Here is a 43,305-nt window from a genome sequence, read left to right as displayed (position 1 = left end):
GGGGAGCTGCGCGGCGGGGTGGGGTGGTTTGTGGGGTGGGCTATCGCCGGGGGTCGTCACGCTGGTGGGACGTTGGGTGTTGAGTGCCACTCCTGCGTGACGCTCGGCGGGGTGGGGAGTTGCGCGGCGGGGTGGGGTGGTTTGTGGGGTGGGCTATCGCGGGGGCTCGTCACGCTGGTGGGGCGTTGGGCGTTGAGTGCCACTCCAGCGTGACGCTCGGCGGGGGCGGGGGAGTCGAGGCGCGAGCACGTTTGACACTGTCGGAAATCTATATGACACTGTCATCACCATGACCTTGCTCACCTTGCCCGAATTCGCCGCCGCGGCCGCCGCGGCCGTGCAAGCCTCCGGCGCTGCGCCGGAGAACCGGCAGGCCAAGGCGGTTCCGGCGGAGCGGATGGTGCGCTACTACACCGCCCGGGGTCTGCTACCGCGCCCCGGCAACCGGGGCCGCGCCCTGACCTACGGCCGGACCCACCTGATTCGCCTGGTGGCCATCAAGCGGCTGCAGGGCCAGGGCCTGTCGCTGGACGAGATCGCCACCCGACTGGAGACCATGCCGGCCGCGGACGTGGAGGCCCTGGCCGCTATACCACCCGCCGCGATACCGGCCGGTCTCGGCGACCCCGAGCCCACCCCGGAACCCGCCCGGGCGGCCGGGCCGTTCTGGCGGACCGTGCCTGAGCCGGTGGCCGATGCACCGGCCGTCACCAGGCTGCAGGCCGTCCGCCTGTCCGACACTGTCACCTTGCTGGTCGACGGCCCGGTGCCCCCACTCGATGCGCTGCGCCGCGCCGCGGCGCCATTGCTGGATCTGCTCGCCACCCCAGGAAAGGACTCTCCATGAGTGCTCAATTGTTGCCCCTGCTGCCCGTCCAGCCCGCCCGGCCGGCCGAGACCGGGCGGCCGACCTGCGGTCAATTGAGCGCAGCGGACGGACGAGTCCTGCCGCTGAAGGCGATCAGCGTGGAGACCGCCATCGTGGGCATGACCGCGACGTCGACCGTGCGGCAGCGGTTCGTCAACGCCGGCGACACCACCATCGAGGCGACCTATGTGTTCCCGCTGCCGGCCCGCGCGGGCGTGACGGACTTCGCCGCCGACCTCGCCGGGCGGCGGGTGATCGGGGTGCTCAAGGAGCGGGGTGCGGCGCGGGTCGACTACGAGCAGGCCCTGGCTGCGGGGCAGCGCGCCGCGATCGTCGAGGAGGACCGCTCCGACGTGTTCTCAGTGCGGGTCGGCAATATCGGGCCCGGCGAGGAAGCGGCCATCGAGATGCGGCTGACCGGCCCGCTGTCGTTCGAGGACGGCGAGGCCACCTTCCGCTTCCCCCTGGTGGTCGCGCCGCGATACACCAAAGGCGACGCGCTGCCCGGCGATCAGACCGGCCCGGGGGAGGCCACCGACACCGACCTGGTTCCCGACGCGTCCCGGGTCACCCCGCCCCGCCTGCTCGACTCCGACGAGCGCCCGGAGCTGAAGATCTCGCTGAGCGTGGACGGTGCCGGGCTCGCGGTGTCCGATCTGCGGTGCAGCCTGCCGACGGCACGCGGCGACGACGGGCGGTGGCGCGTCGAAGCGGGTGCGCGCGCCGACCGCGACTTCGTGCTGCGGTTCCGGGTCGACCGCAGCGAGCTGTCGTCGTCGGCGCTGCTGGTGCCCGATCCGGCGGGCGACGAAGGCACCTGGTCGGTGACACTCGTGCCTCCTGTTGAGACATCCAGTGCGCCAAGGGATGTGGTGGTGTTGCTGGACCGCTCAGGCTCGATGCACGGCTGGAAGATGATCGCCGCCCGCCGCGCCGCGGGCCGGATCGTGGACATGCTCGACGCCGGAGACCGGTTCTGTGTGCTGGCGTTCGACGACCGGATCGACGCTCCTCCGCAGCTGCCGGGCGACCTGGTCGAAGCCGACGACCGCAACCGGTTCGCCGCGGCGTCGTGGCTGGGTTCGCTGGACAGCGGCGGCGGGACGGTGATGGACGAACCGCTGGTCAAAGCGGCCGACATGCTGGCCGCGTCGGGTGCGGGCCGGCAGGCCAGCGTCGTACTCGTCACCGACGGCCAGATCAGCGGTGAAGACCACCTGTTGCGCCGGCTGGCACCGGCGGTGGGGGAGACGCGTATCTACTGCGTGGGCATCGACCGCGCCGTCAACGCCGGCTTCCTGGACCGGTTGGCAAAGTTGGGCAACGGACGATCCGAGTTGGTCGAATCCGAGGAACGCCTCGACGAAGCGATGGCCCGATTGGCCCGCACCATCGGCCGCCCCGCGCTGACCGGGCTGCGGGTGAGCGCCGTGGGCGTGCAGCTCCTCGACGGGACGGTCACGCCCGGTCGTGCTCCCGACGCGTTCGCCGGGGTGCCCTGCGTGATCTCCGGGCGGTACCGGGGTCTGACCGAGGCCGAGTTCCGGGTGGACGCCGACGGCTTCACGACCGCCCTGCCCGGCCGTGTCGACCCGGAAGCTGTTGCAGTACAGACGATTTGGGCACGTTCGTTGGTACGTGACCTGGAGGACGAGTACGCCGCATACCGCGCTGACGACGACCTGGCCGCGCAAATCGTCGCGCATTCCATCCGGTTCGGGGTGCTGTCGCGGTTCACCGCCTTCGTGGCGATCGACCCCCAGCAGACCGATGCCGGGCCGCTGACCGAGGTGATCCAGCCCGTCGAGGAGCCCTCGGGGTGGGCGACGAACGTCGGGTTCGCCCCGGTCGCTCGCGTCTATGCCGGCGTGCCAGCGGGTGCCCCGATGCCCGTGCTGGCCGCCGCGCCGATGGCTGCTCCCGCACCGAAACGCCGCGCACCGCGGCGGTCGCTGGACAACTTGCTCAAACAGGTGGAGAAGGGCACCCAGGTTCGGCGTTCGGGACTCGAGGCGGTGCTGGCCGAACTCGAGCAGCACCGCGACGCCACGACGGAACCCGACCTGCGCGCGGCGCTGGTGCAGTTGTGCAATGCCCTGGCGCGCTTTCTGAAGAGCCGGAAACAAGCGCAGTCGGGGGAGGTGGTGGTGGCACTGGAGGCGGTCAAACGGCTGCTCGGCGACACAGACCGCGGGCGGCGCCGCACCAAGCGCAGATTCTGGGAATGAACCGCGCCGGCTACAGCTGAGTGGCCGCCAGGTCCACGTACGCGAGGGCGGGGAAGCCGATCGTGCCCATCCATAGCCGCCCGGCCGCTTCGACCAGACCGGTCACGCTGCCGAAGTCGGGATGTGTGGTGCGCAGACCGGCGACGGCCGCACCGCTGTCCGGGTCGAACGCGACCGCCCAGATTTCCGGTTTGATTCGTGGTTGAAACCGCTCGGGCAGGCGCCACAACACTTTGCGGATGATCGGCGCGCGCGGGAACAACCGTTCCAGCGCGGGGTTGGCCTCGGTGACCAGCGCCGCCCAGATGCGGCCGTCGGCGCCGGTGGACAGGTTGTCGGGCATCCCGGGCAGGTGCTCGGCCAGCGGCGTCACCGATCCGGCCTGCGGACCGGTCAACCAGTATTTGGACAGCCGGCGGGCCTGGGTCTCGGCGAACACCAACGCGGCGCCGTCGGCCGTCGGCGTCACCCCGTTGGCGAAGAACAGTCCGTCGAGCAGCGTGGTGACGGTGCCGTCCGGGTCGAGCCGCAACAGCCCGCCGGTACCCCGTGCCTCCACGATCGGGGCGGTGTAGTCATCGAAATGGTAGTCGCTCGTCGATTCGGTGAAATAGATTGTGCCGTCGGATGTTTCGGTGACATTCGAGCAGAACTTGAACCGTCTGCCACCCACCGAATCGACGATCACGTCCAGCGTGCCGCCGGATGGGTCCAGAGCCAGCAATCCGTGATGGCTGTCGCAGACCAAAATTCGGCCATCGTGCGCGACGTGCATCCCGAGCGGCCTTCCCTCGGTGTCGGCGACGACGTCGGGGCGGCCCTCGGATAGCCGCACAATGCGCCCGTCCTCCAGCCCCGTCCACAATCGCCCGGCGGCGTCGACGACGACATCTTCGGGTCCGTTGCCGGGCAGGGGGACCACCGTGACACTCGGTGCCGGCATGGCCGGTAACGGGTCGATCGGCGGTGGTTGCCACCGGACCGGGTGGATGCGTGCCTTTGCCACGGCTAGAACCGTTCCGAGATCGGAGTCAGCACGCTGCGCAGGATCGTTTCGATCGCGTCGAACTCGGCCGGGCCGCTGATCAGCGCCGGCGCCAGCTGGATCACGGCGTCGCCGCGTTCATCGGTGCGGCAGTACAGTCCCGCTTCGAACAGCGCCGACCCGACCTCGGCCAGCAGCTTGGCGCGCTCCTCGTTGCTGAACCGCTGTTTCGTCGCCTGGTCCCTGACCAGTTCGATGCCGAAGAAGAAGCCCTCGCCGCGGACATCGCCGACGATGGGCAGGTCGTAGAGCTTCTCCAGGGTCGCCCGCAGTGCGGGGGACTGCTGCTTGACGTGGTCGGTGAGACCCTCGCGCTCGAAGATCTCCAGATTCGCCAGCCCGACGGCCGCGGAGACCGGGTGACCGCCGAATGTGTAGCCGTGCCGGAACGTCGTCTTGCCGTCATTGAACGGCTCGAAAACGCGGTCACTGGCGATGGTCGCACCCAGCGGCGAGTAGCCCGATGTCATGCCTTTGGCGCAGGTGATCATGTCCGGTACGTAGCCGAAGTCATCGCAGGCGAAGATCGACCCGATCCGCCCGAACGCGCAGATCACCTCGTCGGAGACCAACAGCACGTCGTATTCGTCGCAGATCTCGCGGACCCGCTCGAAGTAACCGGGCGGCGGCGGGTACGAACCGCCGGCGTTCTGCACCGGTTCCAGGAAGACCGCCGCGACGGTGTCGGGCCCCTCGAATTCGATGGCCTCGGCGATCCGGTCCGCAGCCCACCGGCCGAAGGCCTTGATGTCGGTGTCCAACGGTTCGGGCGCGCGATAGAAGTTGGTGTTCGGCACCCGGAACCCGCCCGGCGCCAACGGCTCGAAGGCTTCCTTGTACTTCGGCAGGCCGGTGATCGCCAGCGCGCCCTGGGTGGTGCCGTGGTAGGCGATGGCCCGCGAAATCACCTTGTACTTATTGGGTTTACCGGTCAGCTTGAAGTACTGCTTGGCCATCTTCCACGCGGTCTCGACCGCTTCGGTGCCACCGTTGGTGAAGAACACCCGGTTCAAGTCGCCCGGCGCGTAGTGGGCCAGGCGTTCGGACAGTTCGATCGCCGGCGGGGTGGTGTTGCCCCACAGCGGGAAGAACGCCAGCTGCTCGGCCTGCCGGGCCGCGGCCTCGGCGAGTTCGGTGCGGCCGTAGCCGACCTGCACCACGAACAGACCCGACAGCGCGTCGAGGTAGCTCTTGCCGCGGTCGTCGTAGATGGTGACGCCGTCACCGCGGGTGATGACGGGCGGCGTGATGCCATTGCCGTGCTGGGCGAAGTGCAGCCAAAGATTTCTGGACATCGTGTTCGCGAGCCTAGCGGTCCGGGGGAATACTGCACTGAGAGTGGGCAAGCGCAGGACCGGGGGCGATCCGATGAACGATCACACACGCCGCTATCGGCGGCTGCTCGGTCAGGGCGGCATGGGCCGGGTGTGGCGTGCCTTCGGCACCGCCACCGAGCGCGCCGTCGCGGTCACGATGCTGGCCGGGCACATGTCCGACGGCGAGAGCTCTCTCCACCGGATACGTCGTCAGCGACGCCACCGCAGCGGCTCATGACATCCACCCAGGTCGACGAATTCGAATCGCTACGGCCCCACCTGATGTCGGTGGCCTACCGGTTGACCGGCACCGTTGCCGACGCCGAGGACATCGTTCAGGAAGCCTGGCTGCGGTGGCACACCCAGGACAGCGTGATCGGGGACCTGCGGGCCTGGTTGACGACGGTGGTGAGCCGGCTGGGGCTGGACAAGTTGCGCTCGGCCTCGCACCGGCGCGAAACCTATACGGGCAACTGGCTGCCCGAGCCGGTGGTCACCGGTTTCGACCCGGCAGATCCGCTGTCGGCGGTGGTCTCGGCCGAGGATGCCCGCTTCGCCGCGATGGTGGTGCTGGAAAAGCTCAACCCCGATCAGCGAGTGGCCTTCGTGCTGCACGACGGTTTCGCGGTGCCGTTCGCCGACGTGGCCGACGTGCTGGGCACCACCGAAGCCGCGGCCCGCCAACTGGCGTCGCGGGCCCGCAGAGCGGTCGCGGCCGCGCCGCCGCCGAAGCCGGATCCTGGGCACGCCGAGGTGGTCGGCAAGCTGATGGCGGCGATGGCGGCCGGCGATCTGGAGGCCGTGGTCGCGCTGCTGCACCCCGACGTCACCTTCACCGGCGACTCGAATGGCAAGGCGCCCACCGCAGTTCAGATCATCCGGGGTGCGGACAAGGTGGTCCGGTTCATGCTCGGGCTGGCCGGCCGGTACGGCGACGCGTTCTACACCGCCAATCACCTGGCTCTGGTCAACGGCGAATTAGGTTCGTACACAACGGGTTTCCCTGCCGCTGAGGGACGCCGCGAGATGGCGCCGCGGATCACCGCGATGACGGTGCGCGACGGCAAGGTGGTCGCCCTGTGGGACATCGCCAACCCCGACAAGTTCACCGGATCCCCGTTGCGCCGGTGATGACTAAAGGACGATCCCGGTGGCCGGGCCGAGGATGATCTGCTGGCCGCCGGGCGCCACGTAGGGGCCGGTGGGCCCGTAGATGCCGTACTCTGCGGGATCGGTGCTCGGGCCGAAACCGTTGTAGATGTCGTTGATCCAGCCGCCGGCCAGGGTGTGGACCGCCGCGGTCGCACCGGGCGGGGAGAACCCGGTGAGCAGTTGGGCGGCGAAGTCGACCAGCGGGTTGCCGCCCAGCATGGAGTCGACGTGTGAGCCGCCGACGATCTCGACGCCGCTGAACTGCCCCGGATACAGGCTCACCAGGGTATCGGTGGTGGCGCCGTAGGCATTCCACGGCTGCGGCGGCGCAACCACCGCATACAGCGGAATGCCGGCGGTCTGCAACGTGGTCGCCGCGTCGGCGAACGCCGCGTTGTTACTCGCGACGCCGTCGAACATCACCACGCCCTGCAGGTTGTTGGTGCCGCTGCCGAGGGCCGAGAGGTAGTTGCTGGCCGCCATGGTGGCCAGGCCACCGCCGGCGGAGTGTCCGGTGAGGATGAACTGCTGCGGCAGCGTGCCCAGGTAGCCGGCCTGGTGCGCGGCGGTGTTCAGCGCCGGCTGGCCGCCCAGGAACAGCGAGCCCACCCCCTGCTGCATCTGCGGGCTGTTCAGGTACACACCCAGGGGCAGTGGGATCGACGGGATGGTGGGTGTGACCACGACGCTGTTGGTCTGTTGTGCGAGGTTCATGGCCAACGGCTGGTAGAACCAGCCGATCGCGGCGAAACCGTGCTGCAGGTAGACGGTGCCGGTGGGGGTCACCGCGCCGCTCGCCTGGGTCGGGAAGTACCAGAACGCCGGCGCCGGGTAGTTGAACTGGGGAACCGTGAGCCCCAGGAAGGAACTCGGGCCGACCGGGATCTGCAGGAACGAGAACCCGATCCTGACCCCGCTCACCCCGTTGGTCCCGGAAACGGCGACCGTGGCGGGGAAGTTCAGCACCCCGCCCAGGCCGACCGCGTTGGTTCCCCAGTTGAGCAACGCGCCCAGCGTCGCGGTGTTCACGCCGATGCTGGCGCCGAACAACGGGCGCCCGATCAGCAACTCGATGGGTGCGAAGAACCCGGCCTGCTGCAGCGCGGCCAGCAGCGGCAACACATTGGCGGCCTCGGCGGCAGCGTAGGCGGCCGACGCTTCGCTCAACGCCCGTGCGAATTGCGTCTGCCACAGGGTGGTCTGGGCGCTGAGCACCTGGAACTCCTGGGCGTGGCTGCCGAAGAGACTCGCGATGGCCGCTGACACCTCGTCACCGGCCGCCGCGAGCACGTCCGTCGTCAATGGCGCCGCGGCAGCGGCTGCCTCCCGGAGGGCGTTTCCGATCCCGGTCAGCTCACCGGCAGCTGCGGCCAGCGCCTCCGGCGCTGCGATCAACGACATTGTCGAATCGTAGGCAGGTCAGGCCCGATTCGACCGAATTTCCGCCGAGTCGGCCCACGGCACCCGGCAGGAGTCCCCCGAACTGAAACCCTGCTCGGTGATGCCCAGCGCCGAGTACATCCGGGCGCGCATGTTCTCGATGCCGATCTGGTAGGTCAGCTCGATCACGCCGGCGTCGCCGAAGCGGGCCCGCAGATCCTCGACCTGCTCGTCGGTCACCGCATGCGGGTCGGTGGTCATCGCGTCGGCGTAGGCGATGGCCGCGCGTTCGTCGTCGCTGAAGGCCGGCGAGGTGGCGTAACGGTCGATGTCTTTGAGCCGCTCGATGTCCAGGCCGTCCAGCCGCTGCAGCATCGACCCGAAGTCGACGCACCACGAGCAGCCGACGGTGCGGGCGGTCCAGAAGACCGCCAGTTCGCGCACGCTGGCCGGCAGCGTCCGCGACGCGCTCTGCAGCAGGGTCTCGTGCACGGCATTGGCGACCAGCAGGCGCGGATGGTGCGCGGCGACCGTGAACGGCTCGGGAACCTCGCCGAACCGCCGTTTGGCGACCCGGTACATGGCGCGGACGAGCAGGCCGGCGCGCTTGGGGGGCAGGGGCTGGATGCGGGTTTTCTGTGTCATACCGATCAGACGAGGCAGGTCGGAAGGATGTGACACCTTCGGCGCAAGAAAATTCCAAGGATCCGACAAGAATGCTCCAAGGGCTCCGGCCGAGTCTTGCCCGATGGAACTCACAACCTCGTCGTACTGGGACATCGTCGAAGCGTCCCTGCTGACCGACCTGGAGGAGCTGGCGCACACCGAGGTGCTGGTCGCCGACTCGCGGCTGGACCAGTCGGGCGTGCGTGCCGCCGTGGACGCGGTCTTCGACGCCAACCCCACCCTGGGCGCGGTGTTCGAGCCGAGCATGGAGCGCTGGCTGGCCCGGCCGGGCGGTGGCTGGAGTTGGGCGGTCGAGCCGCCGGGGGTCTTGGTGGACGAGGTGATTGCGCGGCAACGTGCCGGTTACGACAAGCGCACCGGCCGACTGTTCGCGGTGTCGCTGCTGCCCGGTTCGCCGGAGCGGTTGGTGCTCACCGCCAGCAGGCTGTGCGTGGACGAGGCGTTGTGGCAGAGCGTGGTCGATGCGCTGGTGACCGGGTACGTGGGCGCTACCCTCACGCCCGACATCACCTTTCGGGCTAAAAGTCGCGCCGCACGCTCATGGGCGTGGTGGCGGGCAGATCGCCGCCCGCGATCACCGCTCGCGCTAGCGGGGTGAGTGCTTCGAACAAGGCCCGCAGTTCGTCGTCGTCGAGACCGTCGAACACATGCAAAGCCATTGTGTCCGTGACGGTTTCGATCTGATTTCGGAACTGGCGACCGGCCTGGGTCAACGCTCCGTCAGCGTCGATGAGACCGCGGGCGGCGAGGCTGCGCCGGCAGGCGTCCCACTCCTGATCGTCGTAGTGACGAGCGCGCTTCATGTAGTCGGCGGGCACCTGCCCGGCGGCGGTGTGCAGCACGTTGGACTCCCGTCCGGAGATGCCCGCCGCGGCCAGCACCGCCACGTGCCCGTCGCCGCGGTGTTCACGCAGCAGCGTCACCGCATGCCAGAGTGCGGCCACCGGATCGGACGGCACCGGCAGCGCGACGTTGGCCGCGAACAGCGGGCGGGCGTCCACCGGGGCGCGCTGCGCCGCGCGGATCGCCAATTCCGCTGCAGTGCGGACGTTTTCGTCGTCGAGAAGGCCCACCCGGTGCAGGGCGGCGACCGTCGACTGCTGACGTGCGCGCAATGCGGCGTCCGGCCCGGCGATATCCCACGCCGCCGGAAGGGCTTTGGCCACCCGCGCAGGCGCGAAGTTGTAGAACACCGCCGTCACGACCTGTGGCGCCACCACACCCAGCGGTGCCGACCGGGCGGCGAAGTACCCCATCCAGAACCCGCGGTAACCGAGGTCGTCCAACCCTGCGCGCACCTCGGGCGCGAAGTACGTCACGGCGTGGATGGGTTCGAAGCGGTCGTAGAACTGTCGGGCCAACTCGGTTGTGCGTTGCATGCTTGCAGCTTCCTTGATGCCGTTAGGCTGCGCTAGTGGCGGATGGGGAGGCCTTCGGGCGGTATCGGCTGCTCGAGGAGCTCCGTTGGGCCGGGGCCGGGACCGTATACCGGGCTCGGGACACCATGATGACGCGCGACGTGGCCCTCAAAGTGCTTCCCGCGGAGTCCGCCGACGATCCCGAATATCGGGAGCGGTTTCGCTCCGAGGTTTCCATCGCGGCCCAGCTGAACAATCCGAACGTCATCCCGGTCTATGAAGCCGGCGAGATCGACGGTCGCCTCTACCTGGTGATGCCCATCCTGGACGGCATCGATGCGCGCAGTCTGCTGGACCGCGACGGCGCGATGAGCCCGGCACTGGCGGTGCGGGTGATCGAGCAGGCTGCGGTGGCGCTGGAATCCGCGCACCGATCCGGGCTGGTGCACGGTGACGTGAAGCCGTCGAATCTGTTCGTCGTGGGCGGCGAATTCGTGTATCTGATCGACTTCGGGGCCCACGCGGCCGGCGCCGCCGTGGATAGCGGAAGCTGGCCGTATCTGGCCCCGGAGCGACTGCGGTCCCAGACCAGTGCCCCCGGCGCCGCCGGCGACATCTACGCCCTCGCCTGTGTGTTGCACGAATGCCTGACCGGACAGCAGGCCGTGCGCGGCGACAGCTTGGAGGAGATCGCCGCCGCGCATCTGCACGGCGCGCCGCCGAAGCCGTGTGACATCGACCCGTCGATCCCGGTCGGTTTCGATGACGTGGTCGCTCGCGGCATGGCGAAGAACCCCGATGACCGTTACCAGTCCGCACGCGAATTCGCCCGTGCCGCAAGAGCTGCGCTCACGCCTGCCGGGGGTGCGTCGGCGGTCTCGGCCGACCAACGCGAGTTCGGCCGCTATCACCTGCTGCAAGTCCTCGGCGCGGGCGGGATGGGTGCGGTGTACCGGGCTCGCGACACCGAACTGCACCGGGACGTCGCCGTCAAACTGCTGCAGCCGGGTCTGGCCGTCGAGCCGGGCTATGAGGAGCGATTTCGCCGGGAGGCGTACGCCGCCGGCCGGCTGGCCAGTCCGAACATCATCCCGATCTACGAGGCCGGCGAAGTCGACGGCCGGTTGTATCTGGTGATGCCGATCATCAACGGCGTCGACGTGCACACCGTGTTGCAGCGGGACGGGGCCATGGACCCGGACCGGGCGGTGCGGGTGATCGAGCAGGTCGCGGGCGCGTTGGAAGTGGCGCACAAGTCCGGGTTGGTGCACCGCGACGTCAAGCCGTCGAACCTGTTGATGGTCGACGAAGACTTTGTGTACCTGATCGACTTCGGGCTCGTCCACGACTCCTCGGCCGCCCGTCTGACGGTGACCAACATCGCGCCGGGGACCCCGGCCTATATGGCGCCGGAGCGCTTCACCAGCGGGTCGATCACCGACGCCCGGGCCGACGTGTATTCGCTGGCCTGTGTGCTCTACGAGTGTCTGACCGGTCAACTGCCGTTCGCCGGCGACAGTATCGGGCAGCTGGTGGGCGCGCATCTGTCCACCGATCCGCCCCGGCCGAGCAGCTGCAACCCTGCCCTCGCCGGGTTCGACAACGTGATCGCGCGCGGCATGGCCAAGGATCCCGATGCCCGCTACCAGTCGGCCAGCGAGCTCGCTGTCGCCGCCCGCAAAGCCCTCACCGACCCCGGCGAACCAACGCCGGCACCGATCGACGACCCGGTACTGGACGCCACGATGCTGGCGGCACCGCAACCGCGACGCAACCGTCGCCGTGTTGTCGCCGCCGCGGCCGCCCTGCTGGTCGTCGCGTGCGGCGCGGCATTCTTGGTGACCCACAACAGATCTCGTCCCACCCAGTCGGCGGCGCAGACGGTACTGCCGTTCAGTGACCTGGACGGGCCGCTGGGGATCACCGTCGACGCGAAGGGCACCGTCTACGTCACCGACACCGGCCACAACCGCGTCGTGCAGCTGGCGACCGGCTCGACCGAACAGACCGTCGCGCCGTTCTCCGGGTTGGACCACCCCACCGACATCGCGGTCGACAGCCAAGGCACCGTCGTGGTGGGCGAGAACCGCCGAGTGCTGCAGCTGACCGCGGGATCGACCGATCAGACCGTCCTGCCGTTCGCCGGCCTGGCCGAACCCAGTGGCGTCGCGATCTCCACCCGCGGTCCAGACCTTGCCGTCTACGTCGTCGACTCCCGGCTCAACAAGGTGCTGACGCTGCGCGGGCCGGCCGTGGACCAGACCGAGTTGCCCTTCACCGGCTTGAACCATCCCTCGGCGGTGGCGCTGGACGGCAACGGGACACTCTTCATCGTCGACCGGAACAACGAGCGGGTGATCAAATTACCCGCCACCGCGACGGTCGCCACCGTGCTGTCCTACGCGGTCGGTCGGCCGGAATACATCGCCGTCGATGCCGACGACGACCTGTACGTCACCGACACCCGCCACAACAGTGTGTTGAAGCTGGTCAAGGCCTCCAACACGATGATCACGCTGCCGTTCCAGGGACTGAGCAATCCGCAGGGCGTCGCAGTCGATGCCGCCGGGAATGTCTACGTCGTCGATTCCGGCAACAACCGGGTGCTGAAACTGCCGCCGAGCTGACTCAGCGCGTGAACATCACGGCGCGTTTGACTTCCTGGATCGCCTTGGTCACCTCGATGCCCCGCGGGCAGCACTCGGTGCAGTTGAACGTGGTGCGACAACGCCACACCCCGTCGACCTCGTTGAGGATGTCCAGGCGTTCGGCGGCCGCCTCGTCGCGACTGTCGAAGATGAACCGGTGCGCGTTGACGATGGCCGCCGGCCCGAAGTAGCTGCCTTCGTTCCAGAACACCGGGCAGCTGGTGGTGCAGCAGGCGCACAGGATGCACTTGGTGGTGTCGTCGTAGCGGGCGCGGTCGGTCGGGCTCTGAATACGTTCGCGCGTAGGGGGATTGCCGCTGGTGATCAGGTACGGCTTGATTGCGCGGTAGGCCTCGAAGAACGGTTCCATGTCGACCACGAGGTCTTTTTCCACCGGCAGCCCGCGGATCGGTTCGACGGTGATGGTGAGTTTCTTGCCGGGCTTCTTGGGCAGCAGATCGCGCATCAGCACCTTGCAGGCCAACCGGTTGACGCCGTTGATCCGCATCGCGTCCGAGCCGCACACCCCGTGCGCGCACGACCTGCGGAACGTCAACGTCCCGTCCAGGTAGCCCTTGATGTACAGCAGCAGGTTCAGCAGCCGGTCGCTGGGCAGACACGGCACCCGGAAGCTCTGCCAGCCACCGGTGGCCGCGAACTTCTCCGGGTCGTCCGGGTTGAACCGGGCGATCTTCAGCGTCACCATCACCGCGCCGTCCGGGACCGGCGGCAGCGGGGCTTCGAGCGTGTGGACCTCTGGCTCGGCAGTCATCAGTACTTCCGCTCCTTCGGCTCATACCGGGTCTGCACCACCGGCTTGAAGTCCAGCCGGATGTCGCTGATCAGGTCGGCACCTTCTTTGTAGGCCATGGTGTGGCGCATGTAGTTGACGTCGTCGCGGTTGGGGTAGTCCTCGCGGGCGTGCCCGCCGCGCGACTCCTTGCGGTTCAGCGCACCCACCACGGTGACCTCGGCGAGCTCCAGCAGAAAGCCGAGCTCGATAGCCTCCAGCAGGTCGCTGTTGAACCGTTTCCCCTTGTCTTGCACGGTGATTCGGGAGTACCGCCCTTTGAGCGCATGGATGTCGGTGAGTGCCTGCTTGAGCGTTTCCTCGGTGCGGAACACCGCGGCGTTGTTGTCCATGGTCTGTTGCAGGGCACCGCGGATGTCGGCGACCCGCTCGTTGCCGTGCTCGGAGAGGATGTCGGCGACCCAGCCCTGCACCATCGCCGCGGGTTCGGGCGGCATGTCGGAGAAGTCATGCCCCCGCGCGTACGCGGCGGCGGCCAGGCCCGCGCGGCGCCCGAAGACGTTGATGTCCAGCAGCGAATTGGTGCCCAGCCGGTTGGCGCCGTGCACCGAGACGCACGCGCACTCGCCGGCCGCGAACAGTCCGGGCACGGTGTTGGTGTTGTCGCGCAGCACCTGGCCGGTGACCGTGGTCGGGATGCCGCCCATCACGTAGTGGCAGGTCGGGTAGACCGGGACCAGTTCGTGCACCGGGTCCACACCCAGGTAGGTGCGGGCGAACTCGGTGATGTCGGGCAGCTTGGCTTCCAGCACCTCCTCGCCGAGGTGACGGACGTCGATGTAGACGTAGTCCTTGTGCGGGCCGGCGCCCCGGCCTTCCAGCACCTCGAGCACCATCGACCGGGCGACGATGTCGCGCGGCGCCAGGTCGACGATGGTCGGGGCGTAGCGCTCCATGAAGCGTTCGCCCTCCCCGTTGAGCAACCGGCCGCCCTCGCCGCGCACCGCCTCGGAGATCAGGATGCCCAGACCGGCCAGGCCGGTCGGATGGAACTGGTGAAATTCCATGTCCTCCAACGGAAGTCCCTTGCGGAACACGATCCCGATGCCGTCCCCGGTCAGCGTGTGCGCATTGGAGGTGGTCTTGTACATCCGGCCGGATCCGCCGGTCGCCAGCACGACCGCCTTGGCGTGGAAGACGTGGATCTCACCGGTGGCCAGTTCGTAGGCCACCACCCCGGTAGCGACCGGCCCGGTGGGGGTCTGGGTGAGCACCAGGTCCAATGCGTAGAACTCGTTGAAGAACTGCACATCGTGCTTGACGCAGTTCTGGTACAGCGTCTGCAGGATCATGTGGCCGGTGCGGTCGGCGGCGTAACAGGCCCGCCGGACCGGGGCCTTGCCGTGGTCGCGGGTGTGCCCACCGAACCGGCGCTGGTCGATGCGGCCCTCCGGGGTGCGGTTGAACGGCATCCCCATCTTCTCCAGGTCCAGCACCGCGTCGATGGCTTCTTTGCACATGATCTCCACGGCGTCCTGGTCGGCGAGGTAGTCGCCGCCCTTGACGGTGTCGAAGGTGTGCCACTCCCAGTTGTCCTCTTCGACGTTGGCCAGCGCGGCGCACATGCCGCCCTGGGCGGCGCCGGTGTGGCTGCGGGTGGGGTAGAGCTTGGTCAGCACTGCGGTGCGGACGCGGGGGCCGGCCTCCACCGCGGCCCGCATCCCGGCTCCGCCCGCCCCGACGATCACCACGTCGTATCGGTGTTGCTGGATCAAGGCGCCCCTCTCAGGAGATGTTCGGGTTGAAGGTCACGATCACGTAGGTGCCCAGCACCAACGTGAACCCCATCGACAGCAGCAGGATGCTGTTCAGCCAGAAGCGGGTGACGTCCTTGCGGGTGTAGTCGTCGATGATGTTGCGCAGACCGTTGCCGCCGTGCAGTTGCGCCAGCCACAACAGGGCCAGATCCCAGAACTGCCAGAACGGCGACGCCCAGCGCTGGGCGACGAAGTTGAAGTCGATGCGGTAAACACCGTCGTCCCACATCAGCATGATGAACAGATGCCCGATCGCCAGGAGCACCAGCGCGATCCCGGAGAACCGCATGAACAGCCAGGCAAATTTCTCGAAGTTGGGGATGCCGGCGCGACGCCGCGGCGAGCGCGGGTTGTCCAGGCTGGCCGGCCGGTCGTAGCTGCGTTGCCGCACCGGGGCGACCTGGCCCGGGCCGAGCTGCAGATCGGGTGTGCTCATCGCAGGTGATCCCAGGCGTGAATGCCGATGACCACCCCGGCCATCACGAACGGCACCAGGAACCCGACGGCGACGATCCACAGCATGGTGCGCTGGTGGCGCGGACCTTCGGCCCAGAAGTCGATCAGGATGATCCGGATCCCGTTGAGCGCGTGGAAGAGCACCGCCGCCACCAGACCGAATTCCATCAGCCCGACGATCGGGGTCTTGTAGGTCGACAAGACCTCGTTGTAGGTCTGCGGGCTCACCCGGAGCACGGCGGCGTCCAGCACGTGCACGAAGAGGAAGAAGAAGATCGTGGCGCCGCTGATGCGGTGCAACACCCACGCCCACATGCCGGGGTCGCCCCGGTACAGGGTCCGCGGCGGCCTTCGTTTGCGAGAGGATCCCAGCGGTGCCGGGTCCGCGGTCGTCGTCGTCTGAATCACCCGCCTTCGAAAGAGGCCTGGAAGCGGCCCGGGAAAAGCCTTGCAGAACCGCTACCAAACATAACGCCGCGAGGTGGCCCGTAGTCCCGAACCATCCGATCAGAATCGCATGTTGTTTTCAGGTTAGGGTGGCTTTACCTGAAGGCAGTCATTGGTTGAGCGGGGTTGCGCAGTGCCTGGCATTGATTGGAACGTGTTGCGGGACAAAGCAATCGGTGCGGCCGCGCTGGCGTATGCCCCGTACTCGGGGTTCCCGGTGGGCGCGGCGGCGCTGGTGGACGACGGCCGGGTGGTCACCGGTTGCAATGTGGAGAATGTCTCATATGGCCTTGGTCTCTGCGCGGAATGCGGGCTGGTGTGCGCGCTGCACGCCACCGGTGGGGGCCGACTGATCGCGCTGGCCTGCGTCGACGGGCGCGGTGCGCCGCTGATGCCGTGCGGGCGCTGTCGCCAGGTGTTGCTCGAACACGGCGGTCCGCAACTGCTGATCGACCACCCGCGTGGGCCGCGACGCCTGACGGAGCTGCTCCCGGACGCGTTCGGTCCCGACGATCTGGGTCGGGAATCGTCTTGACAGACTTCGCATTTGACGCACCGACGGTGATCCGCACCAAGCGGGACGGCGGCCGGCTCTCCGGGGCCGCGATCGACTGGGTGATCGACGCCTACACCGGCGGCCGGGTGGCCCCCGAACAGATGTCGGCGTTGTTGATGGCGATCTTCCTGCGCGGCATGGACCGCGGCGAGATCACCGATTGGACGGCGGCGATGCTGGCGTCGGGCCCACGACTGGATTTCACCGAGCTGGGCCGGGTGACTGTGGACAAGCATTCCAGCGGCGGTGTCGGCGACAAGATCACGCTGCCGCTGGTGCCCGTCGTCGTCGCCTGTGGCGGCACGGTGCCGCAGGCGGCCGGACGTGGGTTGGGCCACACCGGCGGCACCCTGGACAAACTGGAATCCATCCCCGGGTTCACCGCGGACCTGTCCGGTCAGCGGGTGCGCGAACAGCTGCGCGACGTCGGCGCCGCCATCTTCGCCGCCGGTGAACTGGCGCCGGCGGATGCCAAGCTGTACGCGCTGCGCGACGTCACCGGGACCGTCGAATCCCTGCCGTTGATCGCCAGTTCGGTGATGAGCAAGAAACTGGCCGAGGGTGCCGGCGCGCTGGTGCTGGACGTCAAGGTCGGTTCCGGGGCTTTCCTGAAGACCGAGGCGGAGTCCCGCGAGCTGGCGCACACCATGGTCGAGCTGGGGCTCGCGCACGGCGTCCCCACCCGCGCGCTGCTCACCGACATGCAGTGCCCGCTGGGGCTGACCGTCGGCAACGCGCTGGAGGTGCAGGAGTCGCTGGAGGTGCTGGCCGGTGGCGGGCCGCCCGACGTGGTGGAACTGACCGTGCGGCTGGCCGCCGAGATGCTGGAGCTGGCCGGCCTGGACGGCCGCGATCCCGCACAGACCTTGCGCGACGGGACCGCGATGGACAGCTTCCGTCGGCTGGTCGCCGCGCAGGGCGGAGATTTGGCGAAACCGTTGCCGGTTGGTGGGCATTCGGAAACCGTCGCAGCCACCCGGGGCGGCACAATGGGCGACATTGACGCGATGGCGGTGGGGTTGGCGGCGTGGCGGCTCGGCGCGGGCAGGTCCCGGCCGGGTGCGCAGGTACAGCATGGCGCCGGGATCCGGATCCATCGCCGCCCGGGCGATCCGGTGGCTGCCGGCGAGACGTTGTTCACCCTGCACACCGAGACGCCCGGGCGGCTCGGTCCGGCGCTGGCCGAACTCGACGGCGCCTGGCACGTGGCCGACCACCCGCCCGAGCGCAGGCCATTGATTATCGATCGGATCACACCATGAACCTGAACCTGGAACAGATCCGCACGGCGCCCAAGGCGCTGCTGCACGATCACCTCGACGGCGGGCTGCGGCCGGCCACGGTGCTGGAGATCGCCGCTGAGATCGGCTACGACGGGCTGCCGGCCACCGACGCCGACGCGCTGGCGACGTGGTTTCGCACCCAGTCGCACAGCGGCTCGTTGGAGCGTTATCTGGAACCGTTCTCGCACACCGTGGCGGTGATGCAGACGCCCGACGCGCTGTATCGCGTGGCCCACGAATGCGTGGAAGATCTGGCCGCGGACTCGGTGGTGTACGCCGAGGTCCGGTTCGCCCCCGAGCTGCACATCAACCGCGGCCTGTCCTTCGACCAGGTGGTGGACGCGGTGCTGGAGGGCTTCGCGGCCGGCGAAAAAGCATGTGCCGCAACTGGTCACGGTATCAAGGTGCGCTGCCTGGTGACCGCGATGCGGCACGCCGCCATGTCCCGCGAGATCGCCGAGCTGGCGATCCGGTTCCGGGACAAGGGCGTTGTCGGATTCGACATCGCCGGAGCCGAGGCCGGCCACCCGCCGACCAGGCACCTGGATGCGTTCGAATACATGCGGGATAACAACGCGCGCTTCACAATCCACGCGGGGGAGGCATTCGGCCTGCCGTCCATCCATGAGGCGATCGCGTTCTGCGGCGCCGACCGGCTCGGTCACGGCGTGCGCATCGTCGACGACATCGAAATCGTCGATGGTGCGGTCAGGCTGGGTCGGCTGGCATCACTGTTGCGGGACAAGCGGATTCCGTTCGAGATGTGCCCCAGTTCCAACGTGCAGACCGGTGCGGTCGCCAGCATTGCCGAGCACCCGTTCGACCTGCTGGCCCGCAGCCGTTTCCGGGTGACCGTCAATACCGACAACCGGTTGATGAGCGACACCACGATGAGCGAGGAGATGTTCCGTCTGGTCGAGGCGTTCGGCTACGGCTGGAGCGATCTGCAGCGCTTCACCATCAATGCGATGAAATCCGCCTTCATCCCGTTCGACGAGCGGCTGGCCATCATCGATGACGTGATCAAGCCGCAGTACGCGGTGCTGATCGGCTGAATACGATCAATGGTGTGCAGCTGCCCGAGCGTGTTCGCGTCGACGAGGCGTCGACGTTCACCCTGCCCGACGGACGCAGCTTGGCCTATCTCGAGTACGGCGACACCGCGGGTTATCCCGCGTTCTACTTTCACGGCACCCCGAGTTGCCGGTTGGAGGGCGCCTTTGCCGACGGTGCCGCGCGCCGGCACGGCATCCGGCTGATCGCGGTGGACCGGCCCGGGTTCGGGCAGTCGACCTTGCAGCGTGGGCGCCGGTTCCGGGACTGGCCGGCCGACGTGTGTGCCCTGGCCGACGGGCTCGGACTGGGCGAGTTCGGCGTCGTCGGGCATTCCGGTGCCGGGCCGCACCTGTTCGCGTGCGGGGCGCTGATCCCGCCGGCGCGGCTGAAGTTCGTGGGAGCGCTGGCACCGTGGGGTCCGCTGGTGACACCGCGCATCCGGGCCAGTCTCAGTCGGACCGACGCGCTCTATTTCCGTGCCGCACAACGCGGTACCTGGATCTTCAACGCCGCGTACGTGCCGCTGGGCTGGTGTGCGCAATTCGCGTCGGGCCTGTTCGGCCGGCTGGTGACACTGTCACTGCCCGACATCGACCGGGACCACATGCGCGACGAGCTCTTCCTGCGGCACTTCGGCGCCGTCCAGCGTGAAGCGTTCCGGCAGGGCGGCCGGGGCGCCGCGTACGAGTCGTTTCTGATCTACCGGCCGTGGGGGTTCGAGGTCAGTCAGGTCGCGGTGCCGACGCACATCTGGCAGGGCGACGAGGACTCCTTCATCCCGCGGGCGATCGGCGAATATCTCGAGGGCGCGATCCCCGAGGTGGATCTGCACTGGGCCCCCGGCAACGGTCATTTCGCACTCAAATACTGGGACGACATCCTGGCGGCGTGCGTCGCCGGTCTAGATCCCCAGTAGCGACCCCAGGTAGGCGAAGGGCAGATAGATCGCGAGCGCGGCGTAGATCGGGATCAGCATCAGGAACAACACGTAGTAGAGAGCGGCCGCGAGCTGGAAAAACAGCGACGTCACGTCGCCGATGATCGAGGACACGACGTCGGTCAACGTGGCGGCGGGCAGCGGCTGCAGCGATGCCGCGTTGGCCGACTCGGCGCCCGCGTAGGCGCCGGCTGCCGCCCCGAGCTGCTGCACGAACTTCTCGTGATAGGCGGCAACCTGCCCGGCCACGCTCTGATAATCCCGGCCGAATTCGGCGAACAGTTGCGCGACGGCGCCGGACACTTCGTCGGCGGCCGAGGGAACAATGTCCTGGGTGGGCGCCGTGGCGGTGAGGTGCGCTGCGCGCAGCGCCGAGTCGATGGCCGCCAGATCGGTCGCAGCCTGCGCGATGAGCTCCGGCGCCGCAACCACCACGTCAGCCATACCGGTCTCGTCCTATTCGCGCCGCAGCCGCGAATCCACGAAGGACTCCAGCTTTTCCCAGCCCCGCACCGCCGCGGCGTACGGTCCGGCGGGTTTGCTCACCGAGTCCGGCTCCAGCACGTAGGCGATCAGCTTGCCCAGCGGCTTGTTCGTCTCCAGCGCTTTGTCGACGGTGCTCTCCTCGGAATAGTCCCCGATGTCGCGCAGCAGCTCGACGGCGAGGTCGAGCTGTTCGCGGTCCACCGCTTCCGGTCCGTCGGTGAAGTCGTCGGCCAGTCCGCTGAGCACGTAGACGTTCTCGTCGGTGATGTCGACTTTCAGCGAGCCGTCGGTGGCGGCGGTCCGGATGTCGTCGTAGGTGCTCAGGTCCGACAGGTCGTGATCGTGCTCGTCGGCGAGGTAGCGCGCCAGCGCCCGCTCGGAGCCGAACACGCTGATCCGGCCGTTGCGGCCCAGGAAGATCGGCCGGTCGTCCAGATAGCAGCGCAGGGTATAGAAGGTGCCCGAGCTGGTCATGATCTGGATCGGGTCGATGCCGACCTGCGTCCAGAAGTCGTCGGTGCCACCGAGCACCACGGTGTCGCCTTCGGCGCGGCCTTCTTCTTCTTCTTCGTCGTCGTCGTCTTCTTCGGCTTCGTCGTCGTCGGCCGCAGCCTCGTCGGCCTCGTCTTCCGGCTCGGCGGCCTCGTCGGCGTCCGCCGTGACGGCCGGCTCTTCGTCTTCTTCGATCTCCTCGTCGAGTTCTGCAGCCGCCTTGGCCGAGAGGTCCTCGTCGACCTCGGGGACGGTGGCGATGTCGTCGACGGCCTCGAGCACGTCGTCCCAGCTACGTGCGATCACCTCTGCGATCGTGTTCCACCGCTTCTGACCGGCTTTCCCGGCGAAGTGGTCGATGCCGCCCGAGACCGTGCCCAGCATCGGGTTGCCGTTGAAGAACTTCGAGATCGCCGGCAACTCGCAGACCGACCCGATGGACGAGACGATGGCCAACGCTCCGGCCAGCGCCGTCACCGATTTCTCGGTCGGCTTCTCGGCGACCAGCTCCTCGACCGCCACCAGGTCGAACTGGTTGTCCTCGGCGGGTTCCAGCTTCTGGGCGTGCGCCTCGGTGACGCTCTGCCAGCCCGGGTGGTCGGTCAGGTCGTTGTCGGCGTCGCTGCGCACGAAAGCGACCAGGTCGGCGACGCTCTCGAAAACGTACAGGTCGTCGTCCTTGCCCAGAAACGCTTCCCACTCGTCCCCGGAGTCGCGCCAGCGGGGCGCCCACAGCGTGTAACGGTCCCCCTCGGACAGGCTCAGGCGGATGGGCACGAGGTCAGCAGCCATGCGGCACACAATAGCGACCCGGCCCGACCCGGCTTATCCGCCCCAAATAGTTGCGATGGGTGCGGCGGTGGCCGCCAGGCCCGTTTTGGGCAGCCCGTACATCTCCTCGAGCGTGGCCAGCAGGTTGTAGTGATTGATGGTCTCGTTGTAGCTGCCCGGCTGCACGTGCGCGCCGTAGAACACCGTCGGGATCTGGTTGCGGGGACCGCCGTCGTCCTCGTCCCACGTCACGATCAGCAGGCTGTTGTTGGTCCTGGCCCAGGTGGCGTACGCGGCGAGGTGGGTGTTCAGCCAGGCGTCGCCCTGGGCGATCGACCCGTCGTGCATGTTGTTGTCGTTGTTGGGGATGACGATCGAGAGGGTGGGTAGGTTCGCGTAACCGCCCGGCTGCGGGAACGCCGAGAACGGCACCGAGACATTGGCCGGCACATTGCTGAAGTTCACCCACGGCACGTGCTTGCGGGCGTACTTGCCCGCGCTGCACACCGGCGAACCGACCGCGGGCAGGTCCTCGGAATAGCCGCCGAAGGTGCGGCCGGAGGCCAGCAACTCCGACGCCAGGTTCGGGGCGGCACCCGCGTTGAGCGGGCAGCTGTCCTTGGTGACGCCGAAGGTGCTGCCCGCGAACAGGGCCAGATAATTGGGTTCGCTGGGGTGGGTCTCGGCGAACGACTGCGCCATCATGGCGCCGCCGGCCGCAAGCGCGTTGAGGAACGGTGCCGCCTTGTTGCCGATGATGTCGGCCTGCGAGCGGTTCTCCTCGATCACCATCACCACGTGCGCATACCTGGGCAGGGTCGCGGCGGCCAGGGTCACCCGCGCCGCGGGCAGCGGCAGCGCGCAAAGCACCGCCATAGCACAGAAAAGGCTGGTCAGATGGCGTCGCACGCCCGGAGTATAGGGCTGGGAATGGCCGGCCGGCCGCACGACGACGCGCGTGTCAGCCGGCCTGCACCCGATCGTTATATAGGGTCGGGCCGATGGACGTGCACGTCATCGATCACCCGCTGGCCGCCGCCCGGCTGACCGTGCTGCGTGATGAGCGCACCGACAATGCCACGTTCCGCGCCGCGTTGCGCGAACTCACGGTGATGCTGGTCTACGAGGCGCTGCGTGAGGCGCCCAGTGTCCCGGTGCCGATCCGCACGCCACTCGCCGAGACGACGGGGTCCAAGCTGGCGCGTCCGCCGCTGCTGGTGCCGGTGCTGCGGGCCGGCCTGGGCATGGTCAACGAGGCACATGCCCTGCTGCCCGAAGCGCACGTCGGGTTCGTCGGTGTGGCCCGCGACGAGCAGACCGCCCAGCCGGTGCCCTACCTGGCGTCGCTGCCCAACGACCTGTCCGGGCTGCCGGTGCTGATCCTGGACCCGATGCTGGCCACCGGCGGCTCGATGGCGCACACCATCGAGCAGCTGCAGGAGCGTGGCGCCACCGACCTCACCGCGCTGTGCGTGGTGGCGGCGCCGGACGGGGTGGCGGCGATGGAAAAGGTGGCGCCGGACGCGCGCCTGTTCACCGCGGCCATCGACGACGGGCTCAACGAGATCGCCTACATCGTGCCCGGACTCGGAGACGCCGGCGATCGTCAGTTCGGTCCGCGCTGAGTCACCAGCGGGCTATCGCAGCCACCAGTTCGTCGCGCACCGAACGCGCGCGGATGCGGGCAGCATCCAGGTCTGCGCTGGGTGTGCAGCGAATCTCGAGGTAGCACTTGAGTTTCGGCTCGGTACCCGACGGCCGGACCACCACCCGTACGGACGTCTGGTCGGCACCGCCGGTGAAGATCAGCGCGTCGGCGCTGGCGGTTCTGTCGAAGCCGGCCAGCTCGGGCGGCGGTGCCTCGCGCAGCCGACGCAGCAGCGCGGCGGCCTCGTCGGTGTCGGCGACCCGGCGCGGCACCGCGGCGACCTCGTGCACGCCGTGGCGACGGGCCAGGTCGTCGAGCGCGTCGGAGACCGTGCGGCCGCGCAGCGAGGCCACCAGATCGCAGCACAACACCGCGGCGCTGATGCCGTCCTTGTCGCGGACCGCGGCCGGGTCGACGCAGTGCCCGATCGCCTCCTCGTAGGCGTACACCAGGCTGCCCGGCTCATCGGCGTCGGCGCGGGCCAGCCACTTGAACCCGGTCAGGGTCTCGACGTGCCGCGCGCCACGGTGCGCGGCGATCGCGGCCAGCATCCGGGACGACACCACGGTGCTGGCCACCGTGGGAGGGTCGCCGCGGTGCCGGGACAGAATGTAATCGCCCAGCAGCCACCCGGTTTCGTCACCGGAAAGCATCCGCCAGCCACTCGGCCCGGGTATCCCGACAGCGCACCGGTCGGCGTCGGGGTCCAGCGCGATCGCGACGTCGGCGCCGACGTCGGCGGCCAGCGCGAGCAGCGCATCGGTGGCACCCGGCTCCTCCGGGTTGGGAAAGGCGACGGTGGGGAAGTCGGGGTCGGGGTCGAACTGCGCGGCGACGGTGTGCACATCTGCGAAGCCGGCCCGGCGCAGCGTCTCGACGGCCACCGCGCCGCCCACCCCGTGCATCGGCGTCAACGCCACCCGCACCGTGCCGTCGCCGCGCCGCACTGCGGCCGCCCGCCGGATGTAGCGCTCGACCAGACCGGTGTCGGCGGGCGGCACCGGGGTGCGGGCGATCTGGTCGGCCGGGGGAGCGTCGGCCATCGCGGCTTCGATCCGGCGGTCGGCGGGGGAGATGATCTGCACACCGCCGTCGAGGTACACCTTGTAGCCGTTGTCGCCCGCCGGGTTGTGCGAGGCGGTGATCTGCACGCCGGCGACCGCTCCGGTGGCGCGCACCGCGTAGGCGACCACCGGCGTAGGCACCGGAGCGCTGCATAGCAGCACTGAAAAACCTTGAGCGGCAAGCACTTCGGCGGCAGCAGTGGCGAACGTCGCCGAGCCGTGCCGGGCGTCGCGTCCCACGATCACGGTGCCGGGCCGGTCGAGCACCCGGGCCAGCGCCCAGGTCGCGCGCAGCACCACGGCCAGGTTCATCGCGTCGGGGCCGCCGCGCACCGGCCCGCGCAACCCGGCGGTGCCGAACCGCAGCGGTCGGGCGAAGCGCGCGGCCAGCTCGTCGGGATCCAGCGCGGCGAGTTCGGCGGCCGTCTGGGGGTCGGGGTCGTGCGCGATCCAGGTTTCCGGGGTCACGGCACCCGGCGGATCACGTCGGCCAGCAGCGACCCCATCCGGGCGGCGGCCGCGGCGCCGGTGGCCAGCACCTCGGCGTGACTCAACGGCGCACCGGAGATCCCGGCCGCCAGATTCGTCACCAGCGACACGCCCAGCACCTCCGCACCCGCCGCCCGCGCGGCGATCGTCTCGTGCACGGTGGACATCCCGACCAGGTCGGCGCCGAGCACCTGCAGCATCCGGATCTCGGCGGGGGTCTCGTAGTGCGGCCCCGGCAGGGCGGCGTAGACGCCTTGCGTGAGCTGCGGATCGCAGTCGCGGGCCAGCGCCCGCAGCCGCGGCGCGTAGGCGTCGGTGAGGTCGACGAAGTGCGGGCCGACCAGGGGTGAGCGCGCGGTCAGATTCAGGTGGTCACTGATCAGCACCGGCTGGCCGACCGCCATGTCGGCCCGCAACCCGCCCGCCGCGTTGGTCAGCACCACGATCCGGGCCCCTGCGGCGCACGCTGCCCGCACCGGGTGCACGACGTGCTGCAGGTCGTGTCCTTCGTAAGGGTGGATGCGGCCGGCCAGCACCAGCACCCGGTGCGCGCCGACCGGCACCGACAGCAACTCACCCGCGTGACCGGCGGCCTGCGGCGGGGCGAAGCCGGGGATCTCGGCCTGCGCCAACACGGCGGTCGGGGCGCCCAGCGCGGTGACCGCCGGTGACCATCCCGACCCCAGCACCACCGCGATGTCGTGCCGGTCGATACCGGTGCGTTCGGCGATGACGCGAGCAGCCTGCGCCGCGATCTCGTCAGGACGGGGCGCCATGCTGGTCACATTGCGCGAGCCTAGCTCGTCGCGCCCCGCACTCCGGAGGTGTGTGATGATCGGCTCTGTGAGATTGCGCGAACCGTCCTGTGTTGTGTTGGCCGCCGTAATTTTCGCTGCCGTCCTCGCGTTGCCGATCGCCCCGCCGCCCCGCGCGATCGCCGACGAGTGCCCCGACGTCGAACTCGTCTTCGCCCGCGGCACCGCTGAACCGCCCGGCCTGGGCCGGGTCGGGGACGCGCTGCTGGCCGCGCTGGGCCCCGCCCTGGGCGGCCGCAGCCTGGGCGTGTACCCGATCAACTACGCGGCCAGCTACAACTTCCTCACCACCGGCGACGCGGCCAACGACGCCCGCGACCACATCGCCTTCATGGCCGAACAGTGCCCCAACACCAAGATCGCGCTCGGCGGCTTCTCCCAGGGTGCGGCCGCGATCTCGATGCTGGCGGGGGTGCCGCCGCTGGGTGAGCGGATCGGCACGTTCGGCTCGGCTGCGCCGCTGGATCCGTTCCTGACCGGGCGCGTCACCGCCGTCGCGGTGTTCGGCAACCCCGGCAACCGGTTCAACACCCCGCTGTCCACCTCCGGCGGGTTCGCGGGCCGGGCGATCGACCTGTGCAGCGAGAACGATCCGGTCTGCGTGGTCGGGGGTCGCGACCGCGAGGCGCATCACGCCTACGAGAACCCGCCCTGGCCGGGCCAGGCCGCGCAGTTCCTTGCCGCACGGGTCTGACCGATGGCATGGGCACCGATGAGATACTGCCGAGATGCCCGTAGCACTGGACCGCGTCGAAGAAGTGGTGCGCCGGCGCGGCGGTGACCTGGTAGCGCTTTCCCACGCCATCCACGCCGAGCCCGAGCTGGCGTTCGCCGAGCACCGCAGCTGTGCCAAGGCCAAAGAGCTGATCGCCCAGCGCGGGTTTCAGATCGGCCCGGTCGCCGGACTGGACACCGCGTTCCGGGCGGAGTTCGGCAGCGGCCCGCTGGTCGTCGGGGTGTGCGCGGAGTACGACGCGCTGCCCGAAATCGGGCACGCCTGCGGACACAACATCATTGCGGCCGCGGGGGTGGGCGCAGCGCTGGCGTTGGCCGACGTCGCCGATGAACTCGGCCTGACGGTGGCCCTGCTGGGCACGCCGGCCGAGGAATCGGGCGGCGGCAAAGCCTTGATGCTGCAAGCCGGGGCGTTCGACGATGTCGCGGTGGCGGTGATGGTGCATCCCGGGCCCACCGACATCGCCGGGGCGCGGTCGCTGGCCCTGTCCGAGGTGACCGTGCACTACCGGGGCAAGGAATCGCACGCCGCGGTCGCCCCGCAGCTGGGGGTCAATGCCGCCGACGCGGTCACCGTCGCGCAGGTCGCGGTCGGCCTGCTGCGCCAGCAGTTGGCGCCCGGACAGCTGTTGCACGGCATCGTCACCGACGGCGGACAGGCCGTGAACGTGATCCCCGGCCGCGCCGCGTTGCAGTACGCGATGCGCGCGATCGACTCCGATTCGCTGCGCGAGCTGGAAGGCCGCGCCTACGCGTGTTTTTCCGCGGGGGCGCTGGCCACGGGCTGTGAATACGAGATCGACGCGGCCGGCCCGGCGTACCTGGAGTTGCAGCCCGACGAGTGGCTGGCCAACGTGTTCCGGGCGGAGATGCGGCGGCTGGGTCGCGAGCCGGTGCCCGCCGCGGTCGAGGTGGGACTGCCGATGGGCAGCACCGACATGGGCAACGTGACGCAGGTGATGCCGGGCATTCATCCGGTGATCGGTGTCGACGCCGGCGGCGCCACCGTGCATCAGCGGGCCTTCGCCGCCGCGGCCGCGGGACCCAGCGCCGACCGGGCCGTCGTGGAGGGCGCGATCATGCTGGCGCGCACGGTGGTCGCGCTCGCATCCGACTCCGGTCAACGCGAGCGGGTGCTGGAGCTGCGGGGACGCCGGGTGGCGTCATGAGTCTGGTCGACAGCGCCGAATCCTGGCTGGCCGCGCACTACGACGACCTGGTGGACTGGCGCCGACACATCCACCGGTACCCCGAGCTGGGCCGACAGGAGTTCGCCACCACGCAGTTCGTCGCCGAGCGGCTGGCCAACGCCGGGCTGAACCCCAAGGTGCTGCCCGGCGGCACCGGCTTGACCTGCGACTTCGGCCCCGAGCACCAACCCAGGATCGCGCTGCGCGCCGATATGGACGCGTTGCCGATGGCCGAGCGGACCGGCGCGCCGTACGCCTCGACCGTCGCCGACGTCGCACATGCCTGCGGTCACGACGCGCACACCGCGATCCTGCTGGGCACCGCGCTGGCGCTGGCGTCGGTGCCTGAGCTGCCGGTGGGGGTGCGGCTGATCTTCCAGGCCGCGGAGGAGCTGATGCCCGGGGGTGCGATCGATGCGATCGCCGCCGGTGCGCTGACCGGGGTGTCGCGGATCTTCGCGCTGCACTGCGATCCCCGGCTCGAGGTGGGCAAGGTCGCAGTGCGGCTGGGGCCGATCACCTCGGCGGCCGACCAGCTCGAGATCACGCTGCATTCGCCCGGCGGGCACACCTCGCGCCCGCACCTGACCGCCGACCTGGTCTACGGGCTCGGCACGGTGATCACCGGCCTGCCGGGTGTGTTGTCGCGCCGCATCGACCCGCGCAACAGCACCGTGCTGGTGTGGGGGGCGGTGAACGCCGGCAACGCGCCCAACGCCATTCCGCAGTCCGGGGTGCTGGCGGGCACGGTGCGCACCGCCAGCCGGCAGACGTGGGTCGATCTGGAAGCGATCATCCGGGACGCCGTCGCGGGCCTGTTGTCGCCGCTGGCCATCGAGCACACGCTGCAGTACCGGCGCGGCGTGCCGCCGGTGGTCAACGAGGACATCTCGACCCGCATCCTCACCCACGCGATCGAGGCCGTCGGCCCGGACGTGCTGGCCGACACCCGGCAGTCCGGCGGCGGCGAGGACTTTTCCTGGTACCTCGAGGAGATACCCGGGGCGATGGCCCGGTTGGGGGTCTGGTCGGGCGAGGGGCCGCAGCTCGACCTGCACCAGCCCACCTTCGACCTCGACGAGCGCGCCCTGGCCATCGGCGTGCGGGTGATGGCCAACATCATCGAGCAATCCGCTGCCTTCTGAGGTACTTCGGTCTGCTTGTTACTGCCGAGCGGCCCCATATGTGCGCGAAAACGGGTCTGCGACCGGCATTTTGAGGACGCTCGCGCGGTGAATTGTGGGCGCGTTAGGTGGTGCCGAAGATGGGTCGCGTGCATGCCGGACTCGGTCAGCTGCTCAACGAGCAACAGGGCGTCGTCACCGCGGCCCAGGCCCTGAGCATGGTCAGCCGCCGCAACCTGGAGACCTGCGTCCGGCGCGGCGAGCTGCGCCGGATCTGGCACGGCGTCTACGGCAGCGGCCGCGACACCGCTGCTCTGCGACTGCGCGGGCTCGACCTGTTGGCGGGCACGACGGTCGCCATCTGCCTGCACACGGCCGCGGCCAGTTACGGGTTTGCCACCGAACGCGACACCGACCTGCACGTGCTCAACCCCGACCAGGGGCACCTGCACTCCACGCGGGGTCTCGTGGTGCACCGCCGCGAGGACGCGCCACTGGTATCAGTGCGCGGCCGGCCGACGACGACGCCCGCGTGGACAGCGATCGAGGTGGCGCGCAGCCTGCGCCGGCCGCGTGCGCTGGCTACTCTGGACGCGGCCCTGCGCAGCGGTCGCTGCCGGCCCGACGAGCTGGCCGAAGCCGTCGAGTCGCAGGCCGGGCGTCGCGGCATCTGCACCGCCCGGGCGCTGCTTCCGCTGGCGTCACCGCTGGCCGAGTCGCCGATGGAGAGCGAAGCCCGCCTGGTCATGATCGACGGCGGACTGCCGGAACCGGTGCTGCAGTACAACATCGTCGACCTGACCGGGCGGCTGTGGCGGGTCGACTTCGCCTGGCCGGAATGTCGTGTCGTCGCCGAGTACGACGGCGTGGACTCGCACAGCAGTCCCGAAGCGTTCAGATACGACCGACTCCGGACCGCGGCGCTGCAGGATCTGGGCTTCATGGTCGTGGCGATGGTGGCCCAGGACGTCAGGTGTGAACCCTGGCATCTCGTGCACCGGCTCAGAACGCGACTGGACCGAGGTCGCGCGGCGGGACCGTCACCAGCGGCCTGAAAATGCCGTCACAACGGGCATTTCGCCGCACCTATGAGGACGCTCGGCGCACCAGGGCGCACCGGAAAGCCTCAGGCGCTGGTCCCCGGACCGATGTTGCGGGCCGGGCGGGTCCGCAGATCGTGCACGTAATCGGCTGGGGCGCCGGCCTTTTCGGCGGCATCGGCCATCACACCGAGGTAGCGCGCCGACGGCAGCCCGCCCTCCCAGGCATCCAGCACATAGAGCCACGCCAACACCGGGTCGATGTCGGTGTCGGAGGATTCCCGCTGCACGCGGCAGCGGATCTTCTTGTGCACGCCGAACTCCGAGCCCTCCCACCGGTCCAGGTTCATTTCGTCGGCCGGCGTCATGTCGTAGAGCACCACGAACACCTGCGAGGTGGGCTCTTCGACGACGGTGGCCAGCGCACCCTCCCAGCCGATGTCCTCCCCGCCGAACGTCAGCCGCCAGCCCGGTAACCAGCCGGTTCCGGCCATCGGCGAGTGCGGTGCGCGCTTGAGCATCTGCTCGGGATCCATGTTCGAGCCGTACGCGGCGTAGAGCGGCACGGGGAAAGCTTAGACGCTAGGTTTGGTGGCTGTGACGACGCGCATCGTGATCCTCGGCGGCGGCCCGGCCGGATACGAGGCGGCCCTGGTGGCCGCCAACTCGCGCCCCGATGCCGAAGTCACGGTCGTCGACTCCGAAGGCATCGGCGGCGCGGCCGTCCTCGACGACTGCGTGCCGTCCAAGACCTTCATCGCCTCGACCTGGCTGCGTACCGAGCTGCGCCGGGCGCCGCGACTCGGCTTCGAGATCGACATCGACGACGCCAAGATCGACCTGCCGCAGATCCACGCGCGGGTCAGGAACCTCGCCGTCGAGCAGTCCGAGGACATCGCGGCGCAACTGCGCGATGTGGGCGTGCACCTGGTGGCCGGGCGCGGTGAGCTGATCGACCCGGCCCCCAACCTGGCCCGGCACCGGATCAAAGCTACGGCCGCGGACGGGACCGTCACCGAGCACGACGCCGACGTCGTGCTGATCGCCACCGGCGCCAGCCCGCGTGTCCTGCCGTCGGCGCAGCCGGACGGCGAGCGCATCCTGACCTGGCGGCAGCTCTACGACCTCAAGGAGCTGCCCGAACACCTCGTCGTGGTGGGCTCGGGGGTGACCGGCGCGGAGTTCGTGCACGCCTACACCGAGCTCGGGGTGCCGGTGACGGTGGCGGCCAGCCGCGACCGGGTGCTGCCCTACGAAGACGCCGACGCCGCGGCGGTGCTCGAAGAGTCGTTCGCCGAGCGCGGCGTGAAGTTGTTCAAGAACGCGCGCGCCGAGTCGGTCAAGCGCACCGGCAACGGCGTCCTGGTCACCATGACCGACGGACGCACGGTCGAGGGCAGCCACGCGTTGATGACCATCGGGTCGGTCCCCAACACCAGTGGTCTCGGGCTGGAGCGGGTCGGCATCGAGCTGGGCCCCGGCGACTATCTGAAGGTGGACCGGGTGTCGCGGACGTCGGTGCCGGGCATCTACGCCGCGGGCGACTGCACCGGCCTGCTGTTGCTGGCGTCGGTGGCGGCGATGCAGGGCCGCATCGCGATGTATCACGCGCTGGGCGAAGGTGTCAGCCCGATCCGGCTGCGCACGGTCGCGGCGACGGTGTTCACCCGGCCGGAGATCGCCGCCGTCGGGGTCCCCCAGTCGGCGATCGACGACGGCGAGTTCAGCGCCCGTACCATCATGCTGCCGCTGCACACCAACGCCCGCGCCAAGATGTCGGGGCTGCGGCAGGGCTTCGTCAAGATCTTCTGCCGCAAATCCACCGGCGTGGTGATCGGTGGGGTGGTGGTGGCGCCGATCGCCTCGGAGCTGATCCTGCCGATCGCGGTCGCGGTGCAGAACCGGATCACGGTCAACGAGTTGGCCCAGACCCTGGCCGTCTATCCGTCGCTGTCCGGTTCAATCACCGAGGCCGCCCGGCGGCTGATGGCCCACGACGATCTGGACTGATCGTCGAATTCACAGAGTGAAGACCGACTCGAGGACCGGCAACCCACTAGCCTTGGCTGAGTACCGCTACTGACGAGTAACCGACAGGAGTCTGTGGTCGTGAGCAACCCGATCGAGAGCGAACCCGCCGCGTCGGCCCTGGGCCCCGAACAGCGGGCACTCGCCTGGGAGCGTCTCGGTACCGAGCAATTCGACGTCGTGGTGATCGGCGGCGGGGTGGTGGGCTCGGGCTGCGCCCTGGACGCGGCCACCCGCGGGCTGAAGGTGGCGCTGGTGGAGGCGCGTGACTTCGCCTCGGGCACCTCGAGTCGCTCCTCGAAGATGTTCCACGGCGGCCTGCGCTATCTGGAACAACTTGAGTTCGGCCTGGTGCGCGAGGCGCTGTTCGAACGCGAGCTGTCGCTGACCACCCTGGCGCCGCACCTGGTCAAGCCGCTGCCGTTCCTGTTCCCGCTGACCAAGCGACTGTGGGAACGGCCCTACATGGCTGCGGGCATCTTCCTCTATGACAGTCTGGGCGGCGCGAAATCGGTGCCGGCGCAGAAGCATATGACCCGCGCCGGGGCGTTGCGGCTGAGCCCGGGCCTCAAGCGCAACTCGCTGATCGGCGGCATCCGCTACTACGACACCGTGGTCGACGACGCCCGGCACACCATGATGGTGGCGCGCACCGCGGCGCACTACGGCGCGGTGGTGCGGTCGTCCACCCAGGTGGTGGCGCTGCTGCGGGAGGGCGACCGGGTCACCGGGGTGCGGGTGCGCGACTCCGAGGACGGCGAGATCACCGAGGTCCGCGCGCACGTGGTGATCAACGCGACCGGAGTCTGGACCGACGAGATCCAGGCGTTGTCCAAGCAACGCGGCCGGTTCAAGGTGCGCGCCTCCAAGGGCGTGCACGTGGTGGTGCCGCGGGACCGCATCGTCAGCGACGTCGCGATCATCCTGCGCACCGAGAAGTCGGTGATGTTCGTTATCCCGTGGGGCAGCCACTGGATCATCGGGACCACCGACACCGACTGGAACCTCGATCTGGCCCATCCAGCGGCCACCAAGGCCGACATCGACTACATCCTGGGCACGGTCAACACCGTGCTGGCCACCCCGTTGACGCACGCCGACATCGACGGTGTCTACGCCGGGCTGCGGCCGCTGCTGGCCGGGGAGAGTGAGGAGACCTCCAAGCTGTCCCGGGAGCACGCCGTGGCGGTGCCCGCGGCCGGCCTGGTCGCGATCGCCGGCGGCAAGTACACCACCTACCGGGTGATGGCGGCCGACGCGGTGGATGCCGCCGCCGAGTTCATTCCGGCCCGGGTCGCGCCGACGATCACCCAGAAGGTGCCGTTGATGGGCGCCGACGGCTACTTCGCCCTGATCAACCAGACCCAGAACGTCGGCGCGATGCGTGGCCTGCACCCCTACCGGGTGCGCCACCTGCTGGATCGCTACGGGTCGCTGATCGACGAGGTACTGGCGATGGCGGCCAAAGACCCCAGCCTGCTGGGGCCGATCACCGACGCGCCCGGGTACCTGAAAGTGGAAGCCCTCTACGCCGTCGCGGCTGAGGGGGCGCTGCACCTCGAGGACATCCTGGCGCGCCGGATGCGGATCTCGATCGAGTACTCCCACCGCGGCGTCGACTGCGCGCGCGAGGTGGCCGAGCTGGTGGCGCCGGTGCTGGGCTGGAGTGCGGCCGACGTGGATCGCGAGGTCGACAACTACAAGGCGCGGGTGACCGCCGAGATCCTGTCGCAGGCCCAGCCCGACGACGTGTCCGCCGACGAGTTGCGCGCCAGCGCACCCGAGGCGCGCGCGGAGATCCTCGAACCGGTGCCCCTGAATTGAGGGCCGCCCCGCTGCCGGTTCGCGACGGGCTGGGTCCGGCACGGGTCCGGATGTACGGCGGGCCGGTCCTGGCGGAGTTGACCGCGCGGTTCGGCGCGCCCGCGCGCGCCAAAGTCCTGGCCGGCGAAGTCGTCGACGCCGACGGCACGGTGATCGACGACGCGACCGTGCTGCCCGGCGGCGCGCACGTCTACCTGTACCGCGACCTGCCCGACGAGGTGCCGGTGCCGTTCGACATCCCGGTGCTCTACCGCGACGACAACATCGTCGTCGCCGACAAACCGCACTTCCTGTCGACGATGCCGCGCGGACGCCACGTCGCGCAGACCGCGCTGGTGCGGTTGCGGCGCTCGTTGGACCTACCCGAACTCAGCCCCGCGCACCGGCTGGACCGGCTGACGGCCGGCGTCCTGCTGTTCACCACCCGACGTGAGATCCGGGGCGCCTATCAGACGCTGTTCGCCCGGGGCGAGGTCAGCAAGGTCTATCTGGCCCGAGCGGCGGTCGACCCGGCGGTGACGCTGCCGCAGCTGGTGCGCACCCGCATCGTCAAGTATCGAGGCCAACTGCAGGCGGTCTGCGAACCGGGACCTGCCAACGCCGAGACACTGGTGGAGCTGCTGTCGCCCGTCGGTCTCTACCGGCTCACGCCACGCACCGGACGCACCCACCAGTTGCGGGTGCACATGGCGTCGCTGGGGCTGCCGATCTTCGCAGATCCGTTGTACCCCAACGTCATAGCCGTCCCCGACGGCGACTTCACCACGTCGCTGCAGTTGCTGGCGCAGCGCATCGAATTCGACGATCCGGTGACGGGCGCGCACCGGGAGTTCGTCAGTCGCCGAGAGCTCCCGGCAACCCGGCAAGACCGTCCTTGATCCCTGCGCTGACCGGGTCCCCGGAGGCGATGGCCTCGCTCGGCACCACGTCGCACGTGCAACTGAGCTCGGTGAACATGTTGGGCTCGGCCTCATCTTCGGCGCCGACCGCGGTGGCGGTGACCAGGGCGGCGCACAGCGCGGCGACGACGACGGAGAACACTCTGCTGATCAGTTCGACTCCCGGTGAGGCGTATCGCCAGAGTGTATGTGTGCCGAGCCCGCGAATCCGAGACGGACACACAAACTTAATTTGACGCGTGATGCCTGGGGCAGAACGCGGCGATGCTCAAGCCGACGAAGAACCCCGCGTGATAGCCGTCGAGGTTGCTGCTGGTGGACACGTCGTTGGCGACGTCGCTCTTCTGCTTGCCCTGGTCGAGTTCGTTGCACACCTGATGGCCGGCGAGCAGGGCTGCTTGCGACGAGCCGAAATGGATGTCCTTGGACCGCATCGCGTTGAGGAACTGGTCGTCGACAGCGTCGGCGTGCGCGCGTGGGGCGGCTACGCCGGCACAGCTCAGCAGTCCCAGCAGCACGAGAAAGCTCGTACGCAGCCGGCGGATCGCCATCGCTGAACCCCCTCGCTTGTGCTGGTCGCGTCATGTCCTGCTGACATGCTGATCATTGCATGTGAAGTTGGTATGAGCTAACAGCTTAGGTGTCCGGACCGTGTACCCAAACGGAACTGTGGCTGAATTGGCGACCCCGGACCGCCGCAGCGATGGCCGATCACATTTCCCTGCTGGATGATCTGTACCGGACCCGATGATCGCGGGGACGCCCACCACCTGCCGTCCGAGGAATCACCGTGAAAATTAGTCGGTTCGGTGCCCTCCTGAGCGCGCCCGCCCTCGCCGCCGCGGCGGTTTCGGCCTGCGGGACGCAGCAGCACCCGAGCCCGGCGTCGAGTGCGACCACGCGGTCGGCGAACGTCGCCTGCGGCGGCGAGCCGACCGTGCGCGCCAGCGGGTCCACCGCGCAGGAAAATGCCATGACCCTGTTCGTCAAGGCGTTCGAACAGGCATGTCCGGGCCAGACGCTGAAGTACACGACCAACGGATCCGGCGGCGGGATCAGCGATTTCCTGGACAACCGGACCGAGTTCGCCGGCTCCGACTCACCGCTGAGCAGGAGCGAGTACGACCGGGCCACGCAGCGCTGCGGGTCACCGGCGTGGAACCTGCCGGTGGTGTTCGGTCCGATCGCGATCGCGTTCAACATCAAGGGCCTGTCGTCGTTGAGTCTCGACGGCCCAACCGCGGCCAGAATCTTCAACGGCGCCATCACCACCTGGAACGATCCGGCGATCGCCGCGCTCAACGCCGGCGTCGCGCTGCCGGCGGCGCCCATCCGGGTGGTGTTCCGCAAGGACGAGTCCGGGACTTCGGACAACTTCCAGCGATACCTCGACACCGCCGCCAACGGCGCCTGGGGCAGGGGCGCCGGAAAGCAGTTCAAGGGCGGTGTGGGCGACGGATTCGCCGGAAGCGACGGCGTTGCCGCCGCCGTCGGTGCCACCGAGGGGTCGATCACCTACCTGGAGTGGTCCTTCGCGCAGCGGCAACGGCTCAACACCGCCGGGATCATCACGTCGGCCGGTCCTGAACCGGTATCGATCAGCGGTGACTCGGTAGGCAAGACCATCGCCGGTGCCTGGTTCACCAGGGAGGGCAACGATCTGGCGCTGGACACGATTTCGTTCTACCGGCCGAACCAACCGGGCTCCTACCCGATCGTGCTGGCGACGTACGAGATCGTGTGCTCGAAGTACCCGGATGCCCAAGCGGGCCGCGCGGTCAAGGCATTTCTGCAAGCCACGATCGGTCCTGGTCAGGCCGGGCTGTCGGACAACGGCTACGTTCCCGTGCCGGCCGATTTCGGTTCTCGGTTGGCCGCCGCGGTGAGCGCCATCGCGTGATCGGGGCTTGGCCGACGCGCAATGTTTCGGGGTTCTTCCCGCTGCGGTCGACATAAAGTTTCCAAAAATTCCTTCACTACGTCATATAAAGGTGCTATGGAATACATAGGTCTGCCTCCCGAGGTCATCTCGGCGCTGATCCACGCCGGTCCCGGCGCCGGATCGCTGCTCGAGGCTTCCAGCGCGTGGCAGGCGCTCAGCACCGACCTGGATGAGACGGCCGGCAATTACTCCGCCGTGCTGTCGATGCTGGCCGCGGAATGGCGCGGCACCTCCACCCTGGCGATGATCCAGTCCGTCGCGCCTTATCTCACCTGGCTGCGCACCACTGCAGCGCAGTGTCACCAGCTGGCCGCCTCGGCGCAGGTCGCTGCCGCCGCGTTCGGATCCACTCTCGCCTCGGTGGTCCCTCCCGCAACGGTGGCGGCCAACCGCGCCCAACTCGCGCAACTGCTGGCCACCAACACCTTCGGCCACAATCTCGCGGCCATCGCCGCCACCGAGACCCAGTACGAGCGCATGTGGGTCAACAACGCGACAGCGATGTACAGCTACGAGTCGACCACCGCACAGGCCGCCGTGCGGCAGCTGTTCTCGACGCCGCCGTCCATCGCAGACCCGGGCAGCTCAGCGGCGCAGGCGCAGGCCGTATCGGTGGCGCAGGCGGAGGCCGTACCCGCCGCGGCGGCCGCCGCGACGCTGGTCCTGCCCGCCGATGCGGTCGCGCCGCCGGTGTCTCCGCTGGATGCGCTGCTGCAGGCGGTGGGCGTCACGTTCGACCCCAATCAGGGCTGGTTCGGCCTGACCAACACCTATCTGAACCAGTTCGTCTCGTCCGGGTTCCCGATCAACCTGCTCAGCTACTTTGCGCAGACCACCTCGGCCCAGGCGCTGCAGGGAATCGCTCCGGATGTTTTCTCCGGCCTGTCGGAAGGGGAGACGGCGCTGGGCGGTGCGGAGGCCAGTCTGGCCGAGGCAGTCGGAGCCTTCAGCGCGGCGGGGACCCCGACGGGAGCGATGGGCGTCGCAGTGTCGATGGGCAACCTGTCCGCGCCGCCCGCCGCGACGGGCGTGCTGACCGCCGCCCACCTGCCGGTGCAGCTCGCTTCGGCGGCATCGCCGCTGCCCGCAGGCGACGTCGACGCCGGATTCCCGATGCTGCCGCCGCTGATGGCGCCACCGATTGCCGCAGGCAGCGGCTGGCGTAAACGCAAGGACCAGAAGTACGAAGACCTGGCCATGGGTCTGGAGGTCGAGGGGAAGTTCATTCCACGCTCGCCGTCGGCGGGATGAGTGTTCACCCCGCCGCCGTACCGCTCCACTCGCTGCGATCGGTACTTTTGACTGATGCCTTGGGCGCGATTGCTCTCCCTGGCCGTTCTGCTGGTCTGTCTGGCCGGGTGCAGCGAACGGCAGGTGCAGGCCGCCGGTGCCCGGAATCAGGCCGGGATGCTCCAGTACGGCGGCCTGAACCGGACCTATGTGGTGCATGTGCCGCCCGGGCCGACCGTGGGCCTGGTGCTGAACCTGCACGGCGGCGGCGGCACGGGTGCCGGCCAGCGCGGGCTCACCGACTTCGACTCCGTCGCCGACGCCAACGGCCTGCTGGTCGTCTATCCCGACGGCTACGACAAGAGCTGGGCCGACGGCCGGGGGGCGGCTCCGGCGGACCGCCGCCGGCTCGACGACGTCGGTTTTCTGGTGACGCTGGTGACTAAATTGCGCGATGAATTCAATGTGCCCCCCGGGCACGTCTTCGCGACCGGCATGTCCAACGGCGGGTTCATGTCCAACCGGTTGGCCTGCGACCGCGCCGATGTGTTCGCCGCGATCGCGCCGATTTCGGGCACGTTGGGGGTAGGTGTGGCGTGCAATCCGTCGCGGCCGGTGTCGGTGCTGGAGGCGCACGGCACCAGCGATGCGGTGGTGCCGTACAACGGCGGCGATGTCCGTGGTCGCGGCGGACTGAGCCACGCGATCTCGGCCAACAGCATCGTCGACCGGTGGCGGGTCGTCGACCGCTGCCCGGGCAACCCCACCGTCGAGCAACTGCCCGACGTGGGCGACGGAACTGCCGTGCGCCGGTTCGATTCCCGCAACTGCGCCGACAACACCGAAGTGATCCACTACCAGATCGAGAAGGGTGGCCACACCTGGCCGGGCAGCAAGCAGTACCTGCCCAAGACGGTCATCGGGTCCACCACGCGGGCGTTCGACGGCTCGCAGGTGATCGCCCAGTTCTTCCTGTCCCACGGCCGGGACGGCTAGCGCTAGCGCTGGCAGGACGGGCACCAGTACTGCACCCGATCGGCGCTGCCCGGCGCCGGGTCCTGGGATGCGATGGGCGTGCCGCAGCGCCGGCAACCCTGCCCGGCGCGCCCGTAGACCCACATCAACCGGCCACCCCGGGTGTCGCCGGTGGTGCAGCGATTCCAGCGAAACCTGTTGGCCCACAACATGTCCCGGGCCCGGGAGACGAGCCGCAGCGGGTCGGCGACAGCGCTGACCGGCGCGGTCGGCAGGTGTCCGCTGACGAAACACAGTTCGTTGGCGAAGACGTTTCCGACCCCGGCCATGACTCGCTGGTCCAGCAGCGCCTCGGCGACGGAACGGTCCGGGTCGGCGGTCAGGTTGGCGGCGGCGAAGTGCGGGTCCCAGTCGTCGCCCAGCAGGTCGGGTCCCAGATGCTCGACGGCAGCCGCATCGGTGGCTCGGTCGAGGATTTCCAGCACCCCCAGGTCGACTCCGACGGCGCGAGTGTCACCGGCTTCCAGAACGATCCGTGCCCGGTAGTCAATGCGCGGCTTCGGCCGGCTGCCGACTCGCCAGCTGCCGTCCATCTTCATGTGTGAGTGGATGCTGGCCCAGCCGACCCGGATGAACAGGTGCTTGCCGCGGCTGAGCACTTCATCCACCACCTGCCCGGTCAGGTCGATGGTGGCGTACCGCGGCACCCGGATATCGCAGCGCGTCAGCGTCTGCCCGGCCAACTGGCGGCGCAGCGCGTCCGCGGTGTGAAAGACCGTGTCCCCTTCAGGCATGGCTCAACGCAGTCGCAGTCCGCGTGGGGTCCGGGCGAATCCAGCTTCCACCAGCGCTGCCAGCACGTCCTGGGGTCCGTCGGGCTGCAGCACCGAGACGCCGTCGACCCGCTCGACCAGGATCGACGACACCCGCCGGCCGGCCACCAGATCGGCGAGCGCGGCGGCCGCCGCGCGCGCGGCCCCGGGGTCCTCGGTGAAGGTCAGCAGGGACCGGCCGCCCCGCTCGAGGAACCAGGCCAGCGCGCCGTCCACCAACACCACCAGTGCGCCGGCCTTGCGGCCGGGCCGTGCCCCGTCAGTACCCGCGGCGGGCCACGGCAGCGCCGCGCCGTAGGGGTTGGCCGGGTCGGCGGCGGCCAGCACGACCGCGTGGTATTCGGGCCGTTGCGGATCGACACCGTCGAGGTAACTGCGCAGCCGGTCGACGGTTGAGGCGACCGCGAACTGGGCGCCACCCAGCGATTCGACGAAGTAACCGCGCTGGCAGCGACCGGCATCCTCGAACGCGCGCAACACTTTGTAGAGGGTGGCGAAACCGCCTGGCACGCTTTCGGCGGCCACCCCGCCTTTGGTCAGCACGCCGTGTCGATTCAACAGCAGCTCGGCCTGGAAGTGCGCCCGCAGGGTGGAGTCCGGTTCGGCCACCGGCAGCGCCGACCACCGTCCGGCCACGGTGGGGTCGTTGGGCCGGGTTTGCGCATGCGCGACGCTGTAGCGGCTCAGCCGCGGCGCGCGAGGGGTGCGGTGCGCCGGAGCCGAGCGTTTGCGGGCACCCGCGCCGCCGCCCAGCAATGCCCGCACCGGCGCGAACGTGTCGCCGGTGACGCGGCCGGCCCAGATCAGTTCCCACAGCGCCGCTTTGAGCGCTGCCTCGGCGTGGCCACCCTGGGCGAGCTGGCGGAAGAAGTACGCGCCGCCGCCGGCCAGAGTGTCCAGAATCGCCTGGTGGACGTCGGTGACTTCGATGTCGACCGGGGTGGCCAGCGTCAGGGCCGCGGAGTCCGCGACATGCAGTGCGATCCAGCCGTCGCTGCCCGAGATCGACCCCGCACCCGACCAGGTGACTTCGCCGGTGGCGAGCAGCTCGTCGAGCAGGGCGGGGGAGTAGTCGCGCACCCGGGGCGCCAGGACCAGCGGTTCCAGTGCGGAAGCGGGGATCCGCACCCCGGCGAGCTGATCGACGACGGACGCCAGGCCGTCCAGGCCGGCATGCCCCGACGACCTGTCCCCGACGTGGTGCCAGGCCGGCAGGAATCGACCGTAGGCGGCGGTGCTGACCGGTTCCACCTGCGCGCGCAGCGCTGCCAGCGACCGTCGCCGCAGGATGCGCAGCACGTCGGCATCGCACCACTGTTCGGCGCCGGCGCCCCCGGCGCTCTCGACGAACTCCCCGCGCACCAGCCGGCCGTCACCGGCCAACCGTCCGAGCACGTCGGCGCTGACCCGCAGGCCCAGACCGAACCGGGCGGCGGCCTCGGCGGTGGTGAACGGCGTGCGGGTGCGTGCGTAGCGGCCCAGCAGTTCGCCCAGCGGGTCGGCCACCTCCTCGGTGAAGCTCGCGGGCAGGCCCACCGGAACCGCCGCGCCGACACCGTCGCGCAACCGGCCGATGTCCTCCACGGCCACCCACCAGCTGCGTCCCGCGAACGACACGGTCAACGCGCGCCGGGCGGCGTGCAACCCCTCCAGCCAACCGTTGAGGGCGGGGCCGTCGGGGGCCGTCGAGCGGGCGGCGATTTCCGCCGCGGTCAGCGGCCCCAGCAGTCGCAGCAAGTCGGCGACACCTTCGGCGTCGCGGGCGGCCCGGTCTTCCGACAGGTGCTGCAACTGGCGCCCGGTACCGGCGATCACTTCAGGGTCCAGCAGCTCGCGCAGCTCCACCCGGCCGAGCAGCTCAGCCAGCAGCGTGCTGTCCAGCGACAGTGCCGCGGCGCGGCGCTCGGCCAGCGGGACATCGCCCTCGTACATGAACGCGCCGACGTAACCGAACAACAGCGACGCCGCGAACGGCGAGGGTTTGGCGGTCTCCACCTCGATCACCCGCACCCGGCGCTGCGCGATCTGCGCCATCAGCCCGGTGAGGGTGGGGACGTCGTACACGTCCTGCAGGCATTCGCGGATCGTTTCCAACACGATGGGGAAGTCCGGGTATTTGCGTGCTACCTGCAGCAACTGCGCGGCGCGCTGGCGCTGCTGCCACAACGGCGAGCGACGTCCGGGATTGCGGCGGGGCAGCAGCAGGGCGCGGGCCGCCGACTCCCGGAACCGCGATGCGAACAGGGCGGACTCGCCGACTTCAGCGGTGACGATCGGGTCGATCTCGTCGGGGTCGAACACGAACAGCTCGGCGCCCGGCGGGGCGTCGTCACCCGAGAAACCGGTGTCGGGCAACCGCACCACGATGCCGTCGTCGGAGGCGGTCGGTTTTTCGTCGAGGCCGTAGCGCTCGCGCAGCCGCCGCCCCACGGCCAGCGCGAGCGGGCCGTGCACCTGCAGCCCGTAGGGCGAATGCAGGATGATCCGCCAGTCGCCCAACTCGTCGCGAAAGCGCTCGATCAGCAGCGTGGTGTCGGTGGGCACCACCCGGGTTGCGGTGCGCTGTTCGTCGAGCAGCCGCCACAGGTTCTCGGCGGCGTAGTCGTCGAAACCCCAGTTCGCGCAACGGTTGCCGAACGCGTCGCGGTCCAGGCTGGCCAACTCGCCGGTCAGCGCGCCCAGCGCGGCCCCGAGTTCGGCGGGCCGGCCCACGTCGTCGCCACGCCAGAACGGCAACCGGGCGGGCTGGCCCGGAGCGGGAACCACCAGCACCCGGTCATGGGTGATCTCGACGATGCGCCAGCTGGTGGCGCCCAGCGAGATGACGTCGCCGGGCCGGGATTCGTAGACCATTTCCTCGTCCAGCTCGCCCACCCGCGACGGTTTCTCGGAATCGGTGGCCAGGTAGACGGTGAACAATCCGCGGTCGGGGATGGCCCCACCGGAGGTGACGGCCAGCCGTTGCGCGCCCGGCCGCCCGGTCAGGGTGCCGTGATCGCGGTCGTAGACCAGCCGCGGTCGCAGCTCGGCGAACTCGGTGGACGGATACTTGCCGGACAGCAGGTCCAGGGTTGCTTCGAACACGCTGCGCGGCAGGGTGGCGAACGGCGCGCTGCGGCGTACGGTGTCGAACCAGCGGTCGGCGTCGATCGGCTCGAGGGCCGCGGCCGCCACCGTGTGCTGGGCCAGGATGTCCAGCGGGTTGGCGGGCACCCGCATGGTCTCGATCTGGCCGGTGAGCATGCGCTGCACGCTGACCGCGCAGCCCAGCAGGTCGGTGCGGTGTTTGGGGAACAACACCCCGCGCGACACCTCGCCCACCTGGTGGCCCGCCCGCCCGATCCGCTGCAGGCCGCTGGCCACCGACGGGGGCGCCTCGACCTGGATCACCAGATCGACTGCGCCCATGTCGATGCCCAGTTCCAGGCTGGAGGTGGCGACCACGGCTTTGAGCCGCCCGCCTTTGAGATCCTCTTCGACCAGGGCGCGCTGCTCCTTGCTGACCGAGCCGTGGTGGGCCCGCGCCAGCAGCGTGGGCGCCCCGAAGGTCTGTCCGCTGGCCATCACGTAGGCCGGTGCGCCGCCGGGCACCGTCGGGTTGCCGTCCGGTGCCACCGCGACACCGGAGCGTTCGGCGTGGATCTCGTTGAGCCGCGCGGTCAAACGCTCGGCCAACCGCCGCGAATTGGCGAACACGATGGTGGAGTTGTGCGACTCGATCAAATCCACCAGCCG

39 protein-coding genes and 1 pseudogene (1 of these 40 cut by a window edge) are annotated in these 43,305 nt (G+C 69.4%); 21 read left to right on the top strand and 19 right to left on the bottom strand.

What is annotated here, in order from left to right:
- Positions 1-289 precede the first annotated feature (289 nt).
- Together ACZYZ9_RS21830 and ACZYZ9_RS21825 are read left to right on the top strand one after the other, a co-directional pair.
- Positions 290-847 (top strand): MerR family transcriptional regulator, encoded by a 558-nt coding sequence (locus ACZYZ9_RS21830; RefSeq protein ID WP_463828344.1) that lies wholly within the window; start codon positions 290-292, stop codon positions 845-847.
- Positions 844-3,096 carry a VIT domain-containing protein gene (locus ACZYZ9_RS21825; protein WP_463828343.1) on the top strand — a complete coding sequence of 751 codons (2,253 nt, stop codon included), beginning with the start codon at positions 844-846 and terminating at the stop codon, positions 3,094-3,096. Before ACZYZ9_RS21830 ends, ACZYZ9_RS21825 begins: the two co-directional genes overlap by 4 nt.
- Before the next feature lie 10 nt (positions 3,097-3,106).
- Here ACZYZ9_RS21825 and ACZYZ9_RS21820 read toward each other — a convergent pair whose 3' ends face one another.
- Both ACZYZ9_RS21820 and ACZYZ9_RS21815 read right to left on the bottom strand, forming a co-directional pair.
- Positions 3,107-4,039, bottom strand: a complete 933-nt coding sequence (locus tag ACZYZ9_RS21820) for an SMP-30/gluconolactonase/LRE family protein (protein ID WP_463828367.1) — start codon at positions 4,037-4,039, stop codon at positions 3,107-3,109.
- Positions 4,040-4,104: 65 nt separating this feature from the next.
- A complete protein-coding gene (locus ACZYZ9_RS21815; RefSeq protein ID WP_463828342.1) occupies positions 4,105-5,487 on the bottom strand; it encodes an aspartate aminotransferase family protein in 1,383 nt (460 codons plus the stop codon).
- Between the two features lie 22 nt (positions 5,488-5,509).
- Between ACZYZ9_RS21815 and ACZYZ9_RS21810 the strand changes: the two genes are divergently transcribed.
- Both ACZYZ9_RS21810 and ACZYZ9_RS21805 read left to right on the top strand, forming a co-directional pair.
- Positions 5,510-5,695, top strand: a complete 186-nt coding sequence (locus ACZYZ9_RS21810; RefSeq protein WP_463828341.1) for a hypothetical protein — start codon at positions 5,510-5,512, stop codon at positions 5,693-5,695.
- Positions 5,692-6,588: a sigma-70 family RNA polymerase sigma factor gene (locus tag ACZYZ9_RS21805; protein ID WP_463828340.1), complete on the top strand. Its 897-nt coding sequence runs from the start codon at positions 5,692-5,694 to the stop codon at positions 6,586-6,588. The genes ACZYZ9_RS21810 and ACZYZ9_RS21805 overlap by 4 nt, the downstream gene beginning before the upstream one ends.
- A gap of 3 nt (positions 6,589-6,591) precedes the next feature.
- Here ACZYZ9_RS21805 and ACZYZ9_RS21800 read toward each other — a convergent pair whose 3' ends face one another.
- Both ACZYZ9_RS21800 and ACZYZ9_RS21795 read right to left on the bottom strand, forming a co-directional pair.
- The gene (locus ACZYZ9_RS21800) at positions 6,592-8,010 is read right to left on the bottom strand and encodes a PE domain-containing protein (RefSeq protein WP_463828339.1); all 1,419 of its coding nucleotides are present in this window, start codon (positions 8,008-8,010) and stop codon (positions 6,592-6,594) included.
- An 18-nt stretch (positions 8,011-8,028) separates the two neighbouring features.
- A pseudogene (locus ACZYZ9_RS21795) lies at positions 8,029-8,667 on the bottom strand (carboxymuconolactone decarboxylase family protein); the annotation flags it as partial.
- A 70-nt stretch (positions 8,668-8,737) separates the two neighbouring features.
- On the opposite strand from ACZYZ9_RS21795, the gene ACZYZ9_RS21790 reads away from it, so the two are divergent.
- Positions 8,738-9,274, top strand: a complete 537-nt coding sequence (locus tag ACZYZ9_RS21790; protein WP_463828338.1) for a condensation domain-containing protein — start codon at positions 8,738-8,740, stop codon at positions 9,272-9,274.
- Here the strand turns inward: ACZYZ9_RS21790 and ACZYZ9_RS21785 are convergent.
- Entirely contained in the window at positions 9,195-10,055 is an 861-nt protein-coding gene (locus tag ACZYZ9_RS21785; RefSeq protein ID WP_463828337.1) for an SCO6745 family protein, read from the bottom strand. The two genes, ACZYZ9_RS21790 and ACZYZ9_RS21785, sit on opposite strands and share 80 nt — an antisense overlap.
- A 35-nt stretch (positions 10,056-10,090) precedes the next feature.
- Here ACZYZ9_RS21785 and ACZYZ9_RS21780 point away from each other — a divergent pair, with 35 nt between their 5' ends.
- Positions 10,091-12,661, top strand: a complete 2,571-nt coding sequence (locus ACZYZ9_RS21780; protein ID WP_463828336.1) for a serine/threonine-protein kinase PknD — start codon at positions 10,091-10,093, stop codon at positions 12,659-12,661.
- A gap of 1 nt (position 12,662) precedes the next feature.
- Here the strand turns inward: ACZYZ9_RS21780 and ACZYZ9_RS21775 are convergent, their stop codons facing one another.
- Genes ACZYZ9_RS21775 through sdhC form a run of 4 tightly spaced genes read right to left on the bottom strand, consistent with a single transcriptional unit; the run spans position 12,663 to position 16,021 of the window.
- The gene (locus tag ACZYZ9_RS21775) at positions 12,663-13,454 is read right to left on the bottom strand and encodes a succinate dehydrogenase iron-sulfur subunit (protein WP_463828335.1); all 792 of its coding nucleotides are present in this window, start codon (positions 13,452-13,454) and stop codon (positions 12,663-12,665) included.
- Positions 13,454-15,208, bottom strand: coding sequence for a succinate dehydrogenase flavoprotein subunit (gene sdhA, locus ACZYZ9_RS21770; protein ID WP_463828334.1), 1,755 nt, complete (start codon positions 15,206-15,208; stop codon positions 13,454-13,456). Before sdhA ends, ACZYZ9_RS21775 begins: the two co-directional genes overlap by 1 nt.
- A gap of 10 nt (positions 15,209-15,218) precedes the next feature.
- Positions 15,219-15,686: a succinate dehydrogenase hydrophobic membrane anchor subunit gene (locus ACZYZ9_RS21765; RefSeq protein ID WP_463828333.1), complete on the bottom strand. Its 468-nt coding sequence runs from the start codon at positions 15,684-15,686 to the stop codon at positions 15,219-15,221.
- Complete coding sequence (sdhC, locus tag ACZYZ9_RS21760) at positions 15,683-16,021, bottom strand: succinate dehydrogenase, cytochrome b556 subunit (protein ID WP_463828332.1); 339 nt, start codon at positions 16,019-16,021, stop codon at positions 15,683-15,685. Before sdhC ends, ACZYZ9_RS21765 begins: the two co-directional genes overlap by 4 nt.
- 265 nt (positions 16,022-16,286) lie before the next feature.
- On the opposite strand from sdhC, the gene ACZYZ9_RS21755 reads away from it, so the two are divergent.
- Genes ACZYZ9_RS21755 through ACZYZ9_RS21740 form a run of 4 tightly spaced genes read left to right on the top strand, consistent with a single transcriptional unit; the run spans position 16,287 to position 19,964 of the window.
- Positions 16,287-16,688 (top strand): cytidine deaminase, encoded by a 402-nt coding sequence (locus tag ACZYZ9_RS21755; RefSeq protein WP_463828331.1) that lies wholly within the window; start codon positions 16,287-16,289, stop codon positions 16,686-16,688.
- Positions 16,685-17,971: a thymidine phosphorylase gene (locus ACZYZ9_RS21750; protein ID WP_463828330.1), complete on the top strand. Its 1,287-nt coding sequence runs from the start codon at positions 16,685-16,687 to the stop codon at positions 17,969-17,971. Before ACZYZ9_RS21755 ends, ACZYZ9_RS21750 begins: the two co-directional genes overlap by 4 nt.
- On the top strand, positions 17,968-19,047 hold the full coding sequence (locus ACZYZ9_RS21745) for an adenosine deaminase (protein WP_463828329.1): 1,080 nt from the start codon (positions 17,968-17,970) through the stop codon (positions 19,045-19,047). The genes ACZYZ9_RS21750 and ACZYZ9_RS21745 overlap by 4 nt, the downstream gene beginning before the upstream one ends.
- Positions 19,048-19,067: 20 nt before the next feature.
- A complete protein-coding gene (locus ACZYZ9_RS21740) occupies positions 19,068-19,964 on the top strand; it encodes an alpha/beta fold hydrolase (protein ID WP_463828366.1) in 897 nt (298 codons plus the stop codon).
- Here the strand turns inward: ACZYZ9_RS21740 and ACZYZ9_RS21735 are convergent.
- From ACZYZ9_RS21735 to ACZYZ9_RS21725, 3 genes are read right to left on the bottom strand one after another with little or no spacing between them, the layout of a single operon-like run.
- The gene (locus ACZYZ9_RS21735) at positions 19,950-20,429 is read right to left on the bottom strand and encodes a PE family protein (RefSeq protein ID WP_463828328.1); all 480 of its coding nucleotides are present in this window, start codon (positions 20,427-20,429) and stop codon (positions 19,950-19,952) included. The genes ACZYZ9_RS21740 and ACZYZ9_RS21735 overlap by 15 nt on opposite strands.
- Positions 20,430-20,441: 12 nt before the next feature.
- Positions 20,442-21,755: a protein export chaperone SatS gene (gene satS / locus ACZYZ9_RS21730; RefSeq protein ID WP_463828327.1), complete on the bottom strand. Its 1,314-nt coding sequence runs from the start codon at positions 21,753-21,755 to the stop codon at positions 20,442-20,444.
- Positions 21,756-21,788: 33 nt separating this feature from the next.
- On the bottom strand, positions 21,789-22,610 hold the full coding sequence (locus tag ACZYZ9_RS21725) for an alkaline phosphatase family protein (RefSeq protein WP_463828365.1): 822 nt from the start codon (positions 22,608-22,610) through the stop codon (positions 21,789-21,791).
- Between the two features lie 125 nt (positions 22,611-22,735).
- On the opposite strand from ACZYZ9_RS21725, the gene upp reads away from it, so the two are divergent.
- Positions 22,736-23,359, top strand: coding sequence for a uracil phosphoribosyltransferase (upp, locus tag ACZYZ9_RS21720; RefSeq protein ID WP_463828326.1), 624 nt, complete (start codon positions 22,736-22,738; stop codon positions 23,357-23,359).
- Position 23,360: 1 nt separating this feature from the next.
- On the opposite strand, the gene ACZYZ9_RS21715 is transcribed toward upp, so the two are convergent.
- Both ACZYZ9_RS21715 and ACZYZ9_RS21710 read right to left on the bottom strand, forming a co-directional pair.
- The gene (locus ACZYZ9_RS21715; protein ID WP_463828325.1) at positions 23,361-24,914 is read right to left on the bottom strand and encodes a phospho-sugar mutase; all 1,554 of its coding nucleotides are present in this window, start codon (positions 24,912-24,914) and stop codon (positions 23,361-23,363) included.
- Positions 24,911-25,711, bottom strand: a complete 801-nt coding sequence (locus ACZYZ9_RS21710) for a purine-nucleoside phosphorylase (RefSeq protein ID WP_463828324.1) — start codon at positions 25,709-25,711, stop codon at positions 24,911-24,913. The genes ACZYZ9_RS21715 and ACZYZ9_RS21710 overlap by 4 nt, the downstream gene beginning before the upstream one ends.
- 67 nt (positions 25,712-25,778) lie before the next feature.
- On the opposite strand from ACZYZ9_RS21710, the gene ACZYZ9_RS21705 reads away from it, so the two are divergent.
- The 4 genes from ACZYZ9_RS21705 to ACZYZ9_RS21690 all read left to right on the top strand — a co-directional run bounded on the left by ACZYZ9_RS21705 (position 25,779) and on the right by ACZYZ9_RS21690 (position 29,854).
- On the top strand, positions 25,779-26,444 hold the full coding sequence (locus ACZYZ9_RS21705; RefSeq protein ID WP_463828323.1) for a cutinase family protein: 666 nt from the start codon (positions 25,779-25,781) through the stop codon (positions 26,442-26,444).
- Between the two features lie 34 nt (positions 26,445-26,478).
- Entirely contained in the window at positions 26,479-27,654 is a 1,176-nt protein-coding gene (locus ACZYZ9_RS21700) for a M20 family metallopeptidase (RefSeq protein ID WP_463828322.1), read from the top strand.
- On the top strand, positions 27,651-28,820 hold the full coding sequence (locus ACZYZ9_RS21695; protein ID WP_463828321.1) for a M20 family metallopeptidase: 1,170 nt from the start codon (positions 27,651-27,653) through the stop codon (positions 28,818-28,820). Before ACZYZ9_RS21700 ends, ACZYZ9_RS21695 begins: the two co-directional genes overlap by 4 nt.
- A 128-nt stretch (positions 28,821-28,948) precedes the next feature.
- A complete protein-coding gene (locus ACZYZ9_RS21690; protein ID WP_463828364.1) occupies positions 28,949-29,854 on the top strand; it encodes a DUF559 domain-containing protein in 906 nt (301 codons plus the stop codon).
- A gap of 71 nt (positions 29,855-29,925) precedes the next feature.
- Here the strand turns inward: ACZYZ9_RS21690 and ACZYZ9_RS21685 are convergent, their stop codons facing one another.
- Positions 29,926-30,405, bottom strand: a complete 480-nt coding sequence (locus ACZYZ9_RS21685) for a gamma-glutamylcyclotransferase (protein ID WP_463828320.1) — start codon at positions 30,403-30,405, stop codon at positions 29,926-29,928.
- A 31-nt stretch (positions 30,406-30,436) separates the two neighbouring features.
- Here ACZYZ9_RS21685 and ACZYZ9_RS21680 point away from each other — a divergent pair, with 31 nt between their 5' ends.
- The 3 genes from ACZYZ9_RS21680 to ACZYZ9_RS21670 all read left to right on the top strand — a co-directional run bounded on the left by ACZYZ9_RS21680 (position 30,437) and on the right by ACZYZ9_RS21670 (position 34,569).
- Positions 30,437-31,849, top strand: coding sequence for an NAD(P)H-quinone dehydrogenase (locus ACZYZ9_RS21680; protein ID WP_463828363.1), 1,413 nt, complete (start codon positions 30,437-30,439; stop codon positions 31,847-31,849).
- A 99-nt stretch (positions 31,850-31,948) separates the two neighbouring features.
- Entirely contained in the window at positions 31,949-33,691 is a 1,743-nt protein-coding gene (locus ACZYZ9_RS21675) for a glycerol-3-phosphate dehydrogenase/oxidase (protein ID WP_463828319.1), read from the top strand.
- Positions 33,692-33,741: 50 nt separating this feature from the next.
- Positions 33,742-34,569 (top strand): pseudouridine synthase, encoded by an 828-nt coding sequence (locus ACZYZ9_RS21670; protein ID WP_463828362.1) that lies wholly within the window; start codon positions 33,742-33,744, stop codon positions 34,567-34,569.
- Here the strand turns inward: ACZYZ9_RS21670 and ACZYZ9_RS21665 are convergent.
- Positions 34,526-34,732 carry a hypothetical protein gene (locus ACZYZ9_RS21665; RefSeq protein WP_463828318.1) on the bottom strand — a complete coding sequence of 69 codons (207 nt, stop codon included), beginning with the start codon at positions 34,730-34,732 and terminating at the stop codon, positions 34,526-34,528. The two genes, ACZYZ9_RS21670 and ACZYZ9_RS21665, sit on opposite strands and share 44 nt — an antisense overlap.
- A gap of 85 nt (positions 34,733-34,817) precedes the next feature.
- Positions 34,818-35,141, bottom strand: coding sequence for a DUF732 domain-containing protein (locus ACZYZ9_RS21660; RefSeq protein ID WP_463828317.1), 324 nt, complete (start codon positions 35,139-35,141; stop codon positions 34,818-34,820).
- Positions 35,142-35,380: 239 nt separating this feature from the next.
- Between ACZYZ9_RS21660 and pstS the strand changes: the two genes are divergently transcribed.
- From pstS to ACZYZ9_RS21645, 3 genes are all read left to right on the top strand, one after another.
- Complete coding sequence (pstS, locus tag ACZYZ9_RS21655; RefSeq protein ID WP_463828316.1) at positions 35,381-36,490, top strand: phosphate ABC transporter substrate-binding protein PstS; 1,110 nt, start codon at positions 35,381-35,383, stop codon at positions 36,488-36,490.
- A gap of 96 nt (positions 36,491-36,586) precedes the next feature.
- Positions 36,587-37,783: a PPE family protein gene (locus tag ACZYZ9_RS21650; protein ID WP_463828315.1), complete on the top strand. Its 1,197-nt coding sequence runs from the start codon at positions 36,587-36,589 to the stop codon at positions 37,781-37,783.
- A gap of 54 nt (positions 37,784-37,837) precedes the next feature.
- Complete coding sequence (locus ACZYZ9_RS21645) at positions 37,838-38,758, top strand: extracellular catalytic domain type 1 short-chain-length polyhydroxyalkanoate depolymerase (protein ID WP_463828314.1); 921 nt, start codon at positions 37,838-37,840, stop codon at positions 38,756-38,758.
- 2 nt (positions 38,759-38,760) lie between these two features.
- On the opposite strand, the gene nei2 is transcribed toward ACZYZ9_RS21645, so the two are convergent.
- Together nei2 and ACZYZ9_RS21635 are read right to left on the bottom strand one after the other, a co-directional pair.
- Positions 38,761-39,531, bottom strand: a complete 771-nt coding sequence (nei2, locus tag ACZYZ9_RS21640) for an endonuclease VIII Nei2 (protein ID WP_463828313.1) — start codon at positions 39,529-39,531, stop codon at positions 38,761-38,763.
- Positions 39,532-39,534: 3 nt separating this feature from the next.
- Positions 39,535-43,305, bottom strand: the 3' portion of a protein-coding gene (locus tag ACZYZ9_RS21635) for an ATP-dependent helicase (protein WP_463828312.1). It continues 783 nt past the right edge of the window; only the last 3,771 of its 4,554 coding nucleotides appear in the window; the start codon falls outside the window, past its right edge; it ends in the stop codon at positions 39,535-39,537.

The organism is Mycobacterium sp. IDUB_28 (assembly GCF_055419285.1).
The sequence above is the reverse complement of the archived record's forward strand: the minus strand, read 5'-3'. Positions and strand labels throughout refer to the sequence as shown.

What these genes read in the sequence shown, in the direction of transcription:
- ACZYZ9_RS21830 (WP_463828344.1), top strand. Translation starts at nt 290, where the DNA reads ATGACCTTGCTCACCTTGCCCGAATTCGCCGCCGCGGCCGCCGCGGCC.
- ACZYZ9_RS21825 (WP_463828343.1), top strand. Translation starts at nt 844, where the DNA reads ATGAGTGCTCAATTGTTGCCCCTGCTGCCCGTCCAGCCCGCCCGGCCG.
- ACZYZ9_RS21820 (WP_463828367.1), bottom strand. Translation starts at nt 4,039, where the DNA reads ATGCCGGCACCGAGTGTCACGGTGGTCCCCCTGCCCGGCAACGGACCC.
- ACZYZ9_RS21810 (WP_463828341.1), top strand. Translation starts at nt 5,510, where the DNA reads ATGAACGATCACACACGCCGCTATCGGCGGCTGCTCGGTCAGGGCGGC.
- ACZYZ9_RS21805 (WP_463828340.1), top strand. Translation starts at nt 5,692, where the DNA reads ATGACATCCACCCAGGTCGACGAATTCGAATCGCTACGGCCCCACCTG.
- ACZYZ9_RS21800 (WP_463828339.1), bottom strand. Translation starts at nt 8,010, where the DNA reads ATGTCGTTGATCGCAGCGCCGGAGGCGCTGGCCGCAGCTGCCGGTGAG.
- ACZYZ9_RS21790 (WP_463828338.1), top strand. Translation starts at nt 8,738, where the DNA reads ATGGAACTCACAACCTCGTCGTACTGGGACATCGTCGAAGCGTCCCTG.
- ACZYZ9_RS21785 (WP_463828337.1), bottom strand. Translation starts at nt 10,055, where the DNA reads ATGCAACGCACAACCGAGTTGGCCCGACAGTTCTACGACCGCTTCGAA.
- ACZYZ9_RS21775 (WP_463828335.1), bottom strand. Translation starts at nt 13,454, where the DNA reads ATGACTGCCGAGCCAGAGGTCCACACGCTCGAAGCCCCGCTGCCGCCG.
- ACZYZ9_RS21765 (WP_463828333.1), bottom strand. Translation starts at nt 15,686, where the DNA reads ATGAGCACACCCGATCTGCAGCTCGGCCCGGGCCAGGTCGCCCCGGTG.
- sdhC (WP_463828332.1), bottom strand. Translation starts at nt 16,021, where the DNA reads ATGTGGGCGTGGGTGTTGCACCGCATCAGCGGCGCCACGATCTTCTTC.
- ACZYZ9_RS21745 (WP_463828329.1), top strand. Translation starts at nt 17,968, where the DNA reads ATGAACCTGAACCTGGAACAGATCCGCACGGCGCCCAAGGCGCTGCTG.
- ACZYZ9_RS21735 (WP_463828328.1), bottom strand. Translation starts at nt 20,429, where the DNA reads ATGGCTGACGTGGTGGTTGCGGCGCCGGAGCTCATCGCGCAGGCTGCG.
- satS (WP_463828327.1), bottom strand. Translation starts at nt 21,755, where the DNA reads ATGGCTGCTGACCTCGTGCCCATCCGCCTGAGCCTGTCCGAGGGGGAC.
- ACZYZ9_RS21725 (WP_463828365.1), bottom strand. Translation starts at nt 22,610, where the DNA reads ATGGCGGTGCTTTGCGCGCTGCCGCTGCCCGCGGCGCGGGTGACCCTG.
- upp (WP_463828326.1), top strand. Translation starts at nt 22,736, where the DNA reads ATGGACGTGCACGTCATCGATCACCCGCTGGCCGCCGCCCGGCTGACC.
- ACZYZ9_RS21710 (WP_463828324.1), bottom strand. Translation starts at nt 25,711, where the DNA reads ATGGCGCCCCGTCCTGACGAGATCGCGGCGCAGGCTGCTCGCGTCATC.
- ACZYZ9_RS21700 (WP_463828322.1), top strand. Translation starts at nt 26,479, where the DNA reads ATGCCCGTAGCACTGGACCGCGTCGAAGAAGTGGTGCGCCGGCGCGGC.
- ACZYZ9_RS21695 (WP_463828321.1), top strand. Translation starts at nt 27,651, where the DNA reads ATGAGTCTGGTCGACAGCGCCGAATCCTGGCTGGCCGCGCACTACGAC.
- ACZYZ9_RS21670 (WP_463828362.1), top strand. Translation starts at nt 33,742, where the DNA reads ATGTACGGCGGGCCGGTCCTGGCGGAGTTGACCGCGCGGTTCGGCGCG.
- ACZYZ9_RS21660 (WP_463828317.1), bottom strand. Translation starts at nt 35,141, where the DNA reads ATGGCGATCCGCCGGCTGCGTACGAGCTTTCTCGTGCTGCTGGGACTG.
- ACZYZ9_RS21650 (WP_463828315.1), top strand. Translation starts at nt 36,587, where the DNA reads ATGGAATACATAGGTCTGCCTCCCGAGGTCATCTCGGCGCTGATCCAC.
- ACZYZ9_RS21645 (WP_463828314.1), top strand. Translation starts at nt 37,838, where the DNA reads ATGCCTTGGGCGCGATTGCTCTCCCTGGCCGTTCTGCTGGTCTGTCTG.
- nei2 (WP_463828313.1), bottom strand. Translation starts at nt 39,531, where the DNA reads ATGCCTGAAGGGGACACGGTCTTTCACACCGCGGACGCGCTGCGCCGC.